This window comes from Sorangium sp. So ce281, assembly GCF_051527395.1.
GTDB classification, from domain to species: Bacteria; Myxococcota_A; Polyangia; order Polyangiales; family Polyangiaceae; genus Sorangium; species Sorangium cellulosum_B.
This window is the reverse complement of the sequence record NZ_CP150322.1, coordinates 5,651,683-5,709,353: the sequence shown is the minus strand read 5'-3', so window position 1 is coordinate 5,709,353 and position 57,671 is coordinate 5,651,683. Positions and strand designations below refer to the sequence as shown.

At 72.1% G+C, this 57,671-nt stretch carries 45 protein-coding genes and 1 tRNA gene (2 of these 46 only partly in view); 23 read left to right on the top strand and 23 right to left on the bottom strand.

Annotated features, from left to right (window positions below):
• Positions 1 to 102, bottom strand: the 5' end (the start) of a protein-coding gene (locus tag WMF27_RS21630; RefSeq protein ID WP_437766993.1) for an SDR family NAD(P)-dependent oxidoreductase. It extends 717 nt beyond the left edge of the window; the window shows 102 of its 819 coding nt (coding positions 1–102); its start codon is at positions 100 to 102; the stop codon falls past the left edge of the window.
• 337 nt (positions 103 to 439) lie between these two features.
• The gene (locus WMF27_RS21625) at positions 440 to 769 is read right to left on the bottom strand and encodes an Mpo1-like protein (RefSeq protein WP_437766994.1); all 330 of its coding nucleotides are present in this window, start codon (positions 767 to 769) and stop codon (positions 440 to 442) included.
• A 199-nt stretch (positions 770 to 968) separates the two neighbouring features.
• Here WMF27_RS21625 and WMF27_RS21620 point away from each other — a divergent pair, with 199 nt between their 5' ends.
• A complete protein-coding gene (locus tag WMF27_RS21620; RefSeq protein WP_437766995.1) occupies positions 969 to 2,957 on the top strand; it encodes a sigma 54-interacting transcriptional regulator in 1,989 nt (662 codons plus the stop codon).
• 75 nt (positions 2,958 to 3,032) lie between these two features.
• Here WMF27_RS21620 and WMF27_RS21615 read toward each other — a convergent pair whose 3' ends face one another.
• Complete coding sequence (locus tag WMF27_RS21615; RefSeq protein WP_437766996.1) at positions 3,033 to 4,574, bottom strand: Glu/Leu/Phe/Val family dehydrogenase; 1,542 nt, start codon at positions 4,572 to 4,574, stop codon at positions 3,033 to 3,035.
• 357 nt (positions 4,575 to 4,931) lie between these two features.
• Complete coding sequence (locus WMF27_RS21610; RefSeq protein ID WP_437766997.1) at positions 4,932 to 5,672, bottom strand: hypothetical protein; 741 nt, start codon at positions 5,670 to 5,672, stop codon at positions 4,932 to 4,934.
• 1,191 nt (positions 5,673 to 6,863) lie between these two features.
• Between WMF27_RS21610 and WMF27_RS21605 the strand changes: the two genes are divergently transcribed.
• The 7 genes from WMF27_RS21605 to WMF27_RS21575 all read left to right on the top strand — a co-directional run bounded on the left by WMF27_RS21605 (position 6,864) and on the right by WMF27_RS21575 (position 17,338).
• On the top strand, positions 6,864 to 9,287 hold the full coding sequence (locus tag WMF27_RS21605; RefSeq protein WP_437766998.1) for a right-handed parallel beta-helix repeat-containing protein: 2,424 nt from the start codon (positions 6,864 to 6,866) through the stop codon (positions 9,285 to 9,287).
• Positions 9,288 to 10,039: 752 nt separating this feature from the next.
• Positions 10,040 to 11,752, top strand: a complete 1,713-nt coding sequence (locus WMF27_RS21600; RefSeq protein ID WP_437766999.1) for an ABC transporter substrate-binding protein — start codon at positions 10,040 to 10,042, stop codon at positions 11,750 to 11,752.
• A gap of 48 nt (positions 11,753 to 11,800) precedes the next feature.
• Positions 11,801 to 12,778, top strand: a complete 978-nt coding sequence (locus WMF27_RS21595) for an ABC transporter permease (RefSeq protein WP_437767000.1) — start codon at positions 11,801 to 11,803, stop codon at positions 12,776 to 12,778.
• Between the two features lie 21 nt (positions 12,779 to 12,799).
• Positions 12,800 to 13,756 (top strand): ABC transporter permease, encoded by a 957-nt coding sequence (locus tag WMF27_RS21590; protein WP_437767001.1) that lies wholly within the window; start codon positions 12,800 to 12,802, stop codon positions 13,754 to 13,756.
• The gene (locus tag WMF27_RS21585; protein WP_437767002.1) at positions 13,746 to 14,705 is read left to right on the top strand and encodes an ABC transporter ATP-binding protein; all 960 of its coding nucleotides are present in this window, start codon (positions 13,746 to 13,748) and stop codon (positions 14,703 to 14,705) included. Before WMF27_RS21590 ends, WMF27_RS21585 begins: the two co-directional genes overlap by 11 nt.
• Positions 14,706 to 14,707: 2 nt before the next feature.
• On the top strand, positions 14,708 to 15,766 hold the full coding sequence (locus WMF27_RS21580) for an ABC transporter ATP-binding protein (RefSeq protein ID WP_437767003.1): 1,059 nt from the start codon (positions 14,708 to 14,710) through the stop codon (positions 15,764 to 15,766).
• 180 nt (positions 15,767 to 15,946) lie between these two features.
• Positions 15,947 to 17,338: a GH1 family beta-glucosidase gene (locus tag WMF27_RS21575; protein ID WP_437767004.1), complete on the top strand. Its 1,392-nt coding sequence runs from the start codon at positions 15,947 to 15,949 to the stop codon at positions 17,336 to 17,338.
• A gap of 54 nt (positions 17,339 to 17,392) precedes the next feature.
• Here WMF27_RS21575 and WMF27_RS21570 read toward each other — a convergent pair whose 3' ends face one another.
• On the bottom strand, positions 17,393 to 18,577 hold the full coding sequence (locus WMF27_RS21570) for a GspE/PulE family protein (RefSeq protein WP_437767005.1): 1,185 nt from the start codon (positions 18,575 to 18,577) through the stop codon (positions 17,393 to 17,395).
• Positions 18,574 to 19,689, bottom strand: a complete 1,116-nt coding sequence (locus WMF27_RS21565; protein WP_437767006.1) for a CAP domain-containing protein — start codon at positions 19,687 to 19,689, stop codon at positions 18,574 to 18,576. The genes WMF27_RS21570 and WMF27_RS21565 overlap by 4 nt, the downstream gene beginning before the upstream one ends.
• A 101-nt stretch (positions 19,690 to 19,790) precedes the next feature.
• Here WMF27_RS21565 and WMF27_RS21560 point away from each other — a divergent pair, with 101 nt between their 5' ends.
• From WMF27_RS21560 to WMF27_RS21540, 5 genes are all read left to right on the top strand, one after another.
• Positions 19,791 to 20,783: a DMT family transporter gene (locus WMF27_RS21560; protein WP_437767007.1), complete on the top strand. Its 993-nt coding sequence runs from the start codon at positions 19,791 to 19,793 to the stop codon at positions 20,781 to 20,783.
• 51 nt (positions 20,784 to 20,834) lie between these two features.
• Positions 20,835 to 21,848: a zinc-dependent alcohol dehydrogenase family protein gene (locus tag WMF27_RS21555; protein WP_437767008.1), complete on the top strand. Its 1,014-nt coding sequence runs from the start codon at positions 20,835 to 20,837 to the stop codon at positions 21,846 to 21,848.
• Between the two features lie 165 nt (positions 21,849 to 22,013).
• Positions 22,014 to 23,120 carry a beta-N-acetylhexosaminidase gene (nagZ, locus tag WMF27_RS21550; RefSeq protein WP_437767009.1) on the top strand — a complete coding sequence of 369 codons (1,107 nt, stop codon included), beginning with the start codon at positions 22,014 to 22,016 and terminating at the stop codon, positions 23,118 to 23,120.
• Positions 23,117 to 24,400, top strand: a complete 1,284-nt coding sequence (hutI, locus tag WMF27_RS21545; protein WP_437767010.1) for an imidazolonepropionase — start codon at positions 23,117 to 23,119, stop codon at positions 24,398 to 24,400. The genes nagZ and hutI overlap by 4 nt, the downstream gene beginning before the upstream one ends.
• 55 nt (positions 24,401 to 24,455) lie before the next feature.
• Positions 24,456 to 26,825, top strand: coding sequence for a Tex family protein (locus tag WMF27_RS21540; protein ID WP_437767011.1), 2,370 nt, complete (start codon positions 24,456 to 24,458; stop codon positions 26,823 to 26,825).
• 40 nt (positions 26,826 to 26,865) lie between these two features.
• Here the strand turns inward: WMF27_RS21540 and WMF27_RS21535 are convergent, their stop codons facing one another.
• Positions 26,866 to 27,741 (bottom strand): alpha/beta fold hydrolase, encoded by an 876-nt coding sequence (locus WMF27_RS21535; protein WP_437767012.1) that lies wholly within the window; start codon positions 27,739 to 27,741, stop codon positions 26,866 to 26,868.
• A gap of 600 nt (positions 27,742 to 28,341) precedes the next feature.
• Here WMF27_RS21535 and WMF27_RS21530 point away from each other — a divergent pair.
• Positions 28,342 to 29,658, top strand: coding sequence for a formin (locus tag WMF27_RS21530; RefSeq protein ID WP_437944479.1), 1,317 nt, complete (start codon positions 28,342 to 28,344; stop codon positions 29,656 to 29,658).
• A 239-nt stretch (positions 29,659 to 29,897) separates the two neighbouring features.
• Here the strand turns inward: WMF27_RS21530 and WMF27_RS21525 are convergent, their stop codons facing one another.
• The 7 genes from WMF27_RS21525 to gatC all read right to left on the bottom strand — a co-directional run bounded on the left by WMF27_RS21525 (position 29,898) and on the right by gatC (position 37,613).
• On the bottom strand, positions 29,898 to 31,241 hold the full coding sequence (locus WMF27_RS21525; RefSeq protein WP_437944478.1) for a hemolysin family protein: 1,344 nt from the start codon (positions 31,239 to 31,241) through the stop codon (positions 29,898 to 29,900).
• Between the two features lie 164 nt (positions 31,242 to 31,405).
• Positions 31,406 to 32,563: a tRNA pseudouridine synthase B gene (locus WMF27_RS21520; RefSeq protein WP_437767015.1), complete on the bottom strand. Its 1,158-nt coding sequence runs from the start codon at positions 32,561 to 32,563 to the stop codon at positions 31,406 to 31,408.
• Between the two features lie 29 nt (positions 32,564 to 32,592).
• Complete coding sequence (locus WMF27_RS21515) at positions 32,593 to 33,858, bottom strand: lysophospholipid acyltransferase family protein (RefSeq protein WP_437767016.1); 1,266 nt, start codon at positions 33,856 to 33,858, stop codon at positions 32,593 to 32,595.
• A gap of 20 nt (positions 33,859 to 33,878) precedes the next feature.
• A complete protein-coding gene (locus tag WMF27_RS21510) occupies positions 33,879 to 35,051 on the bottom strand; it encodes an NAD-dependent epimerase/dehydratase family protein (protein ID WP_437767017.1) in 1,173 nt (390 codons plus the stop codon).
• Positions 35,052 to 35,129: 78 nt separating this feature from the next.
• Positions 35,130 to 35,726, bottom strand: coding sequence for a GNAT family N-acetyltransferase (locus WMF27_RS21505; protein ID WP_437767018.1), 597 nt, complete (start codon positions 35,724 to 35,726; stop codon positions 35,130 to 35,132).
• Between the two features lie 16 nt (positions 35,727 to 35,742).
• Entirely contained in the window at positions 35,743 to 37,296 is a 1,554-nt protein-coding gene (gene gatA, locus WMF27_RS21500; RefSeq protein ID WP_437767019.1) for an Asp-tRNA(Asn)/Glu-tRNA(Gln) amidotransferase subunit GatA, read from the bottom strand.
• 5 nt (positions 37,297 to 37,301) lie between these two features.
• Entirely contained in the window at positions 37,302 to 37,613 is a 312-nt protein-coding gene (gene gatC / locus WMF27_RS21495) for an Asp-tRNA(Asn)/Glu-tRNA(Gln) amidotransferase subunit GatC (protein WP_437767020.1), read from the bottom strand.
• Between the two features lie 160 nt (positions 37,614 to 37,773).
• Here gatC and WMF27_RS21490 point away from each other — a divergent pair, with 160 nt between their 5' ends.
• Both WMF27_RS21490 and WMF27_RS21485 read left to right on the top strand, forming a co-directional pair.
• Positions 37,774 to 40,581, top strand: a complete 2,808-nt coding sequence (locus WMF27_RS21490; RefSeq protein WP_437767021.1) for a hypothetical protein — start codon at positions 37,774 to 37,776, stop codon at positions 40,579 to 40,581.
• A 308-nt stretch (positions 40,582 to 40,889) separates the two neighbouring features.
• Positions 40,890 to 43,196: a PEGA domain-containing protein gene (locus WMF27_RS21485; RefSeq protein WP_437767022.1), complete on the top strand. Its 2,307-nt coding sequence runs from the start codon at positions 40,890 to 40,892 to the stop codon at positions 43,194 to 43,196.
• Between the two features lie 288 nt (positions 43,197 to 43,484).
• Here the strand turns inward: WMF27_RS21485 and WMF27_RS21480 are convergent, their stop codons facing one another.
• The 9 genes from WMF27_RS21480 to WMF27_RS21440 all read right to left on the bottom strand — a co-directional run bounded on the left by WMF27_RS21480 (position 43,485) and on the right by WMF27_RS21440 (position 52,120).
• The gene (locus WMF27_RS21480; protein ID WP_437767023.1) at positions 43,485 to 44,474 is read right to left on the bottom strand and encodes a hypothetical protein; all 990 of its coding nucleotides are present in this window, start codon (positions 44,472 to 44,474) and stop codon (positions 43,485 to 43,487) included.
• On the bottom strand, positions 44,471 to 44,968 hold the full coding sequence (locus tag WMF27_RS21475) for a hypothetical protein (RefSeq protein ID WP_437767024.1): 498 nt from the start codon (positions 44,966 to 44,968) through the stop codon (positions 44,471 to 44,473). The genes WMF27_RS21480 and WMF27_RS21475 overlap by 4 nt, the downstream gene beginning before the upstream one ends.
• Before the next feature lie 60 nt (positions 44,969 to 45,028).
• Positions 45,029 to 45,640: a type IV pilin protein gene (locus WMF27_RS21470; protein ID WP_437767025.1), complete on the bottom strand. Its 612-nt coding sequence runs from the start codon at positions 45,638 to 45,640 to the stop codon at positions 45,029 to 45,031.
• Positions 45,641 to 45,718: 78 nt separating this feature from the next.
• A complete protein-coding gene (locus WMF27_RS21465; protein ID WP_437767026.1) occupies positions 45,719 to 46,324 on the bottom strand; it encodes a type IV pilin protein in 606 nt (201 codons plus the stop codon).
• 149 nt (positions 46,325 to 46,473) lie between these two features.
• A complete protein-coding gene (locus WMF27_RS21460) occupies positions 46,474 to 47,130 on the bottom strand; it encodes a type IV pilin protein (RefSeq protein ID WP_437767027.1) in 657 nt (218 codons plus the stop codon).
• A gap of 85 nt (positions 47,131 to 47,215) precedes the next feature.
• On the bottom strand, positions 47,216 to 48,697 hold the full coding sequence (locus WMF27_RS21455; protein ID WP_437769823.1) for a sigma-54-dependent transcriptional regulator: 1,482 nt from the start codon (positions 48,695 to 48,697) through the stop codon (positions 47,216 to 47,218).
• Between the two features lie 126 nt (positions 48,698 to 48,823).
• Positions 48,824 to 49,222 carry a hypothetical protein gene (locus WMF27_RS21450; protein WP_437767028.1) on the bottom strand — a complete coding sequence of 133 codons (399 nt, stop codon included), beginning with the start codon at positions 49,220 to 49,222 and terminating at the stop codon, positions 48,824 to 48,826.
• 103 nt (positions 49,223 to 49,325) lie between these two features.
• Positions 49,326 to 50,792, bottom strand: coding sequence for a 30S ribosomal protein S12 methylthiotransferase RimO (rimO, locus tag WMF27_RS21445; protein ID WP_437767029.1), 1,467 nt, complete (start codon positions 50,790 to 50,792; stop codon positions 49,326 to 49,328).
• The gene (locus WMF27_RS21440) at positions 50,789 to 52,120 is read right to left on the bottom strand and encodes a dihydroorotase (protein WP_437767030.1); all 1,332 of its coding nucleotides are present in this window, start codon (positions 52,118 to 52,120) and stop codon (positions 50,789 to 50,791) included. Before WMF27_RS21440 ends, rimO begins: the two co-directional genes overlap by 4 nt.
• 227 nt (positions 52,121 to 52,347) lie before the next feature.
• On the opposite strand from WMF27_RS21440, the gene WMF27_RS21435 reads away from it, so the two are divergent.
• The 7 genes from WMF27_RS21435 to WMF27_RS21405 all read left to right on the top strand — a co-directional run.
• Positions 52,348 to 52,434: transfer RNA gene (locus WMF27_RS21435), tRNA-Leu, on the top strand.
• A 200-nt stretch (positions 52,435 to 52,634) separates the two neighbouring features.
• Complete coding sequence (locus tag WMF27_RS21430; protein ID WP_437767031.1) at positions 52,635 to 53,813, top strand: hypothetical protein; 1,179 nt, start codon at positions 52,635 to 52,637, stop codon at positions 53,811 to 53,813.
• 66 nt (positions 53,814 to 53,879) lie between these two features.
• Entirely contained in the window at positions 53,880 to 54,953 is a 1,074-nt protein-coding gene (locus tag WMF27_RS21425) for a DUF4190 domain-containing protein (protein ID WP_437767032.1), read from the top strand.
• A 56-nt stretch (positions 54,954 to 55,009) separates the two neighbouring features.
• Positions 55,010 to 55,318, top strand: coding sequence for a hypothetical protein (locus WMF27_RS21420; protein WP_437767033.1), 309 nt, complete (start codon positions 55,010 to 55,012; stop codon positions 55,316 to 55,318).
• Positions 55,319 to 55,396: 78 nt separating this feature from the next.
• Positions 55,397 to 56,458 carry a tetratricopeptide repeat protein gene (locus tag WMF27_RS21415; protein WP_437767034.1) on the top strand — a complete coding sequence of 354 codons (1,062 nt, stop codon included), beginning with the start codon at positions 55,397 to 55,399 and terminating at the stop codon, positions 56,456 to 56,458.
• Positions 56,458 to 57,483, top strand: a complete 1,026-nt coding sequence (locus tag WMF27_RS21410) for a hypothetical protein (protein ID WP_437767035.1) — start codon at positions 56,458 to 56,460, stop codon at positions 57,481 to 57,483. Before WMF27_RS21415 ends, WMF27_RS21410 begins: the two co-directional genes overlap by 1 nt.
• A gap of 30 nt (positions 57,484 to 57,513) precedes the next feature.
• On the top strand, positions 57,514 to 57,671 hold the beginning of the coding sequence (locus tag WMF27_RS21405) for a protein kinase domain-containing protein (protein ID WP_437944477.1). It continues 1,582 nt past the right edge of the window; the window shows 158 of its 1,740 coding nt (coding positions 1–158); its start codon is at positions 57,514 to 57,516; the stop codon falls past the right edge of the window.

Here is a 57,671-nt window from a genome sequence, read left to right as displayed (position 1 = left end):
ACAGAGCACGGTCACCCGGGCGCCCTGCCGCGCCAGCGCGGATGCCGTCGCGAGCCCGATCCCCGAGGTGCCCCCCGTGATCACGGCGACTTTCCCCCTCATGCTCCCCGCACCCCCCATCCCCCGTCTCCTCGTCCATCTCATCGCCTGCGGCGTGCCGGTCCCGACGCTCCGCGAGCTCGTCGGGACAGAGGCACGGGCGGACGGACGTCGATGCGCCGGCGGGCGTGCTGCCCGCCGAGGACCCGAAATAGGAAGAGTCGTCGCCCCCGCCCGCGACACAGGTACGACCGTGCGTGCATCACGTCAAGAAAGCTTTGCGCAATGCAGCACAGTGGCAGAGAAAACCATGTTCCAGGTTTTCTGATGCAGGAAGTCGATCTGTCCGCGTCACAGCCGTGCGCGTGGGCGGCGCCCGGGAAGCGCCTGGCGAGGAGCGTCAGGGGGCGGGCGTCTCCTCGGCGGGCGTCTCCTCGAAGACGCGCAGGCCGTACTTCTCGAGACACCAGAGCACGCCGATGATCAAGCTCCGCTTGTCGTCCACGAACGACGGCTTCTTCCCCTCGAAGCAGTGGCCCGCGAGCTGGAAGCCCCAGCCGGTCGCGAACATCGCGGCCGCGAGCGGGAGGCCGATGAGCGTCGCGCCCACGGGGAAGCTCGCGACGATCAGCGGTATGCCGACCTGGTGACACGCCTGGTTGCGTGGATCCTGGTGGTCTTCCTTGTACCGGCGGAGCACCTGTGTCCATTCGGCGTTGAGACGGAGCATCCGACCTCCTTACCATGCGGACGCCCCGCGCGGCGCCCCCGGGTCTTCGACGAAAGCGCGCGTGGGTGGGTGGGTGGTGCGGACATGCGGAGAGCGCCAGGCTGCGCGCGCGTTCGCCACCCGCGCGCGCTTTCGTCGAAGACCGGGGCGCCGCCGCTTCCCGGTTGCCGTTGGGAGGAATGAGGCGTAGTTGGGCAGTGTGAGCGGTTACAGGACCGGCCGCATGGCGACGACCGCGCCGCTGTCCATCAAGACAGGGGAGCTCCTCCAGGGCGCGCGCTCGGAGAAGCGGCGTGTGCTCCTGCTCGTCTATCATCATGACGGCGTCGAGATGGCCCCGATGAGCCCCGGCGTCGGCGTCGTCGTCGGCAGGGAGGCCCCGGCCGACGTGGTGATCCGGGACAGGAGCATCTCGCGGCGGCACGCGCGCTTCACGCTCGTGGGCGGCGAGGTCGTGGTGGAGGACCTCGGCTCGCGCAACGGGACGCGCATTTCAGGGCAGCGGGTCGAGAGCGGCGTGGTCAAGGCCGGGGACGAGGTGCTGCTCGGCGGCATCGTCGCGTCGGTCCACGTGCTCTCCGGGGGCGAGATGCCCCCGTTCGGCCTGGAGGGCTCCGACGCGCTCCGCTTCGCGCTCCAGGCCGAGATCGTGCGGTCCAGGTTCTTCGGCCGCAAGTTCGCGCTCGTCGTGGTCCGCTCGCTCGGCGCGCAGGCGAGCCACCTCCGCCACTGGGGGCTCCGCGTGCGCGAGGCGCTGAGGCCCGTCGATCGCGTCGCCTTCTACAGCGCCGACACCCTCGAGATCCTGCTCCCCGAGGTCACCCCCGAGCTCGCCGAGGAGCTCGCGAAGGCGATCGTCGCGCGCCGCGAGGGCGAGCCCGTGCTGGTCGCGGGGGTCGCCGTGTCCCCCGACGCCGCGACGTCCATCGACAAGCTCATCGAGGTCAGCCACGAGGCGTCGCGGAGCGCCGCCCCCGCCGAGCCCGTGCGCCTCGCGCCCCCGGAGGGCGCGCTGGTCTACGTCACGCCGAAGGTCGACAGCACCCGGTCGCCCGACGAGGCGTGCCCGCCGGGCGCGCCGCCGGAGAGCCAGTGGGAGGCCGACGGCCACCTCCTCGCGACCAAGAGCCCGCTCATGCGATCGCTCGTCGAGGTGGCGCTGCGGGCCGCGCGCTCCTCGATCCCCGTGCTCCTGCGCGGCGAGACCGGGACGGGCAAGGAGGTCCTCGCCAGGTTCATCCACGACGGCAGCCCGCGCCGCGGCGAGCCGCTCATCTGCGTGAATTGCGGGGCGATCCCGGCGCTGCTCGTCGAGAGCACCCTCTTCGGCCACGAGCGCGGCGCCTTCACCGGGGCGAGCCAGCAGCACAAGGGCGTGTTCGAGGCGGCCGCCGGCGGCACGGTCCTGCTCGACGAGATCGGCGAGCTGCCCGCGGCAGCGCAGGCCGCGCTCCTGCGCGTGCTCGAGACCAAGCGGGTGACGCGCGTCGGCGCGACCAAGGAGCTGGAGGTCGACGTCCGCGTGATCGCGGCGACGCACCGCGACCTCGACGCGATGTGCGACGCGGGCACGTTCCGGCTCGATCTGCTCTACCGGCTGAACGCGATGACGCTGAACATCCCGCCGCTCCGCGCGCGCCGCGACGACATCGCGACGCTCGCGGCGGGCTTCCTGGCGCAGGCGAACTCGGCGAACATCAGCAGGGTCCAGTCGCTCGCGCCCGAGGCGCTGGCCCTCCTGAAGTGCTACTCGTGGCCCGGCAACGTGCGTGAGCTCCGGAACGCGATCGAGCGGGCGGTGGTGATCGCGGAGGGCGACGCGATCATGGCGCGCGATCTCCCGGAGCGCATCCGCCTGGCGGTGACCTCTCCCAGCTCGCCGCCCACGCCCTCTCGCGCCGTCGACGTCTCGCGCGCGTCCGAGCCCGGCGTCGCGCCGGCCCTCTCCCAGCGCGCGTCCGAGCCGCTCCCCCCGCGCGCGTCCGAGCCGGGGCAGGCGGCGACCCCCGCGGTCGGCCTCAAGACGCGCCTGGAGCAGATCGAGGCCGAGCTCCTGCTCGAGGCGCTGCGCGCGTCCGACTGGAACCAGACGGAGGCGGCGCGTCGCCTCGAGCTGCCGCTGCGGACGCTCCAGCACAAGATCAAGGTCTACGGCATCAAGAAGCTCGGGTACGGCGTCGCTCGCTAGGTCCGCCCGCCGCCCGCCCGGAGCCCGGCCAGCGGGATGGCCGGACTCCGGCGCCGCTCTCGTCGTTTGCCGAGATCACTGGGAGAACCCTTCCAGCATGTAGTGCGCCTCGATCCGCTTGAGCGCGAGCACCATCGCGGCGAGCCGCATCGGCAGGCGCTTGCCCAGGACGAGCCCGGTCGAGTCGTGATCTTCCGAGCGGCGCGGCCGGTCCTCCGCGATGTCGCAGATCAGGCGGTAGTTGCTCTTGATGGCGCGCTCCAGCCGCGCGTTCACCTCGCCCTCGGTCCAGTGCTCCATGCGCTTGTTCTGGATCCACTCGTAATAGGAGACGGTCACGCCCCCCGCGTTGCCGATGATGTCGGGGATGACGCTGATGCCGCGCTCCGCGAGCACCTTGTCGCCCTCGGTCGTTGTCGGGCGGTTGGCGCCCTCGGCCACGAGCTTCGCCTTCAGCCGCTCGGCCACCTCGCCGGTGATGGCGTCGCCGAGCGCGGCCGGGATGCAGATGTCCGCCTCCACGCTCCAGAAATCGTCCCGCGCGATCGCCTCGGCGCCGCTGTAGCCGGCGACCGACCGCCGGAGGTTCTGCGGGTTCTCGTTGACGTGCGCCATCAGCGCGCCGACGTCGATGCCGTCCGGGTCGTGGATCGCGCCGTCGGCGTCCTGCACGGCGACGCACCGCGCGCCCATCCGGCACAGGATCTCGGCGACGGCGGAGCCGACGTTGCCGAAGCCCTGCACGATGAAGCGCGCCCCCGCGAGGGGGACGCCGCGCTGCGCGTACCACTCCTCGATGCAGTACGCGAGCCCCTGCCCGGTCGCCTTGACGCGCCCCTCGGAGCCGCCGATGCGCACGTCCTTGCCCGTGACGACGCCGCGGTGGTTCACCCGCTCGCGCTCGCCGTCGCTGTACTGGCGCAGGAGCCACGCCATCACCTCGGCGTTCGTGCCCACGTCGGGCGCGGGGATGTCCACGTTGGGCCCGACGAGCTGCTTCAGCCGGTACATGTACCGGAGCGAGATCGCCTCGAGCTCCTCCTTGCTGTGCTCGCGCGGGTCCATGCGAATACCCCCCTTGGCGCCGCCGAACGGGACATCGGCGATGGCCGTCTTCCAGGTCATCTCGGCGGCGAGCGCGTTGAACAGGTCGAGCGACACGGCCTTGTGGAAGCGCAGCCCGCCCTTGTAAGGCCCTCGCGCCTGGTTGTGCTGGACCCGATAGGCCTTGAAGCGCACGAACGCGCCGGGCTGGATGCGGTAAAGGCCCTGATCGGCGAGGCGGATCGTCCCGTCCTGCACGTGGATCGAGCCGCTCCGGAGCGCCTCGGGGCGGAGGATGAGCTTGCCGTTGAAGAGCGGGGTGATCGCGGCCCGGTTCGGGATCACCGACGCAGGGAGCCGCTCGTAGGCCGCGGCCGCCTCTCCGCGGAAGGGGACGAGGCGGTCCTGGAGCTGCGTGGTGATGTAGAAGATGTGCTCGTAGTCGGGCTGCTCGAGCTCCAGCCGGATGCGGGGAGCCAGGCCGATGAGGTCCGCGGCGGTGTGAAACACCACGATGGATTCGCCGAAGATGTTGGTCTCCGGTTCGCGCTCGAGGAGGGGGGCGTCTTCCATCGCCGTATGCTGCCTCGACCGCGCGGCGGGGGTCCAACGTTTCGCGGGCCCCGCGCGCCGCCCGGGCGCCGCGTCGCGCGGAACGCCGAGGAAACCTGGAAAGCCCCACGCGCACGCGGCTGGCGACACGCGGCGCGGCGGCCTTCGATCCGGCACAGGGCGAGAGGAGCAACGAGGCGAGCGCTTCAGGAGACGCGCGCTCCACGGAGGGCGCCCTCTCTCGAGAGGCCGGTCGACGGACGGGCCGCCCGCCTCGCGGGGAGCTCGTGGGGCTCTCCCCGCAGGTTCGGGCGGACCCTCGTACCGATTCACCACGGCTCGCGGCGGCCGCGTGGCCGTCGCGCCCGGGGAACGACGTCAGGGAAAGAGCGATCCAGGGACACCGCCGCCGCCGCAGCACCCCGCGCCGCCGAAGCCGCCCATGCCCGGGAACCCGCCGAACCCGCCGTACCCGCCGGGGAAGCCGGAGCCGCCGTACGGATAGCCGCCCATGCCGAGCGGCCACCCGAAGCCGCCCATGCCCGGGAAGCCGCCGAGGCCGGGGATCCCGCCCGTCTGCCCGAACGGGCCGCCGGGCCCCTGCCCGACCTGGCCGACGGGGCCGCCGGGGCCCTGGAGCGGGCCGCCGCCCTTGATGGGGCCCTGTCCGATGTCGCCGGGGCCCTGGAGCGGGCCACCGGGGCCCTGCCCGACGCCGCCAAGGCCGCCCTTGATGGGGCCCTGTCCGATGTCGCCGGGGCCCTGGAGCGGGCCACCGGGGCCGCCGATGCCGCCCTTGATGGGTCCCTGCCCGACGCCGCCGGGGCCCTGGAGCGGGCCACCCTTGAAGGGGCCCTGTCCGATGTCGCCGGGGCCCTGGAGCGGGCCACCGGGGCCGCCGATGCCGCCCTTAAAGGGGCCCTGTCCGATGCCGCCGGGGCCCTGGAGCGGGCCACCGGGGCCGCCGATGCCGCCCTTGATGGGTCCCTGGCCGATATCGGTCTTGCCCGGCACCCCGGGCGCGCCGATCAGGCCGCCGCCCCGCGTCTCCTCGTCCGTCGCTTCCTCGCCCTCCAACGCCTGCTCACTCGACGCCACGTCGACGTCAGCCTGGTCCAAGTCGGCCTCTTGCGGAGCCACCGCGTCGACTGCGCACCCGGTCATCAACACAGAAAAGAGCATCGCCGCGTGCGCCATCTTCATATCGATTGAGCGAACCATCCGTCCTCCTTCCATGCCCTGCTACGGCCCTCGGGCCCGCGCCGGCATGTTGAACGGCGTGGAGAGCAGGCTGCGTGCCTGACTCCTCGTGTGCAGAGCCTGCCGCGTCGGCGACGGCGAAAGTGCATTGTCTGAATCCGCGCCGGGTGAGCGTTCTGCCCCGTTTCATCGCGCCGGGGAGCCGCCGCGCCGGCGCCGCCTCGCAGCGCCGATGTGGGAGCCTTCGAGCGCTGGAGAAAGGCAAATGTCGACGTCCATCGCAGGGCGCTCCGCGCGCCGCGCGCGGCGGGACGGCATGAGACGGGGGGAGGACGACCCGACTTGCGGCTTTATCGCGCTCGGCAAGCCGCATTTCCGAAGACCTGGTGGATCCCTGCAATCAGGGGCTGCGGCGACTCGACATCTGCGCTCGTCGGCGGCGATGTTCTCATCGCTTGCGGCCATCTGGTCACGCCGTGCGCAGCGCACTTCGGCCGACAAGGGCCCTGCGCGGCGCTCCTCGTGCGGCAACCTCGCCGTCGTCGCGCGGGTGTGCCGCGCTCTGCGCCGCGCCGCGCGTCACCCCGTCGTCCGGAACGACGGCGCGGTCGCCGCCTTCAGCCGCGGACGGCGGGCCGGCGATGCAGCGGGAGCGGCCGCCCTCGCGGGGCGTCCCCCGCGCCGCGTTCTCCCGGTTCAACGTGGTTGACAGAAGACGTCTGACCCACACGCTCGGCCGCGCGCGAGCCTCGGTGTCAGCGAGGTTCGCGCGCCCACGCCCGGGAGACCCGGCGCGGCGCAGCCGTCCGTGGCGCTGCAGCGAAGGGAAAGCCGGCGCGATCACGGCTCCTTTGCCTGGCAGGAGCGCATCTCCCGTTGTAGGATTCATTACGCTAAAGGAGCTCGCGCAGCGCCGCACAGGCGCACAGGCGCACAGGCGGCGACCTCGTCACCCTGGCGCGGGCTCCTCGACGATCTCGGGCGCTCGGGGCGCCTGTTCATGGAAGCTACGCGCGGTCTCCGCGCTGCTGCGGGAGCTCTGGAGAGCTGTTCGCCCGAGGAGCGGGGGCCCGCGGCGCGCGAGGCAGCGCTTTCCAAGGAGGGGATTGCATGCGCTTCTGCGCGACGCGCGCGGGTTCATCTTGCCTGGCCGCCTGCATCGCGGCCCTCTTGCCGCTCGTCGCGGCGTGCAGCGACGCCTCGGGGAGCTCCGGCGCCCCGCTCGCATGCGAGGGCGTCGCGCCGCGCGCGCCGAGCTGCGCGCCCGGGCACGTCCTCGGCCCCGCGGAGGCGTGCATGCCGGTGGGCATCCAGGGGTGCGCCGAGCTGTTCGTGGAGGACGACGGACTCTGCCATCCATCGATGGCGAAATGCCCTGCGGGGACGATACCGAAGTTCGATGAGGGCTGTATTCCCGCTGGCATCCCCCGCTGCGCTCCGGCGCTCGCGGGCGACGACGGGCTCTGCAGGCCGGCCATGGCGAGGTGCCCGACAGGCACGTTCGCGACGCCGGAAGCGGGGTGTGTGCCGGTCGACGGCCCCGTCGGCTGCGGGCGCGGGCCGTGGGGGAGCGTCCCGCGCGTGTCCGGGAACGTCTATGTGGATCCGAGCTACTCCGGCGCGGACGGCGACGGATCCGAGGCGAGGCCGGTCACGACGATCGAGGCGGCGCTGGGGCTCGTCGCCGACGGCGGGACGATCGCGCTCGCGGCGGGGACCTACGACGAGCCGGTCGTCATCACGAAGCCGCTCGAGATCGCCGGCCCGTGCGCCTCGCGCGTGCGGATCCGCGGGGTCAGCTCGGCCGTGAGTCCTCCGGCGATCGTGGCCGTGGTCGACGCAGGGGAGGTGACGCTCCGGGGGATCGAGATCGGCGGAGACGGCGCCGGCGTCGTGGCGACCGGCGCGAGCGCCGTGACGCTCGAGCGCGTTCACGTCAAGGGCGCCATGCATGCCGGCGTCCAGTCCGGCGACGGCGCCCGCCTCTCGGTGGCGCGGAGCTGGATCGAGGGGACGCGCGACGGCAGCGCAGGAACCGGCATCGGCGCCCTTGCGGACGCCGGCGGCGTGCTCCTCGTGAAGGAGAGCGCCGTGACGGGCAACCGCGCGGCCGGCGTGGCGGCGCTCCGGGCGGGCGCCACGGCGTCCGTGGTGGGCAGCCTCGTCGAGGGGACCGTGTCGTCGGGGCGCTACCCGGCGGACGGCCAGGGGATCGTCGTGCAGGACGGCGCCGAGGCGTCGATCGAGAGCACGGCTGTCGTCGGTAACCAGCTGTCCGGGATCCTCGTGGCGGCCAGCGCGTCCGCGACCCTCTCCGGCGTCCTCGTCGAGGGGACGAGCCCCGGGAGCTCCGACCCGCCTTACGGCGTCGGCGTGTACGCGGCGCGGCAAGCGCGCGTCGCCATCGACTCGAGCGTGGTCCTCGGCAACACCGAGATCGGCGTCGCCGTCATCGGCGAGGGCAGCGCGGCGACGATGACGCGGAGCCTGGTGCAGGGCACGGTGGCGGCCCCGACCGGGTCGTTGCTCGGCGGATTCGGCGTCGCCGTCGCCCGCGGCGCGGTGATGCGCCTTCACGACAGCGCTGTCGTCCGGAACCGCGGCACCGGGGTTCACGTCGGCGACTCGTCCGCCGAGCTGATCGCCGGCGGCAACCTCATCGAAGGCACCATCGCCGAAGGCGGCTGGGGGGACGGCGCCGGGCTGACCGTGACGGAGGGCCGGGTGACGCTCGTGTCGAATGCCATTCGCAGCAACGAGGGCACCGGCCTGCTCGTGGGATATGACGGGTCCGAGGCGACCGTGACAGGCAACCTCGTCGAGGGGCATGTCGCGCCGGACCGCCGCGCGCCGGTGGGGCAGGGGATCGTCATCTACCGGGGCGCCACCGCCGTGCTCGCGGGCAATGTCGTGAGCGGCAACCGCTCCGTCGGCGTCTTCGCCGGCACGGAGATCCTCGGCAGCAAGGTCGAGATCATCGGGAGCCTGATCGACGGCACCTCGGGCGGCGAATCAGACGACGACGACGACGGCGGCGACGACGACGGCGGCGATGACGACGACGACGGCGGCGACGACAGCACGGGCATCGGCGTCGCCGCCGCGGGGTACGAGATCCGGCTCGCTTCGTCCCTCGTCCGCGGGAGCCGCACGGCCGGCGTGGTGCTGTTCGGCTCCGAGGCGGAGATCTCGCAGACGGTCGTCGACGGGGTGACGGGTGATCCCCGCGCCGCACAGGGCAGGCGGCGCGACGAGCTCGTCGCCGACGGCGTCCTCGCGCTCGCCGGCTCCACCGTCGCGCTCGATGACGTGCGGGTGGAAGGCTGTGCGCGCGCCGGCATCCTGTACGACCGGAGCACGGGCCGCCTCTCCCGGGTTCGCGCCCTGGACAACCGCTTCGGGCTGGTCGTGCAGGGCTCGCCCGAGCCTCAGCTGAAGGTGGGTAAGGAGAGCGCGTTCCTCGAGAGCTGCACCGCCGGCGAGCTCTTCGGCAGCGAGCTCCGCGTGCCAGCGTCCGCTCCCCCGCTCCCATGAGGCGCGCTCGCGGCCGCCCGCCTGGCGCCCGCGCCCGTGCGCGAAACAATGATGACATCGAAGGGAGCCTTTCCTGATACGTGGTGCTCACGGCCACGGCGGAGAGGACCAGCCCATCAGGCGTCGAATGGCGGCCCGCACTACAACGCTGACCGCACCCGACGCTCCGCCCGCGTCCGCCCCTGACGCGGCCTTCCCTCTCTGTCCGCCCAGGGGGTGTCCGCGCCCGTCCTGGGAGCGTGCTCCCCCCTGTTCATCGGCGCGAAATTGGAAATTTCTGGTCTTGTAATCGCCCGCGGACGTCTGTATAGACGTGCCCCGGACGCGCGTGGACCGCAGCGCACCTCAGGTGCCTGAACCGACGCAGTCTGTGACTGTTTACTTTCTTGCAGCTGTCAAAGAAAATAACAGTGCAAGTGCTTAAGCCATCATTCCTCATGACGCGTGATGACACCATGAGCACCATGAGACGGAGTTGCTGCTGCGAGACATGACGCACCACGACATCTCCCTTGAAAACGCGCCTGAGTAAGCGGCGCGAGAACTTGACAGCGACCTCGAATCCCCGTTGACACTGCTGTGCGAAAACGGCTACAGTGCCGACGCCTGGATGCTGGTATGGCGCACTGCGTCGCGGTGTCGAATTCTGGCGAGCCGCTCTGCCGCGTGGTGGCTTCCAGGGAGATTGAGGAGTGGGAGAGGGACGGTGGGCGCTCGGGCGTATCCACGAGGGCCCCGCGAGGAGCATTCTCATGAGGAACTGGTTGTTGCCGCGTCGGACGTTCGTGTTGTCGACGTTGCTGCTTTCGGTCGGTGTCACAGCGGGGTGCAGCAAGACCGAACCGACCAAGGAGTCCGCGAGCACCGCGCAGGGTCCGGGCAAAGCCTCTCCGGCCGCCGACACCTTCCTGACCGTCTCGATCGAGCAGCAAGCGTCATGGGTGCGGAACTTCAATCCTCTGCTCGCATCAGGCAACGTTCGCTGGCCAACCGTCGCTGGCATCTACGAGCCGCTCCTCGTTTACAACACGATGAAGGGCGAGTTCACCCCCTGGCTCGCGTCGAAGTACGAGTGGGGTAACGGGAACAAGACGCTCACCGTCACGACGCGGCCCGGCGTCAAGTGGTCCGATGGCCAACCGTTCACGGCGAAGGACGTGGCCTTCACCTTCGGGCTCCTGAAGAAGCACGCCGCCCTCGACCTGCAAGGCGTCTGGAAGTGGCTGACCTCGGTCGAGGCCAAGAGCGACTCCACGGTCGAGTTCACGCTCACGCGGCCCTACGTCCCCGGGCTCGTCTTCCTCGGCCACCAGCCGATCGTGCCGGAGCACAAGTGGAAGGACGTGGCGGATCCGGTCACGTACACGAACGAGAACCCGGTCGCGACGGGGCCCTTCACCGAGGTGAAGACCTTCCAGAACCAGATCTACGAGCTCGGCCGGAACCCGAACTACTGGCAGCAGGGCAAGCCGGCGATCAAGGGGCTCCGCTTCCCGGCGTACCCGGGCAACGACCAGGCGAACCTGGCGCTCTTGAACGGCGAGGTCGACTGGGCCGGCAACTTCGTCCCGGAGATCGAGAAGGTCTACGTCGGCAAGGACCCCACGAACCACCACTACTGGTTCCCGCTCGTCGGCAGCACGGTGTTCGTCTACACGAACACGACGAAGAAGCCCCTCGACGACGCGCGGGTGCGCAAGGCGATCAGCATGTCGCTCGACCGCGAGCAGATCGTCAAGGTCGCCATGAACAACTACACGCGGCCGGCGGACGCGACGGCGCTGAGCGACGCGCACGAGCGCTGGCGCAGCCAGAAGACGGTCGAGGCGGGCGACTGGGTCAAGTTCAACGTGGCCAAGGCGAACCAGCTCCTCGACGAGGCGGGTTATGCCAAGGGGGCCGACGGCATCCGCGTGAAGGACGGGAAGCCGCTGCGCTTCGATCTCAACGTCGTCACGGGCTGGTCCGACTGGGTGCGCGCGGCGCAGATCGTCACGCAGCAGGTGAAGCAGATCGGCGTCGAGGCCACGCTGAAGACGTACGACTTCAGCGCGTTCTTCGAGGCGCTCCAGAAGGGCACGTTCGACCTGTCGATGGGCTGGTCGAACGAGGAGCCGACCCCCTATAACTTCTACCGGGACCTCCTCGGCACCGCGACCGCGAAGCCGGTCGGCGAGACGTCGGCGCGCAACTGGCACCGCTTCGGCGCCAAGCAGGCCGACGGCCTCTTCGAGGCGTTCGAGGCCGCGACCGAGCCGGCGGATCAGAAGAAGATCATCGAGCAGCTCCAGGAGATCTTCTCCGAGACGGCGCCCTCGATCCCGCTGTTCCCCGGGCCGTCCTGGGGCGAGTACAACACACGCCGCTTCACGGGGTTCCCCAGCAAGGAGAACCCGTACGCGAAGCTGTCGCCCAACAACCCGCCCGAGTACCTGCTCGTCCTCACCGAGCTCAAGCCGAAGTGAAGTTGGGCGTGACCTGATCCGGAGCGCAGGTTAAAAGAGAGAGCTTCTGTGCGTTACCTTCTGCGACAGCTGGGTTTGTACTTCATCGCGGCGTGGGCCTCGCTCACCCTCAACTTCCTCATTCCGCGCGCCATGCCGGGCGATCCAGCCTCGGCCATGTTCGTGCGCTTCCGGGGGCAGCTGCAGCCGGAGGCGATCGACGCGCTGCGAAAGGCGTTCGGCTTCACGGGTGAGCCGCTCTACAAGCAGTACATCACCTACCTGAGCCACACGCTGGCCGGCGATCTCGGCACCTCGGTGGCGCACTTCCCGGCGAAGGTGACGGAGGTCATCGCGACGGGGCTCGGCTGGACGCTGCTCCTGTCGGGCGTCGCCGTGATCGTCAGCTTCGGCCTGGGGACGCTGCTCGGGATCGTCGCGACGTGGAAACGGGGCGGCTGGCTCGACTCGGTCCTGCCGCCGGTCCTGATGTTCCTCGGCGCGTTCCCCTACTTCTGGCTCGCGATGGTGGCGCTCTACGTCCTCGGGTTCGTGCTCGGGGCCTTCCCGCTGCGCCACGCCTACAGCGACACGCTCTCGCCCGATTGGAGCCTGGAGTTCATCGGGAGCGTGCTCTCGCACATCGTCCTGCCCGCCCTGTCGATCGTCATCGCCACCATCGGCGGCTGGATGCTCGGCATGCGCAGCGCGATGGTCACCGTGCTGTCCGAGGAGTACATCACGATGGCCCAGGCCAAGGGGCTCTCCCAGTGGCGGGTCATGTTCACCTACGCCGCGAGGAACGCGCTCCTGCCCAACGTCACCGGCTTCGGCATGGCGCTCGGCTTCGTCCTCGCCGGCTCGCTGCTCACCGAGATCGTCTTCTCGTATCCGGGGCAAGGTTATCTGCTCATCCAGGCGGTTCGAAACCAGGATTACCCGCTCATGCAGGGGATCTTCCTCACCATCACGTTCGCCGTGCTGGGGGCGAACTTCCTGGTCGACGTGATCTACGTGTTTCTTGATCCCCGCGCCCGCGGGCGCTGACGGCTGGGTCCAGGAGAAGCGATGGCTGCGCAACAAGGCAACAGCGGGGGCGGCGCCTCCCGTGCGGCGGGATGGCTCCGCCTGCTCCTCTCGAATCGCAAGGCGATGGTGGGCACGCTCATCGTGCTCTTCTTCCTGCTCCTCTCGCTGCTCGGCCCCTCGCTCGTGGGCCAGGACCCGCACGCGTTCGTGGGCATGCCGCACGAGGCGCCGTCCGCCGAGCACCTGTTCGGCACGAACGGCCAGGGGCAGGACGTGCTCGCGCAGACGATCGTCGGCGCGCGGACCTCGCTGGCCGTCGGCTTCGCCACGGGCTTCGCCGTGATCGCGATCGGCGCGGCGATCGGCATGGCCGGGGGCTACTTCGGCGGCTGGATCGACAGCGTTCTCTCGCTGCTCACGAACGTGTTCCTGATCATCCCCGGCCTGCCGATGGCCGTGGTCATCGCGGCCTACCTGCCGGCCGGGCCGCTGACGATCCTGTTCGTCCTCGTCCTCACGGGCTGGGCGTGGAACGCGCGTGTGCTCCGCTCGCAGGTGCTCGCGCTGCGCGACAAGGACTTCGTGTCCGCGGCCCTCGTGAGCGGCGAGGGCAGCGCGCGCATCATCTTCGTGGAGATCCTGCCGAACATGACGTCGCTCCTCATGTCCGGCTTCATCGGCGCGACGGTCTACGCGATCGGCGCCCAGGTCGGCCTCGAGTTCCTCGGGCTGGGCGACCTGAGCGCCGTCACCTGGGGCACGAACCTCTACTGGGCGAGCAACAACGCCGCGCTCCTCACGGGCGCCTGGTGGACCATCGTGCCCACCGGCGTGTGCGTCGCGCTGGTCGGGTTCGCGCTCACGCTCATCAATTACGCGATCGACGAGATCTCGAACCCGCGGCTCCGCGCGGAGGGCGCCTGGTCGCGTCTCCTCAGGAGCCGCAACGTCACGGCGGGTCCGTCTACGCCGGTGGTGAGGACTCATGGCGCCTAGTCCGCTTCTCTCGGTTCAGGATCTCCGGGTCGAGTTCATCACCCCGACGGGGCCGGTGTGCGCGGTCGACAACGTCTCCTTCGACATCGCCCCGGGCGAGGTGCTCGGCCTCGCGGGCGAGTCGGGGAGCGGCAAGTCGACGGTGGCGATGGCCATCATGCGGCTGCTCCGCCCGCCGGCGGTCATCACGGGCGGGCACGTGTACTTCGCCGGGCAGGACGTCCTGGCGATGAACGAGGAGCAGCTCCGCGCCTTCCGCTGGCGGAAGATGGCGCTGGTGTTCCAGAGCGCGATGACCGCGCTCAACCCGGTGCTGACGATCGGCGAGCAGATCGCCGATCCGATCATCGCGCACGACGGCGTGACGCCCGCTCAGGCGATGGAGCGCGCGGCCGCGCTGCTCCAGCTCGTGAACATCGACTCGTCGCGCCTGAACAGCTACCCGCACCAGCTGTCGGGCGGCATGCGCCAGCGCGTGGTGATCGCGATCGCGATGGCGCTCAAGCCCCCGTTCCTCATCATGGATGAGCCCACGACGGCGCTCGACGTGGTCGTGCAGCGGGAGATCCTGCAGCAGATCGCCGAGCTCAAGGAGCGCCTCGGCTTCTCGATCCTCTTCATCACGCACGACCTCTCGCTCATCGCGGAGTTCTCCACGCGCATCGCCATCCTCTACGCCGGCAAGCTCGCGGAGACCGCCCGCGCCAAGGACCTCTTCAGCGATCCGAAGCACCCCTACACGCAGGGGCTCCTCGGGTCGTTCCCCTCGGTCCGTGGGCCGCGCCGCAGGCTGCAGGGCATCCCGGGCTCGCCGCCCGACATGCGCAACCCGCCGTCCGGCTGCCGCTTCCACCCCCGGTGTCCGCAGGCCTTCGCGACCTGCCAGAACGAGCTGCCCCTCCTTCGTGAAATTGCGCCCGAGCACTGCGGCGCTTGCCACCTCTACTGACGATGACGATGACGCAACCTTCTGTCTCGCCTGTCCTCGACGTGGTGCGCCTGGGGAAGTACTTCCCTGTCGGCGGCGGGCTGCGATCGCAGCAGCTCCGGGCGCTGCACGACGCATCGTTCTCGCTGGCAGAGCGTGAGGTCATCGCGCTCGTCGGCGAGTCGGGCAGCGGCAAGAGCACGATCGCACGGCTCCTCGCGCGGCTGATGCCCCCGAGCAGCGGGCAGATCCTGTTCAAGGGTCGCGACGTGCTGAAGGAGGAGCCGACCCGCGCCTCGCTCGCTTACCGCGGGCAGGTGCAGATGATCTTCCAGGATCCGTTCGGCTCGCTCAACCCGGTGCACACCATCGGCTACCACCTCGAGCGGCCGCTCCTGCTCCACAACAAGGCGCCCACCCCGGCGATCCTCCGGGAGAAGGTGCACGCGCTCCTCAAGACGGTCGATCTGAACCCTGCCGGGGAGGTCGCGCTCAAGTTCCCGTACCAGCTGTCGGGCGGCCAGCGTCAGCGCGTGGCGATCGCCCGCGCCCTCGCGGTGGATCCCAGCGTGATCCTCGCGGACGAGCCGATCTCGATGCTCGACGTCTCGATCCGCATGGGCGTCCTGAACCTGATGGAGAAGCTCAAGGAGGAGCGCGGCATCTCCTACCTCTACATCACGCACGACATCGCGAGCGCGCGCTACGTCGCGGATCGCACGATGGTGATGTACGCAGGCCACATCGTGGAGGGCGCGCCGAGCGAGGAGCTGATGCAGCAGCCGGCGCACCCGTACACGAAGCTCCTGCTCTCGGCGGTTCCGGATCCGAACGGCTCGATCCGCGGCGATCTCCCGGCGCGCTCCGGGGCGCCGAAGCTCATCGACCCGCCGCCGGGCTGCCCCTTCGCGGACCGCTGCCCGAGCGTGATGAACACGTGCCGGGAGCAGATGCCGGGGGTCGTCGACGTCGGGTCGGGGCACTGGGTCCGCTGCCACCTCTACGCGCCCGGCTCCGTCATCGCGCCCTCCGCGCTCTACGATCGCACGGTGCCCGCCTCCGTCGAGGCCGGACCTCTCTAGAGCGGCGGTCACCCGCTTCGGATACGGGCCCATCTCGACGTTTTCGGTGCTCAGCGCACAGGAGTGCGCTTCCGCGCCGAAAACGCCGATCTGGGCCCGTCTCCTGTGCGGGTGACCGGCGCTCTGCGACGCTCGTACCAGGCTCAGCTGAAAACCGCTCTAAGGAGACCACAGATAGACATGCCGTCTCTGAGATTTCCCGACAATTTCGTCTGGGGGACCGCGACGTCCTCCTATCAGATCGAGGGGGCTACGAACGAGGACGGCCGCAGCGAGTCCATCTGGGATCGCTTCGCGAAGACGCCCGGTCAGATCATCGACGGGACCAACGGCGACATCGCGTGCGACCACTACCACCGGTGGCCTGAGGACATCGCGCTGATGAAGAGCCTGGGCATGATGGCCTACAGGTTCTCGATCGCGTGGCCGCGCATCCTCCCGAACGGCCGGGGCGCGGTGAACCAGAAGGGGCTCGACTTCTACAGCCGGCTCGTGGACGGCCTCCTCGCGGCCGGGATCGAGCCGTACGCGACGCTCTTCCACTGGGACCTGCCGCAGGTGCTCCAGGACGAGGTCGGGGGCTGGCAGCACCGCTCGACGGCGGACGCGTTCGTGGAGTTCACCGACGTCATCTCGCGGAAGCTCGGCGATCGCGTGAAGAAGTGGATCACGCACAACGAGCCGTGGTGCACGGCGTTCCTCAGCTACGAGAAGGGGATCCACGCGCCGGGCATGCGCGATTTCAAGAGGGCCCTGACGGTGAGCCATCACCTCTTGCTCTCCCACGGCCTCGCGGTGCCCGTGGTGCGCCAGAACTGCCCCGGCGCCGAGGTGGGCATCACGCTGAACATGAACTACGCGATGCCCGCGTCCCCCAGCGCCGCCGACTACGACGCGTGCCGCCACTACGACGGGTATTTCAACCGCTGGTTCCTCGATCCGCTGTACGGCCGGCGTTATCCGGCGGACATGATCGAGGACTACATCGCGCTGGGCTACCTCCCGCCGGAGGGGCTGACCGTGTGCAAGCCGGGCGATCTCGAGATCATCGCCACGCAGTGCGACTTCCTCGGCCTCAACTACTACTCGCGGGCGGTCCTGCGGAGCAGCAAGGTGCCCGAGGAGCAGAACCTGCCGAGGACGGTGCACGTCGCGCCCCTCTCCGAGCAGACGGAGATGAGCTGGGAGGTCTACCCGGAAGGGCTGCGGCGGCTGCTCCTCCGGCTGCACGTGGAGTACGGCGTGCCGAAGCTCTACGTGACCGAGAACGGCGCGGCTTACTCGACCGAGCCGGACAAGGACGGCCGCATCCCGGACACGCGGCGGCTTCAGTTCCTGCGCGATCACTTCGTCGCCGCGCGGCGCGCGATGGACGCGGGGGCGCCGCTCGCGGGGTACTTCGTGTGGTCGCTCATGGACAACTACGAGTGGGATCGCGGCTATTCGCAGCGGTTCGGCATCGTCTGGGTGGACTACGAGACGCAGCGGCGCATCCCGAAGGACAGCGCGCTCTGGTACAAGGGCGTCATCGCCGCCAACGCGGTCGACGACGGCTCCTCGCAGGCGACCTGACCGGCGGCGCGCCGCGGATCGCACGGCGGACCGCGGCGCGTCTGGCCGAGACCGTCACGTCACGCGGAGCACCTCGTCCAGGGAGGTGATCCCCTCCTTCACCTTGGCGAGCCCGGCCTCGCGCAGCGGCACGAGCCCTACCTTGCGCGCGGCGTCCCGGTACGCGCGCTTCCCCGCCCGCGCCTTCACGAGATCCCGCAGGTCGTCGTCGAGCTCCAGCATCTCGAACAGCCCCATGCGCCCCCGGTAGCCCGTCATGTGGCACGTCTGGCACCCGACGCTGCGCTTCAGCTCGGCGCCCTCCTCGATGAGGACCTTGTCCTCCTCGCCCGTCACGGCGGTCTCGAGCTCGTACGTCTCCGCGCACTCCTCGCAGAGCTTGCGGACGAGCCGCTGCGCGACCACGGCGAGCAGGGCGTTCGCCACGATCCACGACTCCGCGCCGAGGTCCACGAGGCGCGCGACCGTGTCCACCGCGTCGGAGGTGTGCAGCGTCGACAACACGAGGTGCCCCGTGAGGCTCGCCTGCAGCGCGATCTGCGCCGTCTCGGGATCGCGCATCTCGCCCACCATGATCACGTCCGGGTCCTGCCGAAGGATCGCGCGCAGGCCCGTCGCGAACGTGAAGCCCTGCCTCGGGTTGGTCTGGCCCTGCGTGATGTCGGCGAACTCGACCTCGATCGGATCTTCCAGCGTGACGATGCTCAGCTCGCTCGTCTTCATGACCTTGATCAGCGAGTAGAGCGTCGAGGTCTTGCCGGATCCGGTCGGCCCGCACACGACGATCAGCCCCGAAGGCCGGTCGGCGAGCCGCTCGAGCCGCGGCAGGTCCCCCTCGGTGAGCCCGAGCTTGTCGAGGGCGATCAGCTGGTGGCTCAGCAGCACGCGCAGCACGAGCGTCTCGCCGTGGATCGCGGGGAACGTCGAGGCGCGCAGGTGGATGAGCGGGTGGCCGTGGAGCTCCAGGCTGAACTGGCCGTCCTGCGGCAGGCGCCGCTCGGTCATGTCCATCCGCGCGAGCACCTTCACGCGCGAGGTCAGCGACGGCGCGATCTCGATCGGGATCTGCCCTTGCGCCACCATCACGCCGTCGACGCGGTAGCGCACGCGGATGCCGTCGCGCTTCGGCTCGACGTGGATGTCGCTCGCGCCCATCGAGACCGCGCGGCGGACCAGGTGATCGAGCACCTTGACCGCGTCGAGGTCCTCGGACGCCGTGGGGGGGCGGCTCTGGCTCATCGCGCGCCTCCCTTGTCGACGACGTCGATCGTGCGGAGCGAGACCATCTTCAGCTCGTCCGAGGGGGGGAACGTGGCCCAGACGCTGACGCCGTAGCGCCCGGGCCGCCCGCGGTCGTCCAGCGGGACCTGGATGTCGAATCGATTGCCGGTCACCTGGAGAGGAATAGGCGTCTTGAAGCCCTTCGGGAAGAACGTCGCGTAGGGGGGCGGGATCGGGTATCCGCCCATCTTGAGCAGCTTCTCCGGCTTGATCGGCTTCCCCGGCTCGACCCGCGAGATCCCGACGCCAGCGATCTTCGCCGGCGCGGCGATCTCGCCGCTCACCCGGATCCGCTCGCCGATCTTCGCCCGCCTGGGCAGCGGCTGGTACGTCCCGTAGTCGTCGACGAACTCCTGCGCCACGCAGGCGATGTCGAACCCCTTCGCCTTGGCCAGCCCGACCCCGAGCGACGTGTGCGACGCTGTGAGCACGTTGCGCCGGTGCCCGTCGGCCGGGGGCCTCTCGTTCATGAAGGCCTGGTGCACGCGCTCGAGGCTCTCCGCGGAGAAGCGCGGATCCGGATCGAGCTCGCGGGGGATCGCGTCGGCGAAGCAGCCGGCGTTCTCCATCGGGAACCCGTCGCCGCCCGCGGCCGTGTAGCGCTCCTCCGGGACCGAGCCGTCGCTGCCCCAGTGGCCGGTGAAGCCGATCCGGACCATGTCCTCGGCGTGCCGCCGCCCCGCGCGCGCCGCGGTCTCGTCCCACCGGACGGGCGGCAGCTTGTGCGCCGCGCGATCGCGGTTCACGAGGCCCAGCACGTACCGCGCTGCCTCCGCGCGGGTCATCTGCTGGCCCGGCGCGGGCGGGGCCTGGGTGCCCTGGGCCTCGCCGCCGGCCTCCACGCCGGCGGCCTTGCCCTCCGAGGGGCGCGCGCTCTCCTCCGCCGCCCCGCCTCCGGCCTTGCCCCCGGACGGCCCCTCCGCCGGCTCCTTCGCGGCGCTCGCGCCGCACCCGAGCGCGTGGGCCCCCGCGGCGACGAGCCCGAGCCAGAGCGCCCCGGACCGGCGCTCCCGCCGACCAACCGTCGCTCCTGTCCAGCTTCTCCTCGTGACTCCGACGATCGCGCGCATCGTTGCGACCGTAGCGCTTCGATGTCGCGCACGCACCCGGGAGCGCCGACGCCTTCGGGTCCACGGAGGCGTGTACGGCGGCGAGGTCGAGGTGGTAATCGATGCGCTACGTGAGCACGTCGTCGTCGCAGGGCGCGGTCGCCGCGCACCCGCCGGGGGCCTCCGCGATCGTCCTCGCCGCGGAGCGCGAGGGGCGCGCGGCGCACCCGACCTCGGGCGTCCTGTGGATGCTCCTGGCCCAATCGCTCTTCGCCGTGATGAACGTCCTCGCGCGGCTCTCTTCGGAGCACGCGCCGTGGCCCGAGGTGGCGGCGTCGCGCACGATGGTGGGCGCGGCCACCGCGCTCGGCGTCGCGCTCCTCCGCCGGGCGCCGCTCACCGTGGGCAGGGGCGACCGGCGGCTCGCGTGGGCGCGCTCGCTCTGCGGCACCGGGGCGATGCTCTGCGGCTTCTACACGCTCGGCACGCCGCAGATCGCGCTCGGCGACGCGGTCACGCTCGGCGCGACGAGCCCGATCTTCGTCGCGCTCCTCGCGCCGCGGCTGCTCGGCGAGCGGACGAGCCCGCGCCTCTGGCTCGCGACCCTGCTCGCCTTCGCGGGCGTCGGGCTGGTCGCCGCGCCGAGGCTCGCGATCGCGGGCGAGATCGCGCTCATCGCCACGCTCGGCGCCGTCTTCTCGGCGCTCGCCATGATCTGGCTGCGCAGGATCGGCGCAGGCGGGGAGCGCGCGGGCCCCGAGGCGATCGCGCTGCATTTCTCGCTCGTGGCGAGCGCCGCGATGGTCGCGCTCTCGATCCCGGTTTGGCGGACGCCCGGCGCCCTCGGCGCCTTCCTCCTGATCGGGACGGGGCTCGCCGGCGGGCTCGCGCAGCTCGCGATGACGCGCGCCTACGCGCTCGACAGCGCGGCGCGCGTCGGCGCGATCGGTTACGTCGGGGTCGTCCTGTCCCACGTGCTCGCCGCCGCCTGGCTGGGCGAGAGCCCGTCGGCGGACCAGCTGCTCGGGGCGGCGCTCGTGACGGCGGCCGGGCTGTGGCTCGCTTCCCAGGCGCTGCGCGACGCGCGGCGGCCAGGGCGTCGAGCGGCGCGTTGACCGGCCTCCACCCCGCATGGGATAGCGGAGCTCCGCTCAAGGAGGATCTGCATGAAAGCGTTCGCTCTTCAGGGTTCGTTCGGTCTCGACGCGCTCCGCCCGATCGATCTTCCGGATCCTGAGCCGGGGCCCGGGCAGATCGTCCTCCAGATGAGGGCGGCGTCGCTCAACTTCCGCGACCTGCTCGTGGCGAAGGGGCTCTACAACCCGAAGTTCTCGCTGCCGCTCGTCCCGCTCTCCGACGGGGTCGGGGAGGTCGTCGCCGTGGGGGACGGGGTGACGCGGGTGAAGGTCGGCGATCGCGTGAGCCCGATCTTCCACCAGCGATGGATCGACGGGGAGATCTCCGCGGACAAGGCGCGGGGGGCGCTCGGCGGGGAGCTGCCGGGCGTGGCCGCGGAGCGGGTGCTGCTCGACGCGGACGGGGTCGTCGCGGTCCCGCAGCACCTCACGGACGAGGAGGCCGCGTCGCTGCCGTGCGCCGCGGTGACCGCGTGGAACGCGCTCTTCGTGGCGAGCCACATCAAGGCGGGCGACGCGGTCCTCGTGCAGGGCACGGGCGGCGTCTCGATCTTCGCGCTGCAGTTCGCCCGGCTCGCGGGCGCCCGCGTCATCGTCACGTCGAGCAGCGACGAGAAGCTCGAGCGCGCCAGGGCGCTCGGGGCGTCGGAGACCATCAACTACCGCGCGAACCCCGACTGGGACGTGCCCGCGCGCTCGTTCACCGGCGGCGCGGGGGTGGATCACGTGATCGAGGTGGGCGGCGCGGGCACGCTCGCCCGTTCGCTCCGCGCGGTCCGGTTCGGCGGCCGCGTGAGCCTCATCGGCGTGCTCACGGGCGGCGCGCTGGGGGATGTCGGCCTGTTCCCCATCCTGATGAAGCAGATCACCGCGCACGGCATCTTCGTCGGGTCGCGGGCGATGTTCGAGGACATGAACCGCGCGATCGCGGCGAGCGGGCTCCGGCCTGTCGTCGATCGCGTGGTCCCCTTCGCCGAGCTGCGCCAGGCGATCGAGTCCATGGCGAACGGCGCGCACTTCGGGAAGATCGCGATCCGGTTCTGAGGGAGCCGGCCGCGACACGTCGCGTCCCTCCGGCGCCGCGGCCTCCCCCGCCGGCGCACCGGCATCCCCCGGAAGTGGCCTCGTCGGCCCAAGTCGTTTACGAGTCGTCTACGAACGGATTCCGCGGCCGGCCGCTCGCCTGCGCCGCGCGAGAGGTGGTGGACGATGCGGCTCGATCTGGAGCTCGAGGTCCTGTGTGGTCAGCTCATCGTGGGCGGCTTCGACGGCGCGGAGCCGCCGGCCCGGTACCTGAAGGCCCTCGCCGAGGGGCGTCGTGGCGGCGCGATCCTGTTCCGGCGCAACGTCCCTGACGTGGCCGCCACGGCGCGGCTCTGCCAGGCGCTCGCCGCGGCGGGCGGCCCAGATCGGCCTCCCTTCATCGGCATCGATCAGGAGGGGGGCCGCGTCACCCGCTTGCCCGCGCCGTTCCTGACCCTGCCGTCGATGCGCTCGCTCGGCGAGCTCGCGGACCTCCCGTTGCTGCGCCGCGCGGCGCGCGCCGTCGCGTCCGAGCTCCGGGCCGTCGGCATCAACCTGAACTTCGCCCCGGTGCTCGACGTCGACTCGAACCCGGCGAACCCGATCATCGGCGATCGCGCGTTCGGCCGCGACCCTGGCGCGGTCGCGCGGAGCGCCGTCGCGTTCCTGGAGGGGCTCCAGGAGGAGGGCGTGCTCGCCTGCGGCAAGCACTTCCCGGGGCACGGCGACACGGCGCTCGACAGCCACCTCGCGCTCCCGACCCTCTCGCACGCGCGCGGCCGCCTCGACGAGATCGAGCTGCCGCCGTTCCGCGCCGCCTGCGGCGCCGGGGTCGCGTCGCTCATGACGGCGCACATCGTCGTCGAGGCGCTGGATCCCGGCGTCCCGGCGACGCTGTCGCGCGCCATCTGCACCGACCTCCTGCGCGGCGAGATCGGCTTCGACGGGGTGCTCTTCTCGGACGATCTCGAGATGGCCGCGATCGCGGCGCACCACGCCGTCGAGGAGGCCGCCGCTGCCGCGGTCTTGGCGGGCTGCGACGCGCTGCTCGTCTGCCACAGCGAGGACCTGCAGGATCGCGTGCACGAGGCGCTCGTGCGCAAGGCGGAGCGCGAGCCCAGCTTCCGCGAGCGCTGCGTCGAGGCGGCCGCGCGCTGCCTGGGCCTGCGCCGGCGGTGCCCGCCGCGGCCGGCCTCCTCGCCCGCGGCGTTCGCCGAGATCGCCGGCGGGCCCGCGTCCCGGGCGGTGATCGAGGACATCGCGCGGGCGCGTGCAGCGAGGGCGGCGACGTGACGGCGCCGCCGGGGGCCGCGCGAGGGGAGGCCGCGCAGCACCCCGAGCGCCCGTTCGCCATCACCGCGCGCCGGCTGGTCACCTGCGACGCGTCCCGCGCCTCGGCCGGCGATCCCCTCGGCGTGATCGAGGACGCCGCGATCGTGGTGCGAGGCGGCGCGATCGACGCGGTCGGCCCGCGGCAGGAAATCCTGCAGATCGAGGCCGGCGTGCCGATCGCGATCGAGGCCGCGGGGGTCGTCACGCCCGGGCTCGTCGACTGCCACACGCACGCGCCCTGGATCGGCTCGCGGGACGCCGAGTACGCGATCCGCATGGCCGGCGGCGACTACGAGGCGATCGCCGCGGCCGGCGGCGGCATCGTCGCGAGCATGCGCGCCGTGCGCGCCGCGACGACCGAGGAGATCGCCGACACGCTCCGCGCCCGCCTCCGCCGGATGGCTGCGCTCGGCGTGACCGCCGTCGAGGCCAAGAGCGGCTACGGCCTCGACGAGGCGACGGAGCGCAAGCAGCTCGAGGCGGTCGCCGAGGCGGGGAGGGACGCGCGCCTGCCCCGCGTCGTTCCGACGTACCTCGCGCTGCACGCGTTGCCCCCGGAGGCCGGCGGCGATCGCGCGGCCTATGCCGCCACCGTGGAGCGCTCCTGGCTGCCCGCCATCGCCGCGGCCGGCCTCGCGCGCTACGTCGATGCGTACATCGACCGGAGCGCGTTCTCCGTCGACGAGGCGCGCCCGGTGCTCGAGCGGGCGCGCGCGCTGGGGCTCGGCGTGCGCGTCCACGTCGGGCAGTTCGCGGACGTGGGCGGCGCCGAGCTCGCGGCCGCGCTCGGCGCCGCGTCGGCCGACCACCTCGAGCACGTCGCGCCGGCGGGCATTGCGGCGCTCGCCCAGGCGGGCGTCGCCGCCGCGCTGCTGCCCGTGGCGAGCTTCACGCTGCGGCAGGAGCCGCCGCCCGTCGCCGCGCTCCGGGCCGCAGGCGTCCCGCTGATCGTGGGCAGCGACGCGAACCCCGGCACGGCGCCGACCGAGAGCCTGCCGCTCGCGCTCGCGCTCGCGGTGCGGCTCTACGGGCTCACGGTCGCCGAGGCGATCCTGGGCGCGACGCGCGAGGCGGCGGCCGCGCTCGGCCTAGGCGGCGTGTGCGGCGCCGTCCGTCCGGGGCTGCGCGCGGATCTCGCCGTGTGGGACCTGCCCCACGAGAACGCGATCGTGCAGCCCTGGGGCGCGCCGCGCGCGCGGGTCGTGCTGCGCGACGGCGAGGTCATCGCCGCGGCGGGCTGAGGCAGCCAGCAAGTCAAGCCTGGACGCGCGTGCACCCTGCGCGTATGCCGCGCCCATGACTGAGACGCAGAGCCCTGTCGCTGTCCCGAGCCGCGCGGACAGCTCGTTCGATCCGGTCCCGCTCCTGGCCGAGGAGTTGAGCCTCCCGCGCCAGGGGGTCTCGGCGGTGGCGAAGCTGCTCGCCGAGGGGGCGACGGTCCCGTTCATCGCCCGCTACCGCAAGGAAGCGACCGGCGGGCTCGACGAGGTGCAGATCCGCGCCATCGAGGAGCGCCGCGCCTACCTGATCGAGCTCGAGGAGCGCCGCGCCACGGTGCTCGCGGAGATCCAGAAGCAGGGCAAGCTCACCGACGCGCTCGCCTCGAAGATCCGCGCCTGCGGCACCAAGGCCGAGCTCGAGGACCTCTATCTCCCCTTCAAGCCGAAGCGCCGCACGCGGGCCATCATCGCGAAGGAGCGGGGCCTCGAGCCGCTCGCGGATCGCATGTGGTCGCAGCCGGGCGACGGCAGCCCCGAGGAGGAGGCCCGCGCGTTCGTCAGCGCCGAGAAGGAGGTCCCCGACGCGGCGGCCGCCCTCGCCGGCGCGCGCGACATCTGCGCCGAGCGCATCGCCGAGCACGCCGACGTGCGCAAGCTCGTCCGCGAGGCCTACGCGAAGGAAGGCGTCATCAAGGTCCAGAAGAACGAGGAGCACGCGGCCAAGCAGACGAAGTTCGACATGTACGGGAGCTTCGAGGAGCCCGTCGCGAACATCCCGTCGCACCGCTACCTCGCGATCCGCCGCGGCGAGGCCGAGGGCGTGCTCCGCGCCTCGATCGAGCTCGCGCCCGAGCCGCTCGTCGCGCCGATCCACGCCGCGGTGGGGCTGAAGCCGAAATCGCCGTGGGCCGGCGAGCTCACGAAGGCCGCGGACGACGCCGTGAAGCGGCTCCTGCTCCCGACGGTCCAGAGCGACGTGCGCGTCGACCTCAAGATGCAGGCCGATCGCGCCGCGGTCGAGGTCTTCGCCCAGAACCTCCGCGAGCTCCTCCTCGCCGCGCCCTTCGGCACGCAGGCGGTGCTCGGCATCGACCCCGGCCAGCGCACCGGCTGCAAGTGCGCCGTCGTCGACGAGACGGGCAAGCTCCTCGAGCACACCACGATCTACCTCGTCGGGAGCGGCGACGCGCTCGAGCGCGCGCGCCAGGATCTGCGCCGCATCTGCCGCAAGTACCCGCTGCGCGCGGTCGCGGTGGGCAACGGCACGCACGGCCGCGAGACCGAGGCGTTCGCGAAGGACGTGCTCGCGTCCGAGGGCTTGACGGAGCTGTTCTGCGTCCCGGTGAGCGAGGCGGGCGCGAGCGTCTACTCGGCGAGCGAAGTCGCGCGCGAGGAGTTCCCCGACCTCGACCTCACGGTGCGCGGCGCGATCAGCATCGCCCGCAGGCTGCAGGACCCGCTCGCGGAGCTCGTGAAGGTCGACCCGAAGAGCATCGGCGTCGGCCAGTACCAGCACGACGTCTACCAGGGGCTGCTCGCGCGGAAGCTCGACGAGGTGGTCGAGAGCTGCGTCAACCGGGTCGGCGTCGAGCTCAACACCGCGAGCGCCCCGCTGCTCGCCCGCGTCGCCGGCATCGGCCCGAGCCTCGCGAAGAAGATCGTCGCGCACCGCGACCTGAACGGCGCGTTCAAGAGCCGCAAGGCGCTGCTCGACGTGCCCGGCGTCGGCCCGCGGACGTTCGAGCAGGCGGCGGGCTTCGTGCGGGTCCGGGGCGGGGAGCACCCGCTCGACGCGAGCGCCGTGCACCCGGAGCGCTACGGCCTCGTCGAGCGCATCGCGGCGGACCTCGGCGTGCCCGTCGGGTCGCTCATCGGCGACACGGCGGCGATCGCGCGGATCGATCCGAAGAAGTACGAGGCCGGCGACGTCGGCTCGTTCACGCTGAACGACATCCTGAGCGAGCTGAAGAAGCCGGGCCGCGACCCGCGCGCCACGTTCGAGCCGCCGAAGTTCCGCGACGACGTGCGGACCATGGAGGATCTCAAGCCGGGCATGGAGCTCGAGGGCGTGGTGACCAACGTCACGGCGTTCGGCGCCTTCGTCGACATCGGCGTCCACCAGGACGGCCTCGTGCACGTCTCGCAGCTCGCGGACAGGTTCGTGAAGGACCCGAACGAGGTCGCGAAGGTGGGCGACAAGATCAAGGTGCGTGTGATCGAGGTCGACCTCGTGCGCAAGCGCATCTCGCTCACCGCGAAGAAGGGCGGCGCTCCCGCCGGCGCGCGTCCCCAGGCGGGCGGCCCGTCCGCCGGCGCGCACGCCGCGCGCGACCGCAACGATCGCGGCGACGGCCGCCGGCCGGCCCAGGGGCAGCAAGGGAAGGGGCAGGGGAGCTCGTCGGGCGGCTTCCGCAACAACCCGTTCGCGGACCTCCTGAGGAAGTAAGCGGCGCGCGCCCGCCTGACCTCGGGCCAGGCGGGCGGCACTAGAACCCGTGGTCGGCGAAGAAGCGCTCGATCCGGAGCGACACGAGCTCGGGGAACTCGACCGCGGTGGTGTGGGTCCCGCCGCGGACCACGAGGATCTCCGCCATCGGGATGCGGCGTGCCATCGACTGCGCCAGCGCCCGCGGGGTGAACGCATCGCGGTCACCGGTGATGAGCAGCGTCGGGACGTCGATCTGCTCGAGCACGTGCTCGGCGTCGTGGGCGTCCAGCGCGCGGAGGTTGCTGAAGAGCGCGTCCATGGCGAGCTGGCCGAACGGCTGCACGAGCTCGGCGAACGCCTCGCTGTCGAGCGTCTTGCCGAGCAGCCCCATTCGCTTCAGCCAGAGCACCGCGTCCGGCGGCACGATGGTGTTGCCCGTCATCCGGGCCGCCAGCGTGTGAGCGCGCGCCGCGAACGCCACGAACGGCGGGAACAGCCGCCCGAGCCCCGGCAGCGGCCCCATCGTCTCCAGCGGCCGGCGGTAGGTGCCGTTCAGCAGGACCAGGTTCGCGGCGAACCCCGGGAGCCTGCGGAACGCCTCCAGCGCCACCAGGACGCCCACGCTCCATCCCATCAGCGCGCCGTGCCGGATCCCCTCGACGGCGAGGATCGCCTCCAGGTCGCGGACATGGTTCGCGACCGCATAGGCGCCCGGAACGTCCGGTGACGGGCGCTTCGACGCGTACATCCCGCGGTAATCCCACGTGATGAACCGGTACTGGTCGGAGAGGTACTCGATCTGCGCCCGCCAGGCGAGGTACGGCCCGCCCAGCCCGTTGACCAGGACCACCGTCTTCGCCCCCTCGAACGGCGGCGGCGTCACGCGGTAGGTGATGTCGGTTCCATCGAAGCTCGTGACCCGCCGGGCCTCCATCCGGAGCGATGGCCGCCGCGGGGGCGGCCCCTGCCGGCCCCCGCTGGAGGCAGGAGGGGGCGGCGCCTGCCGCCCGCCGCTGGAAGGCGAGGGGGGCGCCTGCCGCCCGTCGCCAGACGAAGCCGCTGGCGGCACCTGCGGTCTGTTGCCGGTGGATTTGCCGGTGGATTTGCCGGTGGATGAAGCTGGCGGCGCCTGCGGTCCGCTGCCGGAACCGGAAGGAGAGCGGAGCCGCGGCGGCCGACCCCCGCCGAACTTGAACGAGCCCATGAACCCCCTGCTTCCTACCCGGTCCCTTCGCCGAGGGCCAGATTGCCGGCGGTCGCCCGCAGGATGGGCGGGGGACGCCGGCGCAGACCCGGCGAGGGAGCAGCCGCGGGCCGGCAGGGGCTGCCGTGGGGCCGGGTGGCCCGTGCGGCCAGGGGATCACCTGTCGAAACACATCCCGCGCTGAGATCGCCATCGCGTTGACATTCCAGGCGGCGCGCCGCTAACGTGCCCGGCGGGTTGTCCGCTCGCCCGGCGCTCCCGTCGTGTTGCAGATCTTTCCCTCCCCGCTCCCATGTCGGTCTGTTGGAGGCCGGCCCGTGTCGTCTTCTGTTGCCGCTCGCGCAGGGGCAGCTCCGGTTCGGGCCGTGGTGGGTCGATTCCCTCGGGCGAGCTGGAGTTTTCAGCGCGAAGTGGTGCAGCGATCCCGTCCTCGAGGAGCCGATGGCTGAAGAAAAGAAGAAGAGCAAAATCGATCTGAAGGCTCGGCTTGGCAAAACGGCGATAGGCGGGGCGCCGGGAGCGGCCGTCCCCCTTCCCATGCCTGGCCCGCAGCCCGGATCGGGGCCGCCTCCCGACATGAACGCGGGCCCGGTCGGCATGCCCTCGCCGCATCCGAGCGTGAGGCCGCCGATGCCCTCCGTGGGGGGCATCGCGCCCCCGCCCGGGATCTCGCCAGGCATCCCGCTGCCTCCGTTCGCGCCGGCGCCGCGTCCTGTGATCCAGACGCCTCCGCCCAAGCCGACGGCCGCCGCGCAGACCATCAAGGTCGAGGTCGGCGAGGAGGTCGAGCAGGAGCGGCGGAAGGCCTCGAAGAAGACGGCGCTCTACGCCGGCCTCGCGGCGATCGTCGGCATCGGCGTGGGCTTCGCCATCGGCGGCGCGAAGGAGCGCGGCGATCGCGGCAAGCTCGCGGTCGACGGCGCCGCGGCGCTCGAGAAGGACGTGAAGGCCGCGAACGAGAAGATGGTGGAGCTGAAGGACAAGCTCGATGCGGGCCGGGCGGCGCTCGAGGGGAAGAAGTTCCCCGCGCAGCTCGTGGCCGAGCTGGGCGGCATCAACGTTCCGTTCGATGCCACCAACCTGGAGGGCAAGCAGATCGGCAGCCTCCCGGGGCGGGTGATGCGCCAGGTCCTCGCCTACACCACGGCGGTCCAGGATCTGAACAAGACCAAGGACAGCCTCAAGAACGTCCTCACGGCCGCGCAGGCGCCCGTCGAGAAATCGTGGAAGGAGCAGGAGGAGCCTGTCGTGAACTTCTCGGTGGTCTTCCGCCGGGACGGCGACAAGACGCTGGCCGAGCTCGTTCCCAACAAGGCGCCGTTCCCGTTCGGCAAGGACTGGCCGGCGAAGTACACGGTGAGCCGCCTCGAGCGCACGCAGCAGGGCTTGAAGTCCGCCGAGAAGGAGGCCACCCGCTGGACGAAGGGCGACATCGCCGGCGGCGATCTGCAGGCCCTCCCGGTCGATCCTCAGTCCGTTGCAGGCCTCACGAGCGAGCAGATGGTCTTCAGGCTCGCCAGCGCGATGGCGGACATCCGCAAGACGCTCGACGGGAACAAGGACAACCCTGTCGAAGAGACGCCCGGCCTCATCAAGGAGGGCGACGATCTCGCGAACGAGCTCCACAAAATCTCCCTCGCCCGCTGAGCGGCACGCGCCCGCTTCGGATACGGGCCCAGCTCGACGTTTTCGGTGCTCAGCGCACGGGAGTGCGCTTGCGCGCCGAAAACGCCGATCTGGGCCCGTCTCCTGTGCGGGCGCGCGCCGCTCGGCCGCGGCAGATCTGAAGCACCGCGCGGCGGGGTGGGGCGGGGCGGGGTTCGCGATCCAGGGGGGAGGGGGCGGCGATGGGCCTCCTCCTGCGCGCCGGGGTCGGGATGGGGGGGTCAGGCGGCGCCGCCGGCGCCCATGGCGCGGGGGCGGACGATCTCGACCTTGCCGATGTGACGCTCGTCGCTGTCGCGCACGATGAAGCGCAGGCCGAACTTGCTCACGGCCGTGCCGACCTCGGGCACCTTGCCCACGTGCTGCGTGAGCATCCCGCCGAGAGATTCGTACTTGCCCTCACGGTCGAGCTCGGCGCCAAGATAGGCCGAGAGATCGCTCATCGATACGGCCGCGTCGGCGACCAGGCGCCCGTCGCCCAGATCCTGGATGGCAACGCCGTCGTCCGTCTCGTCGTGCTCGTCCCGGATGTCTCCGACGATCTCCTCGAGCACGTCCTCGAGGGTGACAATCCCCGACATCCCGCCAAACTCGTCGACCACGATGGCGAGGTGCTGTCTCCGGCTCTTCATCTCCCGGAGCAGCGAGGAGAGGGGCTGCGACTCGGCGACGAAATTGGCCGGGCTCCGCGTGATCTCCCGGAGCGTCGTGTTCTTGAGCCGGCGCTCCTCGAGGACCTTGAACAGGTCCTTCGCGTAGAGGAGACCAGCGATGTTGTCGGTCTGATCCTTGTAGACCGGATACCGCGAGTGCCCGCTCTCGGTGACGATCTCCAGCACCTTCTCGAGCGGAGTGGAGATCTCGATGGCCTCGACCTTGGATCGCGGCACCATCACGTCCCGCGCCGTGAGATCGGCGAACTCGAGCACATTCCGGATCATCTCCGCCGGCTCTCGCCCGAAGAGACCAGAACGCTCGACCTCATCGACGAGGATCTCGACCTCCGCCTCGGCAACCCTCGGGTCCGACGGCTGCTCACCATCCCGCGGCCCCAGCTTGGAGCCGATCCAGCCGAGCGGTACGGCGAGCGGCAGCATCGCGATTTCGAGAGGGCGCAAGAAGCGGACCGCCATCGATGCGGCCCGATCGGCGTGCTTGCGGCCCAGCGTGGAGCTGACCTCGTAAAGGGCTCCGCTGAGGACGATGGTCGTCGCCAGCCCGAGATAGAGCGCAGCGTCAGGGACAGTCCGCCGGAAGAAGAGGTCGAAGCAGGCGGCCGTCAGGCTGGTCGAGACGACCCAGCCGAGCAGGTAGCGGGAACGGAGCTTGGCGTCTTCCTGACGAATCCGCTCGTAGGCGGCCTTCGTGGGGCCCGTCGCCTGCTCTATCAGCGCGCCGAGCCTCGTCGCGCTCAACGTCGTCAGTGCGGTGTCGGCGCCGACGAACAGCGAGCCAAGTACAGCGGAGAGAACTGCAGCGCCGAGCGCTGGCAATGGAACGAAATCGGGACTCAAACAGAGGCTCCTAACGGACGAATCGTAACGGAACAGGCGAGGGGAGCGCAACCGGACTGGGACGCGAAATCTCAGGAGACGATGGAACCACGCGTTCTTGCCGCTCTCGCCCGAAGGCGGACTCCCCAGCTCGACCGATCCTGCCGAGCGCCGCCAGTGACATGCGCCGTAGATCTGCCGAAGTCCAGGGAATTGCCGTGTGCTGTAGGTTTCTCTTATCTAGCAGCATTCCCACGCATGTCGGGCGCTCCAGAAAAACCGCGCAGGACGGAAAATCGGGTGAGCGATGGCGCTGGATGGCCCTCACCGGCGTCCTCATCGGCGACCTCCGAGGCGCCGAGCGCCACGACAACCCCGTCTGGATCGAGCCATACAGCGGCGCCGGGGTGCGCAGGAGCCATGGAGAAGTCGGATTCGGTGAGCGCTTGTCCCATGCGCGCGCGCCGGGCGCCCTGCTCGGTCAAGCGGGCGACCGGGAGGCTCGCGGCGGCTGCGTCGGCGAGCGGGCGCAGCGAAGCGCGCAGCGCCTCGGCGCCGGCGTCGAGGGACACGGCCTGCTCCACGGTGAAGCTGCCGCTCGCCGTGCGCCGGAGCGCGGACAGGTGCGCGGGGACGTCGAGGTGCGCGCCCAGGTCGCGCGCCAGCGAGCGCACGTAATAACCCTTGCTCACCCCGAGCTCGAGATCGAGGGTGGCCGGCGCAGCGCCCGCGGCAGGCGCAGCGCCAGTCGCCGGCGCAGCGCCCGCGGCAGGTGCAGGATCAAGCACGCCGCGCGAGGCGCCGGTCACCTCGAGCGACCGGACCTCGACGGCCCGCGCCGACAGCTCCACCGCCTGGCCGGCGCGCGCCAGGGCGTAGCTGCGCTGCCCGGCGACCTTGATGGCCGAGTAGGCCGGCGGCGCCTGCTCCCGCCGCGCCCGCTCGGCGTCGATCGCGGCGGCGATGCGCGGCGCCGCGCGCGCGAGCGCCTCACCGCCGGGAGGCCCGCCGGCCCCGGCGAGGGCGCCGAGCTCCGCGTCGAGCCACGGCGGCAGGGGCTGCGTCGCCGTGATCTCCCCGTCCGCGTCGAGGGTGTCCGTCCCCACGCCGAGGACGACGCGCGCCGTGTAGCGCTTGTCCTGCGCGGTCAGGTACGGGGCGAGCTTGGTGGCCTCGCCGACGAGCACCACGAGGACGCCCGACGCCATCGGGTCGAGCGTCCCCGCGTGCCCGATGCGCTTCACGCCCAGGGCGCGGCGCAGGCGGGCCACGACGTCATGGCTCGTCGGCCCGCGCGGCTTGTCGATCACCAGCACGCCCTCCGGCCGCGCGCCCCTGCTCGTCGCTCGCTCGGGCCCCGCGGGTGGATCCCCTTCGTTTGTGGTTTCAGGCATGGAGTGAGGATTCGCCTCGGCAGATCGCTTCATCCGAACCAGATCGACTTCCGGGTGGCCAGGGTCTCGTCGATGAGCCCCTGGATCGTCGCGCGCACGCGCTCCGCGAGGCGCCGCACCAGGATCTGATCGTCCGCCGCCTCCGGGCCGTACGCGTCGAACCGCACCGGCTCGGCCAGGCGGATCTTCCACTTGGTGGGCGCCGGAACGAGGCCCAGCGGCCCGAGCGCGGGGAAGGTCGGCGTGATGGGCAGGTACGGGATCCCGAGCGCGCGCGTGAGGTGCTCGACCCGATAGAGCAGCGGGTTCGTCTCCTCGGCCCCGACGATGGCGCACGGGACGAGCGGCGTGCGCGTGCGCAGGCAGAGCCGGATGAAGCCGCCGCGACCGAACCGCTGGAGCTGGTACCGGTCCTTGTAGAGCTTCCCGCTGCCCTTGACGCCCTCCGGGAAGACCGCGATGAGCCGCTCGCCCGCGAGCAGCCGCTCCGCGTTCTCCTGGCAGGCCCGCACGGCCCCGAGCCGGTTCATGAGCGTGCCGGCGAACGGCAGGTAGTACACGAAATCGTCGGCCAGCCAGCGGAGCTCCCGCCGCGCCGGGTGCTCCCGCCGCACCGCGGCCCGCAGCATGAGCCCGTCGTAGGGGATGGGCCCGCCCGAATGGTTGGACACCACGAGGCACCGCCCCTCGGCCGGGATACGCTCGATGCCCTCGATCTCGATCCTGAAGTAAACCCTGTGCAGGAAGTCGAAGAGCGACCTGTACCGGGCCTCGTAACTGGGATCGAAGCCGAACTCGTCGACCTCCTCCGAGCGGCGGCGCAGGCCGGCGCGGCCCCACTGCCGCAGGTAGAAGTCGGTCGACAGGACGTCGCGCGCCGTCCCGGGCTCGGGCAGCGGCGGCCCGCTGGCGAAGCCGGCCGACGCGGCGGGCGCTCCGCCCAGGCGCGGGCTCCGCTCGGTCTCGGGCATGCCTCCCACCGCGCCGCTCGCGTCGGGCGATGGGCCCCCGGCGAGCATCCGCTTGAGCCGCGCCTCGAGCTCCATGATCTGGCGCTGGAGCTCCTCGGCCGTCACCGGCACGACCGGGGCGTGCACCTCGGACGACTGCGTCTTCCGCTCGTCCGAGGGCTCCGTCGGGCCGATCGGCGCCAGGTACCGGATCTCCTCGTCCTCGACGTCGGCGCTCGGCACGACCTGCCTGGGCCCCGTCCGATCGGGGCGCCCGCGCGTCGACGGCGGCGATCCGTTCCCCGCCCCTGCTTCCTCGAGCTCTCGATCGTGCTCCGTGCCCATCGCTCACCCCCCGAACCGCGTCACGCGGGCGTCTCTTGCAGCAGGCGCACGTCCCGCAGCCGCTGCGCGCTCGTGTAATCGAGCAACGCCTCGCGCGTCGTGTAGACCGGCCGGAACCCCATCACCTGCGCCGCCTTCTCGCCGTCCGCCACGCAGAGATAGCGCAGGTACCGCAGGAAGCTGGGCGGGGCGATCGCCGCGTGCGCGGCCCAGAGCGCCGAGACGAGCGGCCCGGCGGCGCTGTGCAGCACCGGGACGGCCGTCCGCCCCGCGAGGCGCACGATCGTGGAGAGCGGCAGCACGCCGTCGCCCACGATGTTGAAGGTCCCGGGGAAATCGCTGTCGATGGCCAGCTTGAAGGCGGCGATGGCGTCGACCTCGTGGATGAACTGCCACAGCGGATCGAAGCCGAGCATCGTCATGACCAGGCGGCGCGCCAGGAACCGGGTGACGTAGTTCTGGACGGTCGGGCCGAGGATCGGCGCGGTCCGCAGGATGGTGACGGTCGTGCCCTTGGTCTTCGCGCCGAAGGCGTTGAGCTCCCGCTCGGCGGCCATCTTGTCCGCGAAGAAGCGCTCGTCCGGGTCCGCCCGGAGCGGGTGCTTCTCCGTGAGGAAATTGGGGTTGGTGGGGTGCGCGCCGTAGAGGATCGTCTGGCTCCAGAGGATCAGCTTGCGCAGGCTCGCCTGGCGCGCCCCGTGGAGCAGGTGCATCGTGCCGACCGACTCGAGCTCGTGGGCCCAGGCGGTCGCCGGGGTGGGCGACGACAGGAAGCAGAGGTGGACGAGCGTGTCCACCTGCTCGGCCGCGAGCACCTCGGCGACGCGCTCCTCGGACGCGGGCTCCGTCAGGTCGACCGTGTGCATGCGCAGCTTGGAGCCGCCCGTGTCCGGCCGCTTGATGTCGATGGCCACCACGCGCGCGATGCGCGGGTCCTCCTCGAGGATCCCGATCAGGTTGCGCCCGAGGAAGGACGCGGCGCCGGTGAGCGCGATGACCCGGCCCCCCGGGCTGGACGACGCGCGCCGGCTGGTCGGCGAGGCCTCCGCCGCTGCGGACGCGGGGGGCTCGCTCGCGCCGGCCGTGGCCGCGCACGCGGCGGAGGCAGGCGCCGCGTGATCGGCGCCGACGGCGGAGCTCCGCTCGGCGGCGTCGTGGGCCGCGGCTTCAGGGTGCTCGGAGGTGGGAGGCATGCGCCGGGCGCGACACTACCTGGTCGGCCGGCGCGCGCAAGCGAAGCGCGACCCAGGTCGGGGCTCGCCTCGGCGCTGTCACAACACCCGGCGCAGGACCGGATACGGCTCGAACGTGTGCACCTCGGCGAATCCGTTCCTCGTGAACGCGGAGACCGGGCCGGTCCACAGCTCCTCGTCGCTCACCGGCTCCTTCGGGCGGCGGGGCAGGGCCTCGAGGGCGCGCGCGCCCCAGGAGGGCGCGAGCTCCACCGCGCCCGCGACGAGCGCGGTCGCGACGCCTCGCCGCCGGTGGCCCGGGTGCACGACGGCGCAGCCGATCAGGAAGACGCCGGCGCGATCGCCCGCGAAGCACGGCAGCCCGCGGTACAGGCGGCGCTCGTACGCCTTCGCCACGGCCGCCGCGGGCGCGACCTTGAGCCACCCGACGACGTGCGGCGCCTCCGGCGCGAGCGCCACGACGCCGCGCGCCTCGTCGCTGCCCGAGGCGAGCGCCTCGGCGAACTCCCGGCGGTTCTCGCCCTGGCCGTCCGAGCACCGCGCGAGCCACTCGTTGTTGGTGCCGCCGAAGTGGTAGTACCGGCAGTAGCAGGGCGTGCCGGCGGCCTCGAAGAGCGCCTCGAGCCCCGCGAGGTGCTCGGGGCCGGCCGCCGCCACGGTGATCGCGGAGCTCATCGGCGCGCTCCGCTCGTCACGCGATCGACACGCACGCGCGCAGCCCGCGCACCGGGGAGATCTGCTCCCACGCGTAGGCCGCCTGGCACAGCCGCGCCTCCTCCAGCGCAGGGCCGATGAGCTGCAGGCCGACCGGCAGCGGAGGCCCGCCGTCCTGCGCCTGTGCGGTCGCGCACGGGACGCTGATCGCAGGCAACCCGGCCATGCTGGCGGGCAGCGTGTAGACGTCGGCCAGGTACATCGACAGCGGATCGTCCACCCGCTCCCCCAGCCGGAACGCGACCGTCGGCGAGACCGGCGCCGCGATGAGGTCCACCTCGCGGAAGGCCTCGTCGAAATCGCGCCGGATCAGCGTCCTGACCTTCTGCGCGCGCAGGTAATACGCGTCGTAGTAGCCCGCGGACAGCACGTACGTGCCGAGCAGGATCCGGCGCTTCACCTCCCGGCCGAACCCCTCGCCGCGCGTCCGGCCGTAGAGGCCCTGGAGGTCCGCCTTCCCGCCGCGGTCGCCCTCCACGCGCAGCCCGAAGCGCACCCCGTCGAAGCGCGCCAGGTTGGACGACGCCTCGGCCGTCGCGACGATGTAGTAGGCCGCCACGGCGTACCGCGTGTGCGGCAGGTGCACGGGCTTGATCTCGCAGCCGAGCCCGCGAAGGCCCTCGATGGCCTCCCGCACCTTCGCCTCGACCCGCGCGTCGATGCCCTTCGCGAAGTACTCCTCGGGCACCCCGATGCGCAGCCCCGCGACGTCACGGCCGCACGCGGCCTCGTAGGCGCCCACGGGGGCGTCGAGGCTCGTCGCGTCGCGCGGATCGCGGCCCGAGATCGCCTCCAGCAGGCGCGCCGCGCCCTTCACGTCCTGCGCGAACGGCCCGATCTGGTCGAGGCTCGAGGCGAACGCGATGAGGCCGTAGCGGGAGACGCGGCCGTACGTCGGCTTGATGCCGACGACGCCGGTGAGGCTCGCCGGCTGGCGGATGGAGCCCCCCGTGTCCGACCCGAGCGAGCCGGGCGTCATCCCCGCCGCCACGGCGACCGCGCTGCCGCCGGACGAGCCGCCGGGGATGCGCGACGGGTCCCACGGGTTCTTCACCGGGCCGAAGGCGCTGTTCTCGTTCGACGAGCCCATCGCGAACTCGTCCATGTTGCACTTGCCCGGCAGGATCGCGCCGGCCTCGCGCAGGCGGGCGACGACCGTCGCGTCGAACTGCGGGCGGAACCCGCGCGCCGGGTCGGGCGCCGTGGGCGCGCCGCCGCCGCCCGCCGCCGCCCGCGTGAGGATCTTCGAGCCGGCGGTCGTCGGGGTACCCTCGGTGCAGAGCGCGTCCTTGAGGCCGATCGGCACGCCGGCGAGCGGGCCGAGCGCCTCGCCCCGCGCGCGCCGCGCGTCGAGCGCGCGCGCCGCCGCGACGGCCTGCTCCCCCTGCACGGTGAGGAAGGCGCCCAGCGCGCCGTCGCGCTGCTCGATGCGCGAGAGCGCGGCCCTGGCCACCTCCTCGGCGCTCACCTCGCCGCGCTGCACGAGCGCCGCGAGCTCCGGGATGGATCGATCGAGGATCGCTGTGTCCATCGGCGTCACCCCTCGTCCACGAACGCCGGAACGGCGAACCCGTCGTCCTCGACCCGCGGCGCCTCCCGCAGGGCCACCTCGCGCGGCAGGCTCGGCGCCTCCTCGTCGGCGCGGAGCGGCAGCCGCTCGATCTGCACGTGCGCCGTCGGCGGCACCGCCGAGACGTCGAGCTCCTCGAGCTGCCGGACGTAGCTGAGGATGTTGCCGAGATCACCGGCGAGGCGCTCGACTTCCTCGGCGGAGAGGTCGAGGTGAGCGAGGCGCGCTATCGTCAGCGCCTCGTCGCGGCGGAGAGGGGGCGAGTCAGCGTTCGACATGGGCGCGCCCGATGTAGCACCGCCGGTTCCGCGGACGCCAGCGCCGCGCGCCCCCGAACCTGGCCGCGGTACAAAAACGGTGATAACGGCTGCCGCGCGCACGTTCGGTCGTCCTCGACCGCCCGGGCAGGAGCCCCGCCCCTCCGCGCGTTGTTCGCGAATGCAGTCCCCGAAAACGCCCTTCCTGCGCCGCGAGCGCATCGGCATCCTCGTCCTCTGCGCGTCCGCGGCCGTGGCGATGTCGCCCGACGTCGGCGGAGGCGCTCGTGACCGCTCGACCGCGCTCGCCGTGGAGCTCGCGGAGCGGGGCATCGCCGCGGCGGCCGGCGAGGTGGTGTGGGTGGATCCGCCGCGCGGCGGCCTCCGCCCGTTCGGCGCCGGCGCGCGCGCGGTCGTGCGCGGCGCGCGCGGCGTGCGCGCCGGCGGCGAGCGCGGGGAGCCCACCGATCTGTACCTCGTCGACGCGAGGCTCTCGCCGGAGGGCGTCCTGCTCGACGTCTCCGCGATCCACAACCTCACCGAGACGAGCGGCGCGGACGAGTCGAAGCCCGTGCTCCGCGACGAGGCCCTCGCCTACGTTTCGCGCCCGCTGATCGAGGCCGCGTCGCCCACGGTGCACGTGCTCGATCTGGACGGGCAATCGCTCTCGGGCGGCGCGGAATGGTCCCTCGTCGAGCGGCTCCAGCACGCCGTCACGAGCTGGCAGGCGACAGGCCGGCTGCGCGGGATCGGCCGGCGGACCTTCGCGATCGACCTCGCCCGGAGCGAGAGCGGCGCCGAGGAGCCGCTCCCCGAGGAGCCGGGCGCCGAGGAGCCGCGGAGCGGCCACGCCCTGGACGCGGGCGACGTCACGGTCGCCCTGGAGGACGACAGCGCGGTCGTCGTCCGCGCGGGCGGCCGCGAGGCGCGCCTGCCGGTGCGCGGCGTGGACGACGCGGCGCTGCCCGCGTGGATCCGCGCCGAGGCGTCCGAGGTCGCGCGGCCGGGGAACCTCGTCACCTGGGCGGTCGACCGGGTGCGCCTCGTGATCGGCGACGCCGCGATGCAGACGGTCAAGGCCGTGGCGTTCACGGCGCTGGACTTCGTCCTCCGCAACAAGGAGGCGGTGACGGGCGACACCGGCGCGGAGGACATCGCCTCGGACCTCGGCCAGAGCGCGCTGGATCCGCCCGTCCGCCAGATCCCGATCGATCCCGAGATCGGGTGGCCGCCGGCGCCGCTCGAGCCCTGGGTGACGCCGCCGCTGCCGGGCGAGGGGCAGTGGAACTCCCAGGGCGGCGACGCCTTCGTGCGTCAGCTCGACGGGCTCCCGCCGGCGTTCATGACCACGTTCCTCCGGACGGACCGCTCGCGCAAGGCGACGCGCGTCTACATCGCGCTCTGGGACCCGCGTCAGGTGGAGCTCCACATGATGGCGGGCACGGTGGAGCCCAAGGGCGCGACGGGCGAGGCCGGGCCGGGGCTCATCCCGCGCACGCCCGAGGTCATGAAGCGCGTGGTCGCCGCGTCGAACGCCGGCTTCCAGGCGATGCACGGCGAGTTCGGCATGATGGCCGACGGGGTGATGTACCTGCCGCCGAAGCCCTACGCCGCGACGGTGGCCGTCCGGCGCGACGGCAGCACCGTCTTCGGGAGCTGGTCGGAGGACGAGGCCGTCCCCGAATGGATGCTCTCGTTCCGCCAGAACATGACGGTCATGGTCGAGGATGAGAAATGGAATCCCTTCGGCCGGACGTGGTGGGGAGGCACGCCGCCCGGGTGGGCCGACAAGACGCACACGGTCAGGACCGGCATCTGCCTGACCCGGGAGCGCTTCGTCGCCTATTTCTATGGCGCCGACGTGAGCCCGGAGGCCCTGGCCCAGGCGATGATCCAGGCCCGCTGCTCCTACGGGATCGCGCTCGACATGAACGCGGGCCACAGCGGGCTCGAGTTCTATCGTGTGGCGCCGAGCGGCGAGCTGCCGCCGCTGGGGCGCCCGCTCCAGGGGGAATGGGAGACCGAGGGCGATGTCTCGGGGCTCTCGGGCTACCGGTTCCGCGGCCGCCGGCTCATCCGCGGCATGGGCCTGATGAACTTCCCCCGTTATATCCGGCGGGAGGCGCGCGACTTCTTCTACATGACGCTGCGGCACCTGTTGCCGGGGCCGCCCCTCGCCCCACGCGCCGCGCCGGCCGTGGCGGGGGAGGGCGCCTGGCGCACCCAGGGGCTCCCGCAGCACGGCTTCCCCTATGCGCTCGCGATCACCGAGATCCGCCCCGATCCCGCGCGGCCCGATGTCCGGCTGCGGGTGCTCAAGGTGGACCCGCGGACCGTCACGGCCGCGCCGCTGGGCGAGCCCGGGGCGTCCCCGCCGGCCGGGACGGGAGCGACCGTGGCGGTCTTCAGCGACGGCGCCGCGGCGCCCGCCGCGGGGCAGGGCGAGGGGTCGAGCATCTGGCACTCGGCCGGGTCCTTCTCCGCCTCGCCGGCCTCCCCGGTGCGCGACGCGGTCCGGATCGCGACGGGGGCGCTCGGCAGCGCGAGGGCCGTGGCCGCGCTGGGCGTCAACGACGAGGATGGGATGCTGATCTACGTCGAGCGGGCCGCGGCCGGGCCGTCCAGCGCACCGGACGCCGCGCTGGCGCCGGACGCATCGGCGCCGCCCCCGGCGCTCGTCGACCCGCACCCGCGCGACGCCAAGCTGCTCCAGGATTTCCTGGCGGGGCTCGGCTGCTCCTCGCGGATCTACCTGCCTCGGCCGCTCTCGGTGGCCCTCGGCGGCGATACCGATCTCTCCGGCGCCGCCGTCCATCCGCCGTCAGGCCCGCGCGCCGTCCGGCTCACGCGCGCCGAGGCGCCTGGCGCTGGCCGGATGTTCGAATCCACACCGATCGTTCCGCACAGCGTCTGGTACCCGCTGCAGCAGAAGCGCGTTCGGTACTTCAAAAAGCCGAAGAAAGAGGAAACGGCAGACGGCGATCACTGAGCGTGGCGGCGCCTTGGCCCTTCCCTGACGTGCAGTAGGCGCTTGTGCGCTGGCGGCCCGACGGACTAATACACGTCGGCCGGTGCATCGATTGCGATCCTTCGGAGCTTGCGACATCTCGGCGCGGATCAGCGTGGGCTCGCCGGGCGGGGTCGCGCGCGCGATGTGCGGGTGGTGGAGCGCGCGCAGCGTCGCATTGCGGAGCGCCGCGGACGTCGCGCGCCGCATCGCCGGCGCCGGCGGTAGAGCGCTGGATCCGCGCGAGATCGCGGCGCGCGCGGCGCCTCGCTGCCGCCGAGATCCCCCCGATGGCGCTCGCGAAGTCACCGGACCAGCGGTACGCTGCAGCGGATCAGGGGATTCTAGCGCGCTCCGAGCTTCCCCGCGACGAGCGCTCGTGCATCGAGCTCACGCTCGTCGCGCGGACCCTGCGCGATCGTTTCCGTTTCCGGGACGCCGCGGCGAACGGCGCCGCATATCCTGAGGAGTTCTCGAACATGGCGGACAACAAGGGCGGCAGCGATCTGGACGTATTCGAGGGGCTCGCGAAGAAGAAGTCGCCCGCCACGAGCACCGCCCTCGTACCTCCCTCGCCGCCTGCGCGGTCGCGCACCCTCGTCGGCGCGGCGGTGCCGCCGCCGCCGAACCATGCGGCGACGCTCCCCAGCGGCGTGCCGTCTCCGCTTCCGCCGCCCGTGGCGCAGAAGGGGGCCGGCCCGTCGTCGCTCCCGCCGCCCGTGCCGTCGAAGGCGACGAGCCCGGGGTCGCTTCCGCCGCCCGTGCCGCCGAGGGGGACCGGTCCGGCGTCGCTCCCGCCGCCGTCGCTCCCGCCGCCGTCGCTCCCGCCGCCGGCCGTGACGCAGAAGGGGACCGGTCCGGCGTCGCTTCCGCCGCCCCTGTCGGCGAAGGGGACGAGCCCGGGGTCGCTTCCGCCGCCGATGCCTCCTTCGGTCAAGGCGGGCTCTCTGCCGCCCGTGGTGCCGCCTCGGTCGCGCCAGCCGTCGCTGCCCGCGATCAGCGCCCCGGCCCTGCCGTCGAAGAGCCCGCTGCCGCCGGTGCCGGTCGGCGGGGCCTCGGGCTCGCTGCCTCCTGTGGTTCCCCCGCCGGTGCGCCTGCCGTCGGTGAAGCCGCCGCAGAAGGCGGGTGACGACGCGAAGGCTCGCTCGGCCAAGGGCACCGCGGTCGACATGAACTGGGACGACGACGAGGAGTCGACCCACGTCTACGACAAGCAGGGGAACGACTACAATCCAGGGCGCTCGAGCGCGCTGCCGGCGGCGGGCTCGCCGGCGATCCCGAAGGCGGCCGCGGCGCTGGTCGCGAGCTCTGGCGGCGCGGCGTCGGCCTCGCGGGGGCGCACCCCCGTCCCGGCGCCGCCGCCGATCCCGAGCGCCCCGCCCGCGCCGGCGATGCCGCCGGATCTCGGGCTCCGCGCGCCGTTGCGCAAGGACGAGCCGACGGAGATCCGCCCGCGCCACGTGGTGCAGCAGGGCGCCGGCAAGGCGGGCGTGCTCCTCGGCGGGCTCGCGCTGGTCGCCGTGCTCATCCTGGCGGTGGTCATGCTGGTGCCGAAGAAGGGCGCGCTCACGATCGACCTGAAGACCCCGAGCGGCGGCGCCGTCGACCGGGCCGAGGTCTTCCTCGACGGCCAGAAGCGCTGCGACACCGTGCCTTGCGTCGTGCGCGATCTCGATCCCGGCTCGAAGGTGGTCAAGATCCTCGCCCCCGACTTCCCGCCGCGCGACGCCGTCGAGATCGTCGAGGGCGGCAAGGAGAAGGTCGTCGTGATCACGCTCGACGCGGCCGGCGCCGAGCGGTCTTCCACCGGCGCGTCGACCACGACCGGCGTGAAGGCGTCGGGCGCGCCCGGCGTGAAGGTCTTCATCGACGGCGAGGAGAAGGGCGCGCTCCCCGTCGAGATCAGCGTGCCGCCGGGAGAGCACAAGATCCGCTTCGACGGCGGCGAGCGCTTCGAGCCCCTGGAGCAGACGGTGGAGGTCGGCCAGGGCCAGATGAAGGACCTCGGCGCGGTCGCGCTCAAGGTGCTGAAGGGGCAGGTGACGCTGGAGCTCGCCACGTCGGGCGCCTCGGTCAAGCTGGTGAGCGCCAAGGGCACGGAGAAGAAGCTGCCCGATTCGGCCTGGAAGAAGCCGCCGGTCAAGGTGGATGTCACCGCGTCCGAGCGCTGGAAGATCGTGGCGACGAAGAGGGGGTACCAGGACTTCTCTCAGGCGATCTCGTTCGAGGACGGGCAGGCCGAGAAGACGATCCGGATCGCGCTCGACGAGGCGCGCAAGTCCGAGCCGGCCGCCGCCGCGCCAGCGCCCGCGCCTGCTCCGGCCGCACCGAGGTCGGAGCCCGTGGCCGCCGCGCCGAAGGCGGAAGCGCCGGAGCCTGCGGCTGCTGCTGGCGGTGCGACGCTGAACATCAACTCGATCCCGGTCTCGAAGGTGGTGCTCGACGGGCGGCCGCTGGGGAGCACGCCCAAGGTGGGCGTCAGTGTCTCCGCGGGGTCGCACACGGTGATGTTCATCCATCCGGAGCTCGGGAAGAAGTCGGTCACCGTCACAGTGAAGGCAGGCGAGACCAAGACCGCGGCCATCAAGTTCGAGTGAACATCCAGCCGCCAGGGGCGCCTGGAGAGCCGCCAGGGACGTCTGGAGAGCCGCCAGGGGCGCCTGGAGAGCCGCCAGGGGCGCCTGGAGAGCCGCCAGGGGCGCCTGGAGAGCCGCCAGGGGCGCCTGGAGAGCCGCCAGGGGCGCCTGGAGAGCCGCCAGAGACCCCCGGACTCGCTGCCAGCGAGTCCAGGGGCTGCGGGCTCTTGCGGTTCACTCGGCCCGCTCCGGGGACGCCCGGGCGTCGTGCCGGCGTCCGGCGCGCGCCGCTTCAGCGCCCGAGGCAGCTCACCGCTCGCCCTCGACCCGCTCCGCCCAGGCCCGCCAGGTGGTCGCGCAGCGCGGCTCGTCCGCGTGCGCGCCGCCGGCGCAGTACGCCGGGTCGCGCGGGGGGCCCAGCACGAGGATCGCGGTGTTGCTGACGAAGGGCAGATCGTGCCGCCAGAGATCGCGGAACCCGTCGAGGCGCCGGCGGTATTTCTCTGCGTCGCGCGCGTCGAGGAGCTTGTCGAGCTGCGCGCGGATCTTCTGCTTGAGCTCCTCGTCGTCGGTGACGGCGAGCGTGCGCTGGAGGAACCGGATCTGCGCCTCTCGCTCGCCGGCGCGCCCCAGGATGCCCGCGCCGCCGAGCGCCTGCCAGCTGATGTTCGCGTCGCCGCCGCCGAGCTCCGCGGCGCGCGCGAGCATCCGGGCCCCATCGAGGCGCCACTGCGCCTTCTCCTCGGGATCGGTCAGGTACGTGGCCGGCGCGATGAAGGCGACGAACTGGCCGAGCGCGAGCCAGATCTCGCCGTCGAGGGGGCGGTTCTGGACGCCGCGCTCCATGATCTCGCGCGCCTTGACGACCTCGTGGCGCGGCGTCGTGCTCATCTGGAACGTGATGAGCGCGTCCGCGAACAGGTAGGGGTCGCGGAAGGTCGGATCGAGCGCGTTGATGGCGTCGAGCAGCAGGGTGAGGTTCTCGAACCGGCGCCGCTCCATGGTGTGCAGGCCCTGCGAGACGAGCACGTGCGACCAGAGCAGATCGGCCAGCGCGGAGCGGTAGCCGAGCGACAGCGTGAGCACCTCGTCCGGGGGCGGCAGCACGTACACGTCGGAGGTCTCGGCGACCCGCCGCTCCAGGTCCGCGGCCGGCGCGCGCACGCTCCCGATGGCGATGGCGGCGGCGGCGGAGAGCGCGACGGCGACGAGCGCCTCGCGCGCGCCAGTGAGGCGGGCGACGAGCGAGCGGGCTGCCGGAGGAGGCCCCGCCCCGGGCGCGGGAGGGTCCCCCATCATTCCACCTCGCGGTCCACGAACATGCCCGGCAGCACGCGGGCCGGCTCCCCGGGGATCCGCTCGCCGCGCACCTCGAACGTGGACAGCACGCCGTCGCCGTCGAGGTCGCCGTGGGCGGTCGCGATGAAGCGCATGGCCTTCGACGCGTCGGCCTCGCTCGTGAACTGGAAGGAGAACGCGTGGGGCCCCTCGAAGCGGAAATCGAGCGACCGCCAGGTGAGGTGCTCCCACGACTCCGGCGGATCGACCGCGCGCACGCCGCGCGGCACCTGGGCCGGCGTCAGCGGGGCGGACGGGGGGAAACTGATCTCCTGCGGCCGCGACTCGGCGTATACGACCGCGCTCGTCACCAGCCGGTCGAGCCCCTCGATGGGCTCGCTCAGCTTGGACGCGCTGAGATTTCGGAAGAACGCGGGGACGGCGACGGCGAGGACGCTGCCGCCGACCGCGAAGGCCGCGCTGAGCTCCAGCGCGCTCCAGGAGCGCCAGGTCATGGGCTCCTCTCTACCTCACCCCTCCACGATCGAACAAGCGCGAGGGAGGCACGGTTCGCATCAGTCGGCGTCGATGTTCGTGTAGATCGCGGTGCTGGTCACGATCTCGCCGTCGCGCACCTCGCCGATGCGGGTGATCGTGTACCTCTGACCGTCGCCCCTCAGGTCGCCGACCGCGCCCACCTCGAACCCCTGCCCTGCGGGGAGGGGCGCGCCAGGCAGGCCCTGGCTGACGTAGCTCCCGCCGACCTGGTACGAGTACTGGAAGTAGATGGGCTGGCTGATCGAGAAGCCGAGGCACTGCCAGCCCTCGAGCGTCGAGCCCGAGTTGAAGTCGAGGCCTGGCGCATCGTTCGGCTGGTACTTCTTCCCCTCGACGGAGGCGAAGAGGAGCGGGACCGGCGTCGCCGAGGCGCAGAGGAGGTGGGTGTTCGCCGCGAGGACGCCCGCGCCGGACAGGATCTCCGAGATGTCGCGCTCGCGCTCGTACTGGGTGATAGCGGTGCGGGTGATGGCGCCGACGGTCTGCTTTGCTTCAGCCGTCTTCGCCGTGACGAGGTAGTTGCGGACGCCGACGATCGCCAGTACGGCGAGCACGCCGGCGATCGCGATCACGATCATGACCTCGATGAGGGTGAAGCCTCGTCCACGGACCGATGTCGTGCTCGACATAACACGCCCTTTCCGTTCGCAGACGACGCCCATGAAGCAGGGCTGCTCGGCTCATGCGAGCCGAGCAGCCAGAGAACCTCACTCGAACTCGTTCGAGATGTAGACCTGGGTGGCCAGCGCCAGCTCTCCGCTGGTGATGGTGCCGCCGCGCGCGAAGCCGCTGAGCACGGTGTCGCCGTCGATATCGCCCACGGCGCTCGCATCGAAGCCGTTGGGACCGACTGCGGGTGAGCCCGGGACGTCGGGATCGTTCTCGCCGCGGTGGTAGTCGTACTGGTAGTAGATCGGCTGCGACATCGAGAACTTGAGGCACTGCCAGCCTGCGGTCGGCGTGCCGCTGTCGGCGCCGGTGGCGAAGTCACCCGCCGGATCCGGCTGGTACTTCCTGCCTTGAGGGACGGTATCCGGAATCTGGACCGCGTCATCGCAGAGGTCGTGGCTCGCGGCGTCCGAGGTACCACCGCCGGCCAGGATCTGCGAGGCGGCGGTCTCCCGCTCGTACGCGGCGGCGGCGGCGCGGGAGATCGCGCCCACGGTGTTCTTGGCCTCCGACGTCTTCGCGCTCGCGAGGTACCGGCGCACGCCGTAGATTGCCAGCGCGGCGAGGACGCCGATGATGGCAACGACGATCATGAGCTCGACGAGCGTGAAGCCTCTCCTGTCATATCGCTTGATTGCACGCATGAGTGTCGATCCTCCGTGATGCTTTCTTTAATTGGATGCTTTGCCGAGACTGACCATGATGTCGCCTGGTGCGGGCTCGGCTGGCCCGCAGCGCGAAAACCTCTCCCACGGACAGGCGCTCTCCGCGCCGCGCCGGGGCGAACACTCCTCTACTCCGCGTCGTTCTCCCAGTAGATCTCGGCCATCGTGGATGCCGTCAAGAGCAATGCCAGCGTTCCATCCTCGTCCCTATCGCCGGCCGCCTGGACGACATACCAGGGCCCGTTGGGCAGATAGTTCGGATTCCCCAGCGGGTTCCCGGGGATTCCCGCCCAGGTGAAGCCCGCGTTCGGCGTCACCGTGAAGGCGTTGCCGACGCCGGCCTTCGTCGCGTACCCGAAGCGGACCGCGCCGTCCGTCGAGACGTTGAGCAGACGCCAGTTGGCCTGGCCGTCACCCGCGCCGCCCCACCCGCGCTTCCGATCGTTGAGAGTCCCCGCAGGATACCATGATTCGAGCGTGGTCGAGACGTCGAGGTACACGAGCATCTCGGCCTTGTAGGACTCCTGCGCACCGCGGATGCCCTGAATGACCGCCTTCGGCTCGGCGATGCCCGCCGCGTTCATGTATCTGCGGTATCCGACCATGGCGAGCGCCGCGAGGACACCCACCATCGCGACGACGACGAGGAGCTCGACGAGCGTGAACGCTCGCCTCGCTGCGCTTCGCTGTCGCCGCCTGCTCCGCATGCGCCCTGACGCTCCAGCAGGTGACGTGCCAAGGAGCGCGCGGCGCGGCGTCGTCTTCGAGTTGCGCGAGAAGCTCATGAGTTGCCTCGGTTTTCCTTGAGGTGACGAGGGCAGGGGGCCAGAGGTGTGGGATTGTGTTCTTTTGCGGCGGTGACGAAAACCGTCACTCCAGGGCGGCCGGCGGTGACGATTCTCGTCGGGATCCTCCCTCCGGGTCGTCGTCTCCTTCCCCATCGGCGGCAAGGGCGTGCTTGGCGAGGCGGTAGCGCAGCGACCGGAACGAGACGCCGAGCAGCTTCGCGGCCGCCTTGCGGACGCCGCCGGTGCGCTCGAGCGCCTGGAGGATGAGCCGGCGTTCGACCTCGCCGATCACCTCGTCGAGCGCGCACCCCTCGGGGGGGAGCTGCGCGAGCAGCGGCGCCGGGCTCGCGCTGAGGCCGGCGACGGCGCTCGGGAGGTCGCCGAGGCCGATCGTGGGCCCCCCGGCGAGCGCCACCGCGCGCTCCATCATGTTCTCGAGCTCCCGCACGTTGCCGGGGAAGCCGTAGGCGTCGAGCGCGCGCACCGCGTCCGTCGTGAGGCCGCGGACGTCCTTGCCGAGCTCGGCGGCGAAGCGGCGGAGGAAGCGCTCGGCGAGCCGCGAGATGTCCCCGGGGCGCTCGCGCAGCGGCGGCAACTCGACGCGGATGACGTTCAGCCGATAGTAGAGATCCTGCCGGAACCGGCCCTGGCGGACCTCGGCCTCCACGTCGCGGTTGGTCGCGGCCAGGACCCGGACGTCCACCGAGATCTCCGCGGCGGCGCCGATCGGGCGGACCTTCCGCTCCTGGAGCACGCGGAGGAGCTTCACCTGAAGCGCGGCCGGCAGCTCCCCGATCTCGTCGAGGAGCAGCGTCCCGCCGTCCGCCTCCCGGAACAGGCCCATCGAGCGCGCGCCGGCGCCCGTGAACGAGCCCTTCTCGTGGCCGAACAGCTCGCTCTCCATGAGCGCCTCCGGGAGCGCCCCGCAGTTGACGACAAGGAACGGCCTGGCCGCGCGATCGCTCTGGTCGTGGATGGCGCGGGCGACCCGCTCCTTGCCGGTCCCGCTCTCGCCCGTGAGCAGCACGGTGGTGCGCGTCGGCGCGATCTTGGCGATCAGCTCGGAGATCCGCTGCATCGCGGCGCTCGTGCCGAGCGGCTCGCGCGACGGGAGATCGAGCCGCTCGAGCTGCGCGCGCAGGCGCTGGTTCTCGGCGACGATCGAGCTCTTCTCGAGCGCCTTCGCGGCGAGCGCGGTGAGCTCCGCCGGCGAGAACGGCTTGGTCACGAAGTCGTACGCGCCGTGGCGCATCGCGTCGAGCGCGCTCTCCACCGTGGAGTGCGCGGTCATCACGATCACCTCGGTCGCGCTGCTCCGCGCCTTCGCGGCCGCGAGCACCTCGATCCCCGAGCCGTCGGGCATCACGAGGTCGGTGAGGACGAGCGGGAACGGCTGCGGGTTCTGCCGGATGGCCTCGATGGCGGCGCGCGCTCCGGGCGCGACGACGACCTCGTAGCCCTGACGGTGGAAGGCAATGTGGAGCACCTGGCGGAGGCCCGGCTCGTCATCGACGACCAGCACCCGGGTGGCGCTCTGCGGGATGCTCGGCGGGATCGACGCCATCACGCCAACACCGTATCACGATGCTCCGCTCACGCGTCGATGGCGGCCATCGGGCGCGGCGCGCCGCGTCGTCATGTCACCGCGTCGTCTCCATCCCGCTTCGGCGCATGAGGCTTCGTCGCGCACTCAGGGGCAGGCGTCGTTCACGACGCCGAGCGGTGTGCGCTCCTCGACGACAAACGATTGCGCCTCGCTCTCCTCGCCTCCGTTGCCCTCCAGCTCCTGCCATACGAGCAGGGTGTCGCAGAGCTGGGCCTCGATCTCGAGGAAGTAACGGCCGTTCCTGTCGGTGTCCTCCTCGATCACGCCCCGCTGCGTCCGCTGGTTGAAGAGGCTGACGCGCGCGCCAGGGCTGCAGTTGCCCGAGATCTGCCACACCCCCTCGCGATCCGCGACGGGCCGCATCGTGTCGGCTGGCTCGGGCGGGGGGAGCGGCAGCGTCGGGCTCAGGCACGCCGCACCGGCGAGCAGCGAGATCGCGAAGGCGACGGCGAGGTGAAGCGCAGCGCGGCGGAGGATCGGCACGGCACGGCGTCATAGCACACCGTGTGCCTCGCCCCCTCCGCCGCGGAGCGCGCTGATGCAGCGGGATTTTCAGCGATCGCGCCGCGACCCGATCGCTCGGCCGTCAATTCTGTTGGCGCTCGCGTCCATCGGTTTGCAGCACGCGCAGGGCGACGCGCCGCTTCGCCGTGACGGCGCCGAGATCCGCGGCCGGGGGGAGCCCGGCGCCGCGCCCGCTCTCCTCGTCGTCGAGCAGCTCGCCGACGAGATCGTAGTCGCTCGCCTGCGTGATCCGGACGCGGCACATCTCGCCGGGGCGGACCTCGCCGCCGGAGAGGTAGACCTGTCCGTCGATCTCGGGCGCCTGACCGGCGTGGCGGCCCATGAGCACGTACTCGTGCTCGTCGCTCGTCCCCTCGACGAGCACCTCGAGCTCGCGGCCGATCATGGCGGCGCTCTTCTTGTGCGAGATGCGGCGCTGCAGCGTCATGAGGCGGCGGTAGCGGCTCGCGGCCGTGCGGGCGGGGACCTTGCCCTCGAGCTCGTAGCTGCGGCTCGCCTCCTCGTCGGAGTAGCGGAAGACGCCGACGCGCTCGAACTCGGCCCAGCGCACGAAGTCGCAGAGCTCCTCGAACTCGGCGTCGGTCTCGCCGGGGTGGCCGACGATGAACGCGGTGCGGAACGTGAGGTCGGGGACGCGCTCGCGCAGCGTGGAGACGACCCGGCGGAGGCGATCGCCGCCGTGGCCGCGCCGCATCCGCCGCAGCATCGCGTCGGCGGCGTGCTGGAGCGGCATGTCGACGTAGGGCACGACCCGCGGGTGGCCGGCGAGCAGCTCGACGAGGTCATCGGTCATCGTCTCGGGGTACAGGTAGAACAGCCGCACCCAGCGCACGCCGGGCACGTCGGCGACCCGCTCGACGAGCTGCGCGAGCGTCGCGCGCGCGCCGTCCTCGGCGCGGCCCGCCGCGTCGCGGCCGTAGGCGATCGTGTCCTGCGAGATGAGGTTGATCTCGCGGACGCCCGCCGCCGCGAGCTGCTCCACCTCGCGCACCACGTCCGGGATGGGCCGGGAGCGCTGCGCGCCGCGCAGGTCCGGGATCACGCAGAACGAGCAGGTGCGGTTGCAGCCCTCGGCGATCTTGACGTAAGCGCTGCCGCCGGGGGTCGAGAGGGTGCGCGGATCGCCGGCCTGGATCAGCCACTCGGCGGGGTTGCCGACGAGCATCCGCTCCGCGTCGCCCGCGAGCACCCGGCCGAGCTTGAGCATGTCGCTCGACCCGAGGAAGTGGTCGACCTCGGGCATCTCGCGCGCGAGCTCCTCGGGGTGGCGCTGCGACAGGCAGCCGGCCACGACCAGGCGCTTGCAGCTGCCGCGCTCCTTGTGCTGCGCCATCTCGAAGATGGCGTCGATCGACTCCTTCTTCGCGTCGCCGATGAAGCCGCAGGTGTTGACGACGATCACCTCGGCCTCGGCGGCGTCATCGACGTGCGCGTAGCCGGCCGCGCGGGCGACGCCGAGCATCACCTCGGAGTCGACGCGGTTCTTGGGGCACCCGAGGCTGACGAAATGGACCTTGCGCGAGCTCATGTCGCCGCTCCTTCACCGTCGACGAAGACGACCCGCCCCGAGGCGAGCGTCATCTTGACGCGGCCCGTGAGCTGCCGGCCGAGGAACGGCGTGTTCTTGCTCTTCGAGCGGAGGCGCGCCGGGTCGAGCACGAAGCTCAGGTTCGGATCGACGAGGCAGAGCTCGGCGCGGGCGCCGGCCTTGATCGTGGGCGCCTCGAGCCGCGCGATGCGGGCGGGGGCGCGGGTGAGGGCGTCGACGAGCCGCCCGAGGGGGAGGGCGCCCTGCCGGACGAGGTCGAGCAGGACCGGGACGACGAGCTCGAGGCCGATGAGGCCGGGCGACGCCTCGGCGAACTCGCAGTCCTTCTCGAGCGTGGAGTGGGGCGCGTGGTCGGTCGCGACGGCGTCGATGGTGCCGTCCGCGAGCGCCTCGCGGAGCGCGTCGACGTCCGCCTGCTCGCGCAGGGGCGGGTTGACCTTGCACGCCGTGTCGTAGCCGAGCACGGCGGCGTCGGTGAGCGTCAGGTGGTGCGGCGTCACCTCGGCGGTCACGGCGATGCCCCGGGCCTTCGCCTCGCGGAGGATGCGGACCGCCCCGAGCGACGAGATGTGCGCCACGTGGTAGCGCGCGCCGGTGGCCTCGGCGAGCAGCACGTCGCGCGCGACGATGATGTCCTCGGCCACGCGCGGCCAGCCCCGGAGGCCGAGCCGCGTCGAGATCGCCCCCTCGTGCATCTGCGCCCCGTCGGTGAGCGCGTGGTCCTCGGCGTGCTGGATGATCGTGAGATCGAAGGTCTTCGCGTACTCGAGCGCGCGGCGCATGACGGAGCTCGACGTCACGCAGCGGCCGTCGTCGGAGACCGCCACGGCGCCGGCGTCCTTGAGATCGGCCATCTCGGTGAGGTCCGTGCCCTTCTGGCCCATCGTGATCGCCCCGATGGGGTGGAGCGCGGGCCCCCCGATCGCGCGGGCTCGCGCGATCATGGCCTCGGTGATGGAGCGGGTGTCGTTGACCGGCCGCGTGTTCGGCATCGCGCACACGTGGGCGAAGCCGCCGGCCGCCGCGGCGGCCAGCCCGGACGCGATGTCTTCCTTGTACTCCTGCCCGGGCTCGCGGAGGTGGGCGTGGAGATCGACGAACGCGGGGAGGAGCAGGAGCCCGTCGCCCTGGATGATCTCGGCCCGGTCGGCGCGGCGCAGCTCGTCGGTCGCTGCGCCGCGTCCCGCCCGGGTGATGACGCCGTCTTCCACGACGACGTCGATCACGTCGTCGAGCTGTTGGGTCGGGTCGACGGCGCGCACGCCGACGAAGAGAAGGAGGGGAGGAGGTGAGCCGATGGCCGCCATGGGAGCGCGCTCCCCTAGCACAGGCGCTCCTCGCTGTGCACCGGTGCGGCGTCGGTGGGGGAACCAACGCGGCAAGGAGACCGCGCCAGGGTCAGCCGGGAAGAACCGGACGCAACGGGCGCAAGGGACGGAACAGGACGGAACCGCAGGCGGAAGAAAAACGCTCGGGGCGTGACAGAGCGCTTGACGGAACGCGAGGGGGTGAGGTAGTGATGCCGTCCCCGCTCGCGAAGCTGGCGGAATTGGCAGACGCGCTGGATTCAGGTTCCAGTGGGGTAACTCCCGTGGAGGTTCAAGTCCTCTGCTTCGCACCAAGCGCTCTTCTTATCCTGCTTCCCTAGCCACGACTCTTGCCAACGTCGTGGCTCTGTCCCTGCTTGCCGTCTCCAGCAGCTCCTGTGATCGCCGCTCCTCCCCCTCGGCGGGGGGAGCCGCGAGCGCTGCCCCTGCTCCCAGCGCCTCGGGGGCGGTCCTCGCAGCCGCGGCTGCGTCGAGCGCCCCGACCGAGCCCGCCGTGGCCACTGCGCCGGCCGAGCCCGAGCTGCCGCGCGGGACCGGCGTCCAGGAGTTCGTGCCCATCGGCTCCCTGGAAGGGTGCAAGGCGAAGTCGGGTGATATCGCGACCTACATCCTGCGCGAGGGGATGGGGATCGCCGGGCGCGCCGACGGCTCGTTCGGGGCCGTGTGGCTCGTGGACCTCAAGGGAGGGGACGCGCAGATCGCGTTCGCCGGCTTCGATAACGAGGCCCGGCAGGTCGCTCGCGCGAGGGCGATCTCGAGCACGCGAGACGCAGGGCTCCGGATCTTCTCCTCGGGCGACGAATGGGCGGTCGCGTGGTTCGACGCGGAGGGGCTCGCGTACGCGCGGCCCCGCTGGGAGACGAACCCGCCGGTGCAGATCCAGCGCGTCGGCGCGATCGGGAGGGAGGTCAGCGACCATGTGGCCCTCGCGCCCGCTCCAGGTGGCGCCCTGGTCGCAGCGGCGCCCTTCGGGCCGGACCGCCAGCGCCTGGGGGTGTTCCAGTTCGCGCCGGTCGATCCTGCGCAGCCGCAGCTCAAGGCGGTCGGGGTCACGCGAAGCGCCAAGAAGCCGCGCTGGCCGACGGTCGCCGCCGACGCGTCCGGTGGCTACCTCGTCGCCTGGCAGGACGAGGAGGACGGGAGCATCCGGGCCTCGCGGTTCGACGCCGCGGGCAGGGAAGGGAATGCCCACGTCGTCGCGACGCGACGGGGCGGCGACCGACCGGCAGGCGCCGCTCAGGAGACGCCGGACAGGGATCAGCGGCTCGGCCTTGTGGCCACGGGCAGCGCCGGCGCGCTGCTGGTCTGGAGCGAGGGAGCCACCTTGATCGCCCGCGCGCTGGACGCCGAGGCGCGGCCGCGCGGGGCGCCCTGGGTCGTTGGCAAGGGCAAGTGGCGCGCGCTCGCGCCGAGCGGCGACGGGGCCCTTGTGGCCTGGGTCGGCCACGATGGCAAGGTGGAGGGGCAAGCCCTCCTCGTGAAGCTGGCCGCCGACGGCGCGCCCTCTGCTCGAGGGATCCGGGTGTCGGATGGGGTGTTTCCCGTAAAGGATTCTCCCAGCGTCGCGCTCGCCGGTGAGCGGGTGGGCGTCGCATGGACGGAGCCCATGAGCACCGGTGTGAGCACGAAGCGCGCAGTCTTGCGTGTGCTCGAGCGCACCTGCATCCCCTGAGCGCTCACGCGATGAGGGGGCCCGTGCGGCGGGCGTAGCGCGGCCTCCGGCGCTAGGATGAAGAGCGTGAGCCACGCATTCGGCCCGACTCAGCCACCGCCGAACCGCGATGCGAACGAGCCGCCTGCTGCGCTCAGGGACGTGCAGACAGGCGCCCTGCCCTGCGAAAGCGAGCCGCCTGGAGCGCTGCCCTGCGACCCGGTCGCGGCCCGCGGGCGCGTCCCGCTCGCGCCGGCTGCAGCGCAGCTGAGCCGCGCGCAGGCGACGCGGCTGATCATCGAGGATCCCTACCTCACGCCGCCGCCCCCGCCGGAGCGACGGCAGCTCTCGACGCTGGCCGTGAGCTCGCTCGTCGCGGCGCTGTTCGGGCCCCTCGGGGCGATCGCCGCGATCGCCTTCGGCTGGGCGGCTCGTCGCGAGATCGAGCAGGCCCCGGCCGTGCGCAGGGGGTATGCGCTCGCCAGCGTCGGGCTCGCGCTCGGCGTCCTGCTCACCCTCTGCTGGAGCTCCGCGATCGGCTTCGGCGTGTGGATGTGGAGCACCCATCGCGGCGCAGAGACGGCCTCCGCCCTCCCGGAGGGGGAGGCCTCGCCGGAGCCGGCGAGCACGGCGTCGCCGTCGATGCCGCTGCCGGAGGCGCCTCCTCCGGCGGTGCAGCCGAGCGGCAGCGTCCCTCAGCACACGACCCACCGGCGCATCGGCGGGGTCTCCATCGTCGATATCGGCGTCGACGTGTCCGTGCTCAGCGAGGAGCTCGCCAAGCAGCGCGCGGAGGCATACGCCCAGGGCGAGAAGGTCCTCGTGATGACGACGAGCGATCCCTGCGAGCCGTGCCGCGGGGTCGACCGCGCGCTCGGCGATCCGCTGATGCAGACGGCCCTCCGGAGCGTGCGGCTCGTGCGCGTGGACATCGATCTCTTCAAGGAAGATCTCGATCAGATCAAGGTGCCGCGGCGGCTCTATCCGGGCTTCTTCCTGCTCTCGCCGGATCTTTCCCCGCAGGACGGGATCAACGGCGGCGAGTGGGACGACGACATCGCGCGCAACATCGCGCCCGTGCTGGGGGCGTTCGTGCGGGGCCAGTACACCACCCGCCGGCAGCCGTGGAACCCGCTGCCCGGCTCGGGCATGCGGCTCTGAGCCGGGTCGCGCGCGGCGACGAGCCCCTCGCGCGCCGGACGGGGTAAGCTCCGGCTGTGAAGCGCTTCGGCCAGCTCGTCCTCTTCGCCCTCTGCGTCGCTTTCAGCGTCTCGGCTGTCTACAACGTCGTCTCCGACAACGCCGACGTCGAACGGAGGGCGGCGCTCGTCGCGTGCGGCGAGGACGGCGCCGCGAGCGCGCCGGGGCCGCGCCGCGCGAGCGAGGGGTGCAGAGCGCAGATGACGCGGCTGGAACGGACGCCGTTCGGCCAGACCTTCGAGTTCACCACGGCGAAGCGCGTCGTGGACGTCAGGTGCGAGCGGGCGCTCGTGTTCGCCGGCGAGTACAGCTGCAAGCTCAGGTGATCGCCGCGGCGGCGGCGTTCACCCCGCCTGCCTCAAGACGCCGTTATCCGCGCGGAAGTTACGCTATGGTGGGCGGCCGTGACGAGCCCCACAGCGCGCTTGCCTCGCTGGATCGGCCCCGAGGCCGCGCGCATCGTCGTGTGCTTCGCGTCCGCGGTCGCAGCCGCCGCGGCGGTCGCCCACGGCGCGCCGCCGGCGCTGGCGGCACAGGCGCCCCCGCCGGAGCCGCTCCGCGCGCCTGTTGTCGCGCCCGCCTCCCCGCCGACGCAGCCGCCGCAGGGCGGCGGCCCGAGCCCTCCCGCCCCGCCGCCGCTCTCGCGGGACGAGGAGGAGAAGCGGCTCCGCATCGAGCGAGCGACCGCGCTGCACGACGAGGCGCAGCGGCGCTACCAGCACGGCGAGTACCGCGCGGCCATCGCGAAGCTGGAGGCCGCCGTGGCGCTGGATCCCGAGGGCAAAGAGCTCATCTACAACCTGGCGATGATCCACGAGCGGCTGGGCGAGATCGACGAGGCCGAGCGCTACTACCGCCGCTACCTCGACATGGAGGCGCTCCCGAAGGCGCGTGAGGAGGTGCACGCGGTCCTCAAGCGGCTCGAGGGCGCGAAGCGAGAGCTCTCCGGCGCGAAGCCGCCGCCGTCCGCGCCCGCGAAGGCCGCCTCGGTCTCCACGGCGCTGCCGTATTTGCCGCGCTTGCCGCGCCATCCCGTGGCCGTCGGCAGCGCGATGCCGCGCGCGACCTGGCTCGGCGTCAGCGGGGGCATCGCCGCGGGGTCGCTCGTGGTCGGCGGCGTCTTCGCCGCGCTCGCCGTGGCGCGGGATCCCGGCGCCGGCGAGCGCACCGGCGCCGGCGTCTCCATCGCCGACCTGCAGGCCGACGCGAGCGCCGCCCACCGGTGCGCCGTCGCCGCGGATATCGCCTTCCTGGTCGCCGGGCTCTCCGGGGCAGCGGCGCTCTACCTGTACCTGTCTCCCGGGGCCCCCGCGGCGAGCCCAGCCGCTCGCGCGGCCTCGGCCGCCGGCTCGCGCGCGCTGACGCCGGGGCAGGCTCGCCGTCTCCCGCGCGGCGCCGGTGCGGGGGCGCAGGGGATCCGCCTGTCGCTGGGCGCCGAGGGAGCCCGGCTCCGGGTGCAGTTCTGATGCGCCCCAGCGCCGCGCGGCGCAGGCTGCTCCGCGGGCTCGCCGCGCTCGTGTCGCTCGGCGCCGGGTGCGAGGTCCTCGTCGACGGCACGCTGGGCCCGGTGCGCTGCACGGACGAGGGCGCGCTCGGGCCGCCGGCGTGCCCCGAGGGCGCCGTCTGCAGGGACGGCGCCTGCGCCGAGCAGCAGCTGGAGCGCGCGCTGGGCGCGCGCTGCGCGCGGCACGAGGACTGCGGAGCGCTCGATTTCTGCCTCGATCCCGCGCTGTTCGACGTCGAGGGGCCGCGCGTCTGCGCGCGCGCCTGCTGCAGCTCGAGCGACTGCGATCCTGCCCGGGATGCGGTCTGCTGGATCCCCGACGGCGGAGGGAGCGGCCTCTGTCGCATCGGCCGGGAGGTCGGCCGGCCCGACGTGGGCACGGGGCTCTCCGGCGCGCGATGCGCCGCGCCCGGCGACTGCCGATCGGGCATCTGCAACGACGGCGCCTGCGTCGACGCTTGCTGCTCCGACACCAGCTGCGCCGCGAACGGCGCGGCGTGCCGGCTCACGACGGGCCTCGTCTCGTCCGGTCCGGCCTGGGCGTGCCAGGCCGCCGCCTTGGGTGAGGGAGGCTACTTCGACCCGTGCGAGCGGGACGAGGACTGCGCGTCCGGGCTCTGCGCCGAGGTGGAAGGGAGCGGCCGGAGCGGCCGCTGCACCATCCCGTGCTGTGGCTCGGAGATGTGCCCGGACACGCCCGGCGAGGTGAGGCAGCGCGTCGGCTGTGCTGAGCTCGCGATCGACGGACGCTCGACCGTCCGTGCGTGCATCACGCTGCTGTCCGGGGACAGCCTCGCGGCCATCGGCGTTCCGTGCTCCACGCCCGAGGACTGTCGGAGTGGTATGTGCATCAAGGATCCTGAACAAACGCAGCCATTCTGTAGCGACGTCTGCTGCAGCGATGCGTCCTGCGGCGACGCCGCGTTCTTCGGCTGCCACCCGCGAGCGACAGGCGAGTCGTGGGCCTTGCGATGCGAGCCCAAGTAACGGACGATCCCCCCATCGCGGTGGTAGTTCGTGCAAGCTGACGGCCAGTTCCCAGCCAGCGCCCCCGGGTCGCCCGGCGAGCCCAGCGGGGCCATGGCGCTGATTTGCCCGCGCTGTCACCACCTCGGGGCCGTCGCGCTGGAGGGGAGGAGCTCGTCCAGCCAGCTTCCGTCTCCCGCCGGCGAGCG

Excerpts from the sequence above, each read along its gene's own strand:
- WMF27_RS21470 (WP_437767025.1), bottom strand. The coding sequence starts at position 45,640 with ATGTCGAGCACGACATCGGTCCGTGGACGAGGCTTCACCCTCATCGAG.
- WMF27_RS21590 (WP_437767001.1), top strand. The coding sequence starts at position 12,800 with ATGGCTGCGCAACAAGGCAACAGCGGGGGCGGCGCCTCCCGTGCGGCG.
- WMF27_RS21465 (WP_437767026.1), bottom strand. The coding sequence starts at position 46,324 with ATGCGTGCAATCAAGCGATATGACAGGAGAGGCTTCACGCTCGTCGAG.
- WMF27_RS21485 (WP_437767022.1), top strand. The coding sequence starts at position 40,890 with ATGGCGCTCGCGAAGTCACCGGACCAGCGGTACGCTGCAGCGGATCAG.
- rimO (WP_437767029.1), bottom strand. The coding sequence starts at position 50,792 with ATGAGCTCGCGCAAGGTCCATTTCGTCAGCCTCGGGTGCCCCAAGAAC.
- WMF27_RS21580 (WP_437767003.1), top strand. The coding sequence starts at position 14,708 with ATGACGATGACGCAACCTTCTGTCTCGCCTGTCCTCGACGTGGTGCGC.
- WMF27_RS21605 (WP_437766998.1), top strand. The coding sequence starts at position 6,864 with ATGCGCTTCTGCGCGACGCGCGCGGGTTCATCTTGCCTGGCCGCCTGC.
- WMF27_RS21600 (WP_437766999.1), top strand. The coding sequence starts at position 10,040 with ATGAGGAACTGGTTGTTGCCGCGTCGGACGTTCGTGTTGTCGACGTTG.
- WMF27_RS21475 (WP_437767024.1), bottom strand. The coding sequence starts at position 44,968 with ATGACCTGGCGCTCCTGGAGCGCGCTGGAGCTCAGCGCGGCCTTCGCG.
- WMF27_RS21555 (WP_437767008.1), top strand. The coding sequence starts at position 20,835 with ATGAAAGCGTTCGCTCTTCAGGGTTCGTTCGGTCTCGACGCGCTCCGC.
- WMF27_RS21585 (WP_437767002.1), top strand. The coding sequence starts at position 13,746 with ATGGCGCCTAGTCCGCTTCTCTCGGTTCAGGATCTCCGGGTCGAGTTC.
- WMF27_RS21540 (WP_437767011.1), top strand. The coding sequence starts at position 24,456 with ATGACTGAGACGCAGAGCCCTGTCGCTGTCCCGAGCCGCGCGGACAGC.
- WMF27_RS21565 (WP_437767006.1), bottom strand. The coding sequence starts at position 19,689 with ATGCGCGCGATCGTCGGAGTCACGAGGAGAAGCTGGACAGGAGCGACG.
- WMF27_RS21515 (WP_437767016.1), bottom strand. The coding sequence starts at position 33,858 with ATGGGCACGGAGCACGATCGAGAGCTCGAGGAAGCAGGGGCGGGGAAC.
- WMF27_RS21535 (WP_437767012.1), bottom strand. The coding sequence starts at position 27,741 with ATGGAGGCCCGGCGGGTCACGAGCTTCGATGGAACCGACATCACCTAC.
- gatC (WP_437767020.1), bottom strand. The coding sequence starts at position 37,613 with ATGTCGAACGCTGACTCGCCCCCTCTCCGCCGCGACGAGGCGCTGACG.
- WMF27_RS21560 (WP_437767007.1), top strand. The coding sequence starts at position 19,791 with ATGCGCTACGTGAGCACGTCGTCGTCGCAGGGCGCGGTCGCCGCGCAC.
- WMF27_RS21490 (WP_437767021.1), top strand. The coding sequence starts at position 37,774 with ATGCAGTCCCCGAAAACGCCCTTCCTGCGCCGCGAGCGCATCGGCATC.
- WMF27_RS21575 (WP_437767004.1), top strand. The coding sequence starts at position 15,947 with ATGCCGTCTCTGAGATTTCCCGACAATTTCGTCTGGGGGACCGCGACG.
- WMF27_RS21440 (WP_437767030.1), bottom strand. The coding sequence starts at position 52,120 with ATGGCGGCCATCGGCTCACCTCCTCCCCTCCTTCTCTTCGTCGGCGTG.
- WMF27_RS21505 (WP_437767018.1), bottom strand. The coding sequence starts at position 35,726 with ATGAGCTCCGCGATCACCGTGGCGGCGGCCGGCCCCGAGCACCTCGCG.
- WMF27_RS21455 (WP_437769823.1), bottom strand. The coding sequence starts at position 48,697 with ATGGCGTCGATCCCGCCGAGCATCCCGCAGAGCGCCACCCGGGTGCTG.
- WMF27_RS21625 (WP_437766994.1), bottom strand. The coding sequence starts at position 769 with ATGCTCCGTCTCAACGCCGAATGGACACAGGTGCTCCGCCGGTACAAG.
- gatA (WP_437767019.1), bottom strand. The coding sequence starts at position 37,296 with ATGGACACAGCGATCCTCGATCGATCCATCCCGGAGCTCGCGGCGCTC.
- WMF27_RS21410 (WP_437767035.1), top strand. The coding sequence starts at position 56,458 with ATGCGCCCCAGCGCCGCGCGGCGCAGGCTGCTCCGCGGGCTCGCCGCG.
- WMF27_RS21460 (WP_437767027.1), bottom strand. The coding sequence starts at position 47,130 with ATGAGCTTCTCGCGCAACTCGAAGACGACGCCGCGCCGCGCGCTCCTT.
- nagZ (WP_437767009.1), top strand. The coding sequence starts at position 22,014 with ATGCGGCTCGATCTGGAGCTCGAGGTCCTGTGTGGTCAGCTCATCGTG.
- WMF27_RS21520 (WP_437767015.1), bottom strand. The coding sequence starts at position 32,563 with ATGCCTGAAACCACAAACGAAGGGGATCCACCCGCGGGGCCCGAGCGA.
- WMF27_RS21510 (WP_437767017.1), bottom strand. The coding sequence starts at position 35,051 with ATGCCTCCCACCTCCGAGCACCCTGAAGCCGCGGCCCACGACGCCGCC.
- WMF27_RS21615 (WP_437766996.1), bottom strand. The coding sequence starts at position 4,574 with ATGGAAGACGCCCCCCTCCTCGAGCGCGAACCGGAGACCAACATCTTC.
- WMF27_RS21570 (WP_437767005.1), bottom strand. The coding sequence starts at position 18,577 with ATGAGCCAGAGCCGCCCCCCCACGGCGTCCGAGGACCTCGACGCGGTC.
- WMF27_RS21480 (WP_437767023.1), bottom strand. The coding sequence starts at position 44,474 with ATGATGGGGGACCCTCCCGCGCCCGGGGCGGGGCCTCCTCCGGCAGCC.